The sequence below is a fragment of the Streptomyces sp. HSS9-12 genome (genome assembly GCF_054963655.1).
Map to the genome: position 1 here is coordinate 1 of NZ_JBUEGC010000035.1, position 57,671 is coordinate 57,671.

Below are 57,671 nucleotides of genomic sequence, written 5' to 3' on the forward strand. Positions count from 1 at the left end.
GGCAACGCAGCAGATGGCCGTGCCAGGGCGGCGAGCGGGGCAAACCCTGGCTGACGCGGCACCAGCTTAGCGCGAGCCTGTCACACCAAGGTAATTGAGCTGCCCGAGCAGCACCGCGAGAGCGGCGCGAACTTGCCAGAACCACGTAACCAGCCGAGCCAGAAGATTGGCAATTTTTTGGCAACTTCATGCCGGACATGCGCTGCAGATCATAGATTGGCCACGTCGGGCCGGACACCGAGTGTCGGTTCAGCCATCCTGACTGTGCCTTCCCCTCAGCTCTCCCATTGGCTGGAGTCGTCATGCGCATACTCTTAGCGGCCGCCGCAGTCCGCGTTTCCGTTCTCGGAGTCGTTACAGGCATCGACCGGCCGGCACCGCATACCGTCGGCAGCGCCGGCCATGGCGCCGCGATCGGCGACATCGACTGGCCGTGAACTCACCGGCACACACGCCACCGTGTGGGTGGGCGGGCTGGGCTGTCGGCAGGGGAGCAGAGACGCGGACGGTGGCGCCGGAGCCGGCCTCGGCCAGGCCGGCGGGGAAGCGAAGCCGCTCTCGCCCACGCCCTGACCCGCACGGCAACTCCTGCTCACCGGCCGGCCTCCGGCGGCAACGAGGCCCGGCGCGAGAGCGGCCACCCAGTCAAACTCATTGTCAGAACTCGGCAATATATGGCAACATGCGGGTGGTTCGGTGCCGTCGGTCCCTCCGGCACAGGCATGGTCCGGGATGCGCATGACGCTGCGGCGGCGCTCGTCCGTCGTCCCCGGATTCCCTGCCCGTACGACAGCGGTGGGGGCGGCACATGGCGGGCGACGTCGACGGGAATGTCATGAGATCTTTCTGGCTGCTGACCTGGGCCACGGCCGTATCCATGGCTGGAAACACCTTCCTCTACCTGGCAGTTCCCTGGGCACTGGTCCAAGCGACCGGTTCCACTTTGCTGGCGGTCCTGAGCATGGCGGCACAGACGGCCCCCTATCTGGCCGCGCCGTTCCTGGGCGCTTTCATCGACCGCCATGACAACCGGCGCCTGTTCATCGCGGGCGAGTTGGTGCAGTGCGCCTCCGTGGCGGTGATTCCGCTGCTGCTCGCCGTCGATCAGGTCGCCTTGGTGTTCGTGTCGCTGTGTCTGATGGGCCTGGCCAAGGTCGTCTCCGACGTGGCCGGCGACTACGGACTGATTCCGGCACTGGTGCCCCGTGAGCGTCTGGACCAGGCATCCAGCCGGTTCAACTCGGCCCAGCTCATCGCCCGCTTCGCCGGCCCCGCCCTGGCCGGCCTGACCATCGCCGCGGTGGGTCCCGGCTGGGCCCTGGAGATCGACGCGGCCACCTTCCTGATCACCGCCGTGACCGCGTTCTTCCTGCCCAAGGTCGACAAGCGGACCAAGAGGACCGACGTGTCCGTGGGCACACTGCTGCGCGAGGGCATAGCGTACTTCCGCTCACGGCCGGACCTGCGGCGGTTGACTGCGGCGGTCGCCCTCTACAACCTGGGCGCGGGCGCACTGGAGCCCACACTGCTGACCCTCGGCACCGACCACTGGAACTGGTCGTCGGCCGCCTTGGGCACCGCGGTGTCCTGCGGCGCCGTGGCCGCGGCGCTCGGGGCGTGGGTGAGTCCCATGGCGCCGGCCGGCGAGGACCGCCGGCGGCTGCGCGTCGGCGCCTGGCTGGGCGTGGCCGCGCTCGGCTCCCTCGGGCTGCTCATCGATTCGCCGCTGGTGATCGTGATCGGCTTCTGCGTGCTGTGCTTCGGCGAGGGCGGCGTCAACACGACCACGATGGCCTACCGGCAGCACGAGATCCCCGCGGAGTTCACCGGCCGGGTCAACACCGTCATCCGGACCTTCGTCACCGGAGCCGTGCCCGTCTCGTCGCTGCTGCTCGGCCTGACCGTGGGCCTGTCCGGCTCATTCCTCGTCTTCCTCCCCGTCACCACGACCGCCGTGCTGGCCGTGCTCCTGTGGTCGGCCCCAGTGCGCCGCCGCCCGACCGCCCCCCACAGCGCTCTGCTGGTCACCGTCGCTGAGGAAAGGCCCGCGTGATGGCCGAGAAGAACGTGCTGCTGGTCAACTCCAACTGCCGGATCGCCGCCCGCCTGCTGCAGGACCGGCCGGACGTGCGGCTGACGGTGGCCACCATCGACAAATACCGGCGCTTCTACAACGCTGACACCGACGTGGAGATCGTCGGCTCCGTCGCGGACCTGACCCAACTGCGCCTGGCCGCACTGCGGATACGGGAGCGCAACCCATTCACCCATGTCGTCTCCCCCTCGGAGTGGAGCGTGCAGGGCGGTGGCTACCTCCGCTCGTACTTCGGTCTGCCCGGCCCCGGCTATGAGGTGGCCAACGCCTTCTCGAACAAGTTCGTGATGAAGCAGCGACTGGCCGCCGCCGGGCTGCCGGTGGCCGCATTCCGTCGTCTGGAGCGGCTCGAGGACGCGGCAGGGGCGGCCCGCGCGCTCGGCTGGCCGGTAGTGGTCAAACGCGTCTGCGGGGGCGGTTCCGGGTACGTGGTGGCTGTACGTGACGCGGAATACCTGCGCACGATCACCGTGGCCGAGCGGTTCGCGGCGCTGCGCACGGCGCCGTTTCCGCTCATGGCCGAGGAAATGATCGATATCGAGGCGGAGTTCCACTGCGACGGCGTCGTGGTCGACGGCACGGTCCGCTTCGCATCCGCGGCCCGCTACTTCGAGCCGGTGCTGCGCAGTGTGGGCGGCGTCATCGGCTCCTACACCCTGCCCGAGAGCCACCCGGACGCCGGCCATGTGGCCGCCCTGCACGAACAGGCCGTCTGCGCACTGGGGCTGCGGGACGGCGTGACCCATCTTGAGGTCTTCAAGTGCCCGCGCGGCTACCTCATCGGGGAGATCGCCTGCCGCCCCGGCGGGGGCGGCATCGCCGCCCAGGTCCGGCACCAGTACGGCATCGACCTGTGGCGAACGTTCCTGGACCTCTCGCTCGGTGACCCCGTGGACGTGGAGGTGCCGCCGCGCCCGGACCACATGATCCAGTACATGCTGCCGCGGCCGGCCGGCACCGTCACCGCCCTCACCTCGGCCGACGAGCTACGGGCCGCCGACGGCGTGGTGCACGCCGAGGTCACGACACGGATCGGCGACACCCTGCACGGCCCCCTGGACTCCTCGGTCTACGCGGGCTTCGTGCTGATGCGGGCCGGGACTGAGGCGCAGGTCGCCGAGCGCATGGCGCAGATCGACAAGCTCTTCCACATCGGCGTCGCGGAGCACACCGGCCGCCATGCGCCCCACTCGACCACCGACAAGAAGGGATGACAGCGGATGGACATCGTCAGTCACCACGGCCTGTCCGTCGCCCACATCACCTCCGGCGAGCTGGCCGACCGCCCCTGGCTGCGCACCCCCGAGCACATCGATGTGGTCCGCACCACCGCACCGCCGACGGAGATGAACGACGAGCTCGCCACGGCCGGCTTCGTCCGCAAGCCGGCCCTGCTGTCCTGGACCGCCGAACTCCGCGCCGACGAGGCGGAGTTCCTTTCCCAGCTGGACAACAAGGCACGCCAGGACATCCGGCGAGCGCGCAACCGGGCGGAGCGGGTCCTGACCCTGGCGGTCCACGACCGGCTCGAACCGGACACGCTGGACGATTTTCTGACGCTCTATCAACAGCGCGTGGAGGACATGACGTACGGCATCGCGATCGCCTGCCGGCAGCGGGAGCGGCTCCTTGACGGACGCGAGAAGTACTTCGCCGTCTTCGCCTCGCAGGACGGCGAACTCGTCGGCGGCTGCGTCGTTCTGGAGTGCCCCGATCAGGACGCGGTGCGCATCCGGTTCTCCGCCGTGACCGAGGAGTGGCGCCGGGACTCCCTCGCCCGCACGCTCTACTTCGCCGCGATGCGCACCGCACGCGAGAAGGGATACCGCTGGGCGACCCTGGGCGACGAGCCCAATCTGTACGGCCACTTGACCAAGGCCGGACTGTTCCGCTTCAAGGTCAGGATGGGGTTCCGCTGCGTGCCGTCCCAGGACTTCCACGATCCCGAGGGAACCGACGAGGCCGACCTGGTCCTCAACCTGGACCGGCTGTGCGACCCCTGTCTGATCCTCGGCTACGCCTCAAACTCCCCGGGCGACCGCTCGCTGCGGGCCCACCTGGTCACCGACAGCCCCACCGGTCTGCGCGCCTACGCCGCCCCCTTCCTGGCGGGCGTCAGCCACGTCCCGCCGGCGCGGACGGGCGCCTGCCCCGCCGCCTGACAGACGCCATGATGCGGCGCCGCGGCCGAAGCCGCGCCGCCGCATCATGGTGTGCGGGCCTGCGTCCGCCTCACGCTCAGCGCGAGGAGACCGCCGAGGTGTCGGTGCCGGCCCCAGCGGCCGCCGGGGCACGACGGCGGCCCACCAGGTAGGGCAGCATTCCCAGCAGGGTGGCCACACCCAGCACCAGCCAGTACGCGCTGCCCGCCCCGTGCCGGTAGCACAGCAGGAAGACGGCACCGCCGCACAGCGAGCCCAGCGCCTCGCCGACGGTCCAGGCGACCCCCTGCAGGTTGGACGCGGCCAGCCGGGACACGCTGGTGATGCGGTTGAACGCGATGCTCACCATCGGTGTGAACAGCATTTCAGCGAAGGACCAGACCGTCATGGCCACGAGCGATCCGGCCACTACGGGCAGGCCCAGGCCGAGGAGCACGATGGCCGCGCCGAACACGAGCACGGCCTTGACCAGCAGCGTCCCCGGCGGCACCCCCGCGCGCAGCCGCCGGTTGGCCACCGTGGTCACCGCGGCCTGCAGGGCGACGATGGCCACCGGCGGCCCGCCGAGGAGCACGCCGCGTAACAGCGCCGAGTCGATGGCCAGCGCGGCGAGCAGCGCGAACGCCGAGTAGAACTGGCCGTAGACGAACGATCCGACCGCCGTGACCACGCTCGCCTGCCGGCACTGCGGATCACGCAGCAACCGCAGCCCGGCGCCCGGGCCGGTGCGCCGGTGCACCGCCTGCGGCGGCCGCAGCCGCTTGGGCAGGCCGAGGACCAGAGCCACACCGGCGAGCGCATAAGCCGCGCTGACGAACATCAGCAGCGGCCTGGCATGGCCCGAGACATACAGCCCGCCCGCGATGAACGGTCCCAGCGCGGCCGCCGTGTTGGTGGCGATCTGCTGCATCGAGTAGATGTTGTTGCGCCCCGGCTCGCTCTCGATGCTCTCCGCGACCAGGACCCGGGCAAGGACCGCGTTCACGCTGATGCCGAATCCGGCGAGGAACAGCAGGACCAGGGTGAGTACGGGGTCCTGCGCGGAGGCGAGCAACCCGAAACCCGCCGCGGAGCACACGGTGCTGCCGGCCATCGCGACGACGTACGGAACCCGCGGCAGCCACCGGCTGACCAGCAGCGACGACAGTCCCGCGAACACGATGAAGCCGAACAGGCCGACGCCGGAGGCGAGCCACCCCGCGCTGCTGGTCTGCCGGGCCAGCATGATGGCCAGGACCGGTACCAGCGAGAACCGGCCGAAGCTGCACAGCAGGTAGTTGGCACCGAGGGCCAGCCGCAGCACCGGTTCTCGGATGCCCGTCGCGGATGTGTCACTCACGTCGTCGAGCCCCCTGGGTACGTCGGGCGAGGTGGTCGCAGAGCGGTGGAGGCCTCCGTGCCGCGATAACGGGCCGCCTGGGCCGGTGTTCTTCGCCCGGCCCGGGCGGCCGCCGTCGGCCGGGGGCATCAGTCGGCACGGTCATAGCCCACGTGCCGGGCGAGGTCGAGTTCGCGGCTGAGAGCGCGGTCGTCGCCGGCGTCCGGTGTGCCGCGCCCGGCCGGGTCGACGGTGATGACGATGCGGGAGGCGTTGATGCGGGCGGTGGCCGCGGCCTGTGCGGCGGTGTCGCCGGTGGCGATGACGAAGGCCGGGCGGTCAAGGGACCAGCGGATGGGCCCGATGTGCTCGCCGACGGCGCAGGTGACGTCCAGCTCGGCCACGTCGGGCTGGGCCCGCACCCGCTCGACGCCGTCCACCGCGACGACCCGGCCCTGCGCGGCGAAGACGAACCGGATGGCCGCCCCGCCCTTTGCCTTGGGCGGCTCGGTCAGCGGCGCCACCCGGTCCAGGGCCCAGGCCACGGTCAGTTCTTCCATGTCGACCTGGTAGGCGAGCCGGACCAGGTCGTTGATCCGGTCACCGCCGCGCCTGCTGTGCCCTTCGACCACCCGCGGTCCGCGCGAGGTCAGTTTCACCTCGACGTGCGAGGGGCCGTTCCGCAAGCCCACCGCGTCCAGGAACCGGCCCACGAGTGCGACGACGGACGCCGTCGTCGCCTCGTCCTGCGCCGCCGGCACCGAGTGGCCCGCCTCGATGAAGTGGTCACCGAGGAGCTTGTCGGTCAGTGCCAGCACCACATGGCGGCCGTCGAAGGTGAACGATTCGACGCTGATCTCGGGTCCGTCGAGATACTCCTCCATCAGGAACGCCGTCGAACCCGCCCGCACGAACCGCGCGGCGACCCCGGCGGCATGTTCGGGCCCTTCGACGAGCGAGACACCGTAACTGCCGGTGGCCGCCACCGGTTTGGCGATGAACGGATAGCCGTTCGCCGTGCCGAACGCGCGCAGGTCCGCGGCGGTGGACCCAAGCTCGGCGGTCACCGGGCTCAGGCCGCGCTCGGCGAGCCGGGTGCGCATCGCCCACTTGTCGGTGAGCAGACGGACCGCCTCCAGGCAGGCCCCGCGCAGGCCCAGCCGGTCGTTGAGGGCCGCGGCCGGGAGCTGGGCGTTCTCCGAAATGGCGACCACCGCGGTGAACGGCCGGACCTGGTGCAGGTCGGCGACCAGTTCGACGAAGTCGGCCTGGGTGTAGTCGGCCACCAGTGTCCGGTGAGCCCTGGCCGCCTCACCGGCCGAGGCCTCCTCGGGGCGCTGTGCCCACCAGACCTCTGCGCCGAGCTCTGCCGCCGTGCTGACCAGGGACTTCTGGTCTCCGATCACGAGTACACGGGCGTTCACCGCGTTTGCCTTTCTCTCGGCAGTGGGACCCCTCGGCCCGGCGCGGCGGCCGTGAGGCCACCGCCCCGGGCGCCCCGGCCGGGCTGTGCGGGTGCCCTGGGCCATGGCCCCGGGCACCCGCACAGCCCGTGCCGTCACATGCTTGCGCTGCCTCCGCTGGTGAACTCTTCGGTGTTGCCCCGCAGTACGATGCCGGGCCGGCCGTCGATGCCGACCGTGGTGGTCCCGGCGACCGTGACCCGCTCACCGCGGCGGTGCTGGTTGCCGTAGTCGTGGACCGCGTAGTGCAGCGTCGACCGGTTGTCCCACAGGACGAGGTCGCCGACCTGCCACTTCCAGCGGACGGTGTACTCGGGCGTGGTGGCGTACTCCTGCAGGACCCGGATCAGGTCGCGGCCGGCCTGCGGGCTGAATCCGTGGACGCTGCGGGCGAACCCGCCAAGGAGCAGCGAGCGTTCGCCGGTCTCCGGGTGGACCCGGACGGCCGGGTGCTCCGCGGTGAAGACGTTCTTGAGGTAGCTGGTGCGCGTGTCGCCGGTGTACGTGGCGTCGGTGAAGTCCGAGTCGTTGGAGTGGACGACACGCAGCCCGTCCGCGAGCGTGCGCAGCCCGTCCGGCAGATCCCGGTAGGCGGCGGCCGTGTTGGCCCAGATGGTGTCACCGCCGAAGGGTGGGCAGACCACGTTGTGCAGGATGGCGATGGCGGGCGGGTTCTCCATGTAGGTGAAGTCGGCGTGCCAGTGGTTGGCCCGCGTCCCCTCGCCCCGGGAGTCCATCTCGCGCAGCAGCGGGCGGCCCTCGGGCCCGCCGTAGATCGGGTGACCGAGCGTCAGGTCCCCGAAGCTGCGGCCGAAGGCGACGAGTTGGCCGTAGTCGAGATCCTGGCCGCGCAGGAAGATCACCTTGTGGGTGAGGAGTGCTTCCCTGAGTTCGGCGGCCACCGAGTCACTCAGCGGACTCGCGGCGTCCACGCCGGTGATTTCGGCGCCGATATTTCCCGCGAGTTGCCTCACCTTGACCCTGGTACCACTGTCGGCAGTCATGACGTCAGTCATGCGTTTGGACCTTTCTGGGCTGTGTGGGGGCGCGAATCCATGCGTCCCGGCCGCGGACGCTCCACCGTCGAGGCGGACACTCCCGCGCGTCCTGCACATGGATTGTCGCCAGTTGCGCCTCGGAACACGGCCGATATTGCCATGACTTGCCTAACTTGGCAATGTAGGGCGAAGGTGCAGTTGCGGGCAGCCCGACGCACGGCGGCACGCGTGACCGCTGCCGGTCACGCGCGCCGCCGTGCAGTGCACCTGCCCCGATTCCCGGGGGAGGGGCGAGATGTGGATCCGCGTCAGAGCAACGCGTCAGAGGAAGTGGCCGCTGGCGAGATAGGGAGCCGGATCGCTCATGCCCCGGACCGCGAGATAGCCCTCCTGCCCGATGTCCAGCCTGGCGGCCAGACCGATGTCCACCGCCCAGTGGTTGGCGGTGGTGATGCAGTTGACCAGCGTGTCACCGCGGGAGGAGGCCAGGGCCTCCCACAGCAGGCTCTGCGCGGTCCGCGGCTCCGCCGCGGCCAGGAGTACGCCCCGCCCCTTCTCCTGGTCGATGTAGACGTATCCCGGCCGGTCCCGGTTCTCGGAGACGACCAGCCGCAGGGAGTCGAGCATGTAGGTGTGGTCGGGTCCGTGGCCGGCCCCGCGGATCCGCTCGTCCAGTCGGTCCATCCATTCGACGTCGTCGGCCCGGCCCTCCCGAAGCCCACTGACCGCGGGGAGCATGGACCGGTCCACCGTGCCGACCATGCGCATCTGCGGGTAGAGCGTGAAGCCCGCCAGCCGGTAGCGGCGGGTCGCCCCCGGGTGCACCGTGGACGAGAACAGCCCCGGGCGGCCGTCGGCATGCGCCAGTGCGGCGTCCATCAGCCGCTTGCCGATCCCCTGGCCCTGATGCCGTGTCAGCACCCCGTACGTCGCCAGGTACCACACGCGCCCGCGGTTCTGCGAAATGGCGAAACCGATGACCTCGCCGTCCTCACCGACCGCGACCCAGCACCCCCCGGGATCGGCCTCGAGGTAAAAGCGCATCCGCTCGATCCACTGTTCCGAAGCAGTTTCCGAACGTGGCTGGATCTGTGGTTCGCAGACTCTTCTACTGCGCTGATCCGCCTCGAAGAACAGCGCCGCCGAGGCGCGCTCCGCCGATGGGAGGTCTTCCTCTCTCGCCAGTCTCACCTGCACTGATTCCATCTTCACAGCGTACCGACCACCTTGAGGACTCTCCTGCGTTCTGTGTGCTTCCCCCTGGGGACGGCATCACGTCCCGTGGAGTTGAAAGCGGCGTCCCGTCGGGGCGATTCCGGGTGCGCGGCCCCGGTCAATCCTGCCCGTCGCGTATGTCCGCCAGCGTCTCCGCAAGGCTGCGCCATGTCTCGGCGGCAAGTTCGACGTTGTGCGCCTCATGGGCCTGCCGCGCGAGGTCGCGCATTGTCTGCACCCCCGCCGTCGTCCGGCCGGCGAGAAGGTTGAGCTTTCCGCTCAGCGCCTGCAGCCGGATCCGGTCGCGGAAGGACAGCCGCAGGTCCAAGGCCCCGGCTTCCTCGCACAGTTCGCGCGCCCGGTCCAGATCACCCTCGCCGCAGGCGAGATGGGCGTGCAGCAACAGCGCCTCCTGGCGGTGCACTTCGGTGCCGACGAGATCCAGCGCCGGACCGAGCTGCTCGAGGACGGCGCGCGCCTTGACCGTCTGCGGCGGGATGATCTGCAGCAGCAGCGACGCCGCGGCCAGGCGCAGCCGTAGCCACAGGCCCAGATCCTCATGGCTGTCCAGGCTCTCCAGTGCGCGCTCCAGCAGGTCGGTCGCCTCCTTGTACGCACCCTGGCGGATCCCCACGGTCGCCGCGGCCCACAGCGCCTTGGTGAACGCGGAGCCGCCCGCCGGCTCGGTGAGCTCGCACAGCTGCTCGGCGTGCGCCGCGGCATCGGTGAGCCGGCCCGCCTCCGCCTCCGCGGACACCAGCGCGTGCAGAGCGCCCGCCCGGTCGGTCAGGGTGAGACCGACGGCCGCGGCCACCGCGGTGGCGGCGTACTCGCACGCCTCTGCGACCAGGCCCAGGGTGCGCGCGCAGCGGGAGCGCTGGGTGTACGCACGAACGCGCAGCTCCGCCAGCTGCAACTCCTCAGCAAGCTCGTCCAGTTCGGCGACCAGCGCGTATTCCTCCTCATGCTGGCCCTGCCTGCTGCGCATGCGGGCCAGCAGCCACAGCGCCTGCCAGCGCAGCGCCGGGTCCTGCCGGTCGTCGGCGCGCAGCGCCTCGGCCAATGGGCCGGCCGCGGCCTCGTCCAGGTCCTCGTCGGCCACCGAGGTGATCGACGCGAGGACCTGCGCCAGCGCAGGGCCCTGCTCACGTTCGAAGGCGCCGACGGGGACCCCGAGCCGCTCGGCCAGATAGCCCACGATCCTGGCGGTCGGCGGCCGGGCGCCGGACTCCAGACGCGACAGATAGCCGGTCGACATCGCGTCTCCGGCGAGCGCCGCCTGGGACAGTGCACGGCCCACGCGGAGCGTGCGGAGGCGTTGCCCGAAATACGGCTGTTCCAGCATCTGAACCTCGGAAGGCATGGGTTGACACTCGACCACAGCCTCAACCCGTCTGAGGGGTGGGGCAGTGTGCCCGAGGCAGGCAAGTTTGTCAAACGACAGGTAAATCTAGCGCAGAGCTTCCCCGTTGCGTATCGACATACACCGAGCCACTGGTCGAATGACTCTGAGACCCTGGGCGCCACGGGAGATGGCACCCGGCGACGATCGGCCGCCGCGTCCGCGATCCGTACGCCCGATTCTGAGCGTCATCATGCCGTCACCGCCGGCACTCCATCAATATTGCCTGCTTTGGAAACTCATGGCAACATCCTGGACACCACCTGGAGGCTGCGGACACCATGACGAGAGGCCTGTGCGATGAAGAACGTTCTGCTGATCAACTCCAGTCGCGAGATCGCTGCCCGGATGCTGCAGAACCGGGATGATATCCGCCTTTCGGTCATCACGATGCCGGAGTATCTGGGCTACTACGCTGCCGGCACGGACGTCGAGGTGGTCGACACCATCGAGGACCTGACCCAGGTGCGGCTCGCGGCGTTGCGCCTACGGGAGCGGAACCCGTTCGAGTACGTGGTGTCCCCCTCCGAGTGGAGCATTCAGGCCGGCGGGTACATCCGCTCCTACTTCGGTCTTCCCGGCACCGGTTACCCGGTGGCCAACGCCTTCTCCAACAAGTTCGTGATGAAGCAGCAGCTCGCCGCCGCGGGGCTGCCGGTGGCCAGGTTCCGCAGGCTGGACCAATTCGTCGAGGCGCTGACCGCCGGGGACGAGCTGGGCTGGCCTCTGGTGGTGAAGCGCGCCTGCGGAGGCGGCTCCGAGTACGTCCTCGCCGTGCACGACGCCGCCCACCTGCGGCGGCTGGCCGGTGACGACTCCACGGAACGGCTGCGGACGGCGCCGTATCCCCTGATGGCCGAGGAACTCATCGACATCGAGGCCGAGTTCCACTGCGACGGCGTCGTGGTGGACGGCGAGGTCCGCTTCGCGCCGGTGTCCCGCTACTTCGAGCCCGTGCTGCGCAGCGTGGGCGGCGTCATCGGCTCGTACACGCTGCCCGACGGCCACGCGGACGCCCGTGCCGTCGCCGCGCTGCACGAGCGGGCCGTCTCCGCACTGGGGCTCACCGACGGGGTCACGCACCTGGAGGTCTTCAAGTGCCCGCGCGGCTACCTCATCGGGGAGGTCGCCTGCCGGCCGGGCGGCGGCGGGATCGCGGACCAGGTGAAGCACCAGTACGGGGTGGACCTGTGGAGCACCTTCCTGTCCGTCTCCATGGGCGAGGCGGTGTACGTGGACACGCCGCCGCACACCGACCACATGATCCAGTACATGCTGCCGCGGCCCGTGGGCACGGTCACCGCGCTCACGTCCGCGGAGGAGCTGATGGCCGCCCCCGGGGCCGTGTATGCGAGCGTCAAGACGAAGGTCGGTGACACGCTGGAGGGTCCGCTCGACTCCTCCGTGTACGCGGGCATCGTGCTGCTGCGGGCCGGGACCGAGGCGCAGGTGCATGACCGGGTGGCGGACATCGGTGACCGGTTCCGCATCGAGGTCGGCCAGGCCGCCGCCGGCCCTGCCCCGGCGGCCGCAGGCGTGGCCGGGAAGGACTGACGGCCACGGGCCGTCCCCTGAAAGACCCCAATACCGCGGCGGCACAGCGGTGAACTCGGCTGCGGCCCGGCGGCATTGGTGTCACCCGGGCCGCGGAGAACGCCGGGCAGACAGTGGAGCGGAAGAAGAGAGCGAAAGACAGCGGACGTCGGCACGCCGTGGAACAGCGTGCCGACGTCCGCTTTCCTGTCTCGTGGATGCGGGGCCTCATGCGGGAGGTGAAGACGCACCGGCCTCATCCGTTCCCCACTTACTGCGGCATCGCGCCCGGGGCCCGGGGTTACGGCCAGTCGATGTCATCGGTGCCGGCGCCCTGCGCGCTGACGACCGTGGGGCCGGAGGCGGCCGAGGCGGTGGGCACAACCGGCCAGTCGATGTCGGCGGGACCGAGCATGGCGGCCCCAAGGGCCGAGACGACGATGGCGGCGGCGAGGATGTGCATGCGCATGACGGCTCCATACGGGTGATTCAGACGGGAATCAAGGAGAAAACGCTGCAGAACTGACTTACCACGCTGAACAGGCACTCGGTGCCCGGCTTGATGCACGTCAATCTAGGACTCCGGGCCGATGTTGACAAGTGATTTGCCTAAAATTGCCAACTGGCTTCAACCATGATGGCAAGCAAGGCGACGAGGCGACGCCGACCCCGTACCGCCGGTGGTCACGTTGCTTTACGATGTAGGCACATCAGGCAACAATGTGCCTGTGAGTGGACCCCTGAGCTCCTTGAGTACCGATTGCGGGGAGGACATGGCACACGAGACGTCCTTCGGCGTCCAACTCAGAGCGCTGAGGCAGAAGCGGGGACTGTCCCAGGCCGCGCTGGCCGGCGAGGAGATCTCCACGGGTTATCTGTCACGCCTGGAATCGGGCGCGCGGCAGCCCACCGAGCGCGTCATCAACTACCTCGCCGACCGCCTGGGGGTCGACCGCTCGGCCTTCTTCTCCCCGCGCAGCGGCGGCTCTCTCAGCGAGGCGGTGAGCGTCGCCGCGTCCACCGACAGCGACGACGCCGTCGAGGCCGTCATCGCCGCACTCGCCACCGCGCAGGACGAGGACCCGCTGCTGCGTTGGCAGGCCCTGTGGCTGATCGCCCGATTCCGGCACCGCCGTGGCGAGCGCGCCGAGGAACGGGCCAGTCTGGAGGAGGCCACCCGGATCGCGGACGGCCTCGAACTGCCCTCGCTGCAGTGCCGGTCCAGGACCGAGCTCGCCCGCTGTCTGCGGTCGACCGGCCAGATCACCGAAGCACTCGAACTCGCAGCCGGCGCGTATCAGGTGGCGAAGGAGTCCGGCGCGGCCGTTTCCGACACCGGCAAGGCGCTGCTGACGCTGGTCTCGGTCGAGGCGGAGGCCGGCCGGCTGCCGGACGCCCGCGCCCATGTGGACGAACTGGTCGGCCTCGTGGCGGACCGCTCGGACGCGCTGCGCTCCGAGGCCCTCTGGGCGGCAGCGACCGTCCGGTCCCGCCAGGGTGACGACGACGGCGCCCGTGACTTCCTCGTGCAGGCGATGGACTCGCTGGACAGCCGCGTGGATCCCATGCTCTGGGCGAGGCTACGGCTGGCCGCGGCCTCCTTGTACCTCCACGCCCGGCCCGCCCTCACCGAGCCCGCTCGCAGGTGCCTCACGGAGGCGGAGACGGCGCTCTCGCTCGTCGGCACACCCGTACAGCAGCAGGAATTGCTGACGCTGCAGGCGCGCCTCGCTTTCGAGGACGGGCGCCCCGCGGATGCCCGGGCCGCCCTGGACCGGCTGGACTTCGACCACCTCACCCTGAGCTATCGCGACCGGGTCCGGCTGCGCACGCTCGAGAGTCTGCTGCTGATCGAGGAGGGGCACCGGGAGGAGGGGCTGGCCCAGCTCAAGAAGCTGGGCGAGGAGGCTCACCGGGAGTCGAACCTGGACCTGGCCGCCGAGATCTGGCGGGTCTTGGCCGAGGCCCTGGAGCAGCCGGAGCAGCCGCACTGAGGCCAACCGGCCTCTTCCCCCCACTGCACCGATGCGCCGAGTGCCCCGGCCAGGCCACGCGCCGGGCCGGGGCCAGCGGCTGGTCTTTCCGATACGACGGTGCGGGGCCGGTGCTCATCGGGCCAGGACCCGCTGCAGCCAGGCCACCCGCGCCTGGTGTGCCGCCCGTGAGACGACCGCGTCCGGCACCCAGTCGTCGAAACTGTGGAACCCGCCGGACCACACGTGCAGTTCGGCCTCTCCGCCCGCCTGCCAGATGCGTGCCGCGTACCCGATGCCGTCGTCGCGCAGGGCCTCCACCGAGCCGACCTCGATGAAGGCGGGCGCCAGACCCGACACCTCCGCGGCGCGGGCTGGCGCGGCGTAGCAGGAGACGTACGGGGTGCCCCACCGGTCGCCCAGCAGGGCCTGCCAGCCCGCCTGGTTGGACAGCCCGTCCCACAGGCCCGCGCGCTCCATCTGCCCGGCGGAGAAGGTGTCGCAGCGGTCGTCGAGCATGGGGAACTGGAGCATCTGGCCCACCGGTCGCGGTCCTGACCGGTCCCTGGTCAGCAGGGCCAGGCCCGCGGCGAGCGCGCCGCCGGCGCTGTTGCCGCTGAGGATGATCCGGTGGGGGTCGATCCCCTCGTCGGCGGCGTGCTCGGCGAGCCAGCACAGGCCGGCGTAGCAGTCCTCCACCGGCGCAGGGTCGGGGTGTTCAGGGGCCAGGCGGTACTCCACAGCCACCACCGCCAGGTTCAGTTCCTGGGCGCGGTCGAGCTCTCCGGCCAACTCGGTGCTGCGGTGGCTGCCGGCCACCATGCCGCCGCCGTGCGTGTGGTAGATGACCGGGACCGGCCCCGGGACGGCCGTGGGGCGGCAGATCAGCAGGGTGATCTCGGGGGCGCCGGGCGGGCCGGGCACGGTCCGTTCCTCGGTCTCGAACGTGGTCCCGCGGTGGATCTGCTCGTCCGTCAGGCGGCCGGCCCGGGACCGCCGGCGGCGGTCCGGGATCAGCTGCGGTGTCAGGGGCATCGGCAACTGATCGAGGATCTTGCTCAGCGGGCCTGCCAGTTCGGGGTCGAGGGGAGGCGGCGCGGCCTGCTTCCCCTCCTGCCGGCGGTGCGCGGAGGTTGTGGTCACGGTGCTCCTCACTCGGCGCTGAGCAGGGCGAACGCGTCGACCTCGAGCAGCAGGTCGGGGCGGTACAGGGCCATCACCTGAACGACGGTGCTGGCCGGCGGGCGGCTGGTGTCGATGAACTCGTCGCGCGCGGCGAGGATCTGCGGCACGTGCGCGATGTCGGTCACGTAGCAGGTGAGCTTCATGACGTCGGCGAAGGTGGCCCCGGCTGCGGCGAGGCAGCGCTCCATGTTCTGGAAGACCTGCCGTGCCTGCGCGGTGGGGTCGCCCGGCCCCACGAGCTCACCCGAGGCGTCGAACGGCATCTGACCGGCGATCGCGGCCAGATGTCCGGTCCCGGTCACCACGTGGGTGTAGCCGGAGCTCGGGGCGACCCCTGCGGGCTCGGACAGGTGAGTGAGCCGCTCGAGCACGTTGTTGTCCGCCATGTCCTTGACTCCTTGAAAACGGTTGCGGTGGGCGGGTGTTGCGGGTGCCGCCGTTGGGGGGCAGCCGTCACTTCGCGGTGAGGCGCACCGGGAGGCTCTCCGGTCCGTTGACGGCGATGGAGTGCAGGCGCCGCACGGGGCCGTCCGGTTCGATACGGCGCACGGTGTCGAGCAGTTCCGAGAACAGCACGCGCATCTCGGCCCGGGCGAGGGTGGAGCCGATGCAGAAGTGTTCACCGGCGGCGAGGGCGATATGGCGGTTCGGACTGCGGGCGATGTCGAACCGGTACGGGTCGGCGAAGACGTCCTCATCGCGGTTGGCGGACGGCAGCCACAGCACGACGCGGTCCCCGGCCGCCATCCGCTCGCCGCGGATCTTGCACGGCCCGGTGGCGACGCGCATGCTGTGCGTGGCGCTGGAGGTCCAGCGCAGGATCTCCTCGATCGCACCGGGCAGGAGGCCGCGGTCATCGGCCAGCCGCCGCCACTGCTGCGGATGCTCCAGGAAGGCGTGCATGCCGCCGATCAGTGCCAGCCGCCCGTTCTCGGTGGCCCCGATGAGGTTCTCGCAGTTGAGGACCACTTCCTCCTCGGTCAGGAGCTGACCGTCGATGGTGCCGTTGACCAGCGCGCTGACCAGGTCGTCGGCCGGCTCCTCCATGCGCTGGAACAGCAGTTCCTCGAAGTACTCCAGGAGACTTGGGTGGGCCACCAGCGAGGTGTGGGCCTCGAAGGCCTCGTTGGTCCACTGGTACAGGGCCTCGTGGTCCCGTTCGGGCACCCCGAGGATGTGGCAGATGACGGAGAGGGACAGCCGTCCGGCGATGTCGTGGGCGAAGTCGCACGCGCCCTGGTCCAGGGCCCGCCCCAGCACGGTGCGGGTGGCCGCGCGGATGTAGCGGTCCAGGCCGCGTACGGCACGGGTGTTGAACCAGTCCGCCATCAGGGCGCGCAACTGCTTGTGCCGCGGTGCGTCGGTGAGGGCGAGGGTCAGGCCCCCGCCCGGATCGTCGCCGAGTTCGGCCCTGCGCAGCAGCACACCGTGCGCCGAGCTGAATGTGGCGGCATCCCGGTAGACGGCGCGGATGTCCTCGTAACGGGTCAGCGACCAGAATCCGGGCAGGTCGGTGGCGGACTGCCAGTGGACGGGGGCGTGCGCGCGCATCCACGCCCACAGGCCGTGCGGGTCACCGGTGGCGTGCAGTCCGGGGTCGGTGAGCCGCGCGGGAGACAGGGCGGTGGTGGTCATGACGGGACTCCCGCGGCGATGGTGTGCACGCGTTCCATGAAGAGCTTGGTGAGGTCCCGGGCGGTGCTCTCGGCGACAGCGTCCGGCCGGAAGGCGACTTCCAGGCGCAGCCCGCGGCCCGCCACGGGCCACAGTTCGGCGTGCAGTTCGAGGGGGAGGCCGAGATAGGGCTGGCGTACGAACGTGGTGCGCGCACCCGGGAGTCCGAGCAGCGGCGGGGCGTTGTCCTGGCAGGCGAAGAGGGTCTGGTACAGCAGCGGGCGGCCGTCACCGGGCGGGGCGGTGAAGGACAGCGCCTCCGGGTACGGCACGTCCTGGGCTGCGAAGGCCCGCGCCGCGATCCGCCCGGTGTGTTCGACGGCGGCCGCTCCCGCGTCCAGTGCGGCGCCGCGCATGCGCAGGCAGAGCATGGTGATGTGGCAGCCGATGGCGTGTTCCAGCTCCGCTCCGTCGCGCTGGGCGACGGGGACGCCCACGGCGAAGTCCCGCTGTCCGGTCACTTCCGCCAGGCTGGTGGCCCACAGATGCAGCAGGACGACGAAGCGGGTGACGCCCGCGCGTGAGGCGGCGGCGTCGACTTGGGCGAGCAGCGCGGCGGGCACCTGGGCCTCGGTCCGGCCCGGTGCTCCCGGCTCGCGCAGCGTCGGCCCGGCGGGCCAGCGCAGGGCCGGGACATCTGTCAACTCCTCTCGCAGATAGGCGCGTTGGGCCGCCAGGTGTGCCTGTTGCCGGCGTGCGAGTCGCTTGCGGTGAATCAGCGCGAGGGACGGCCGCGGCCCGAGCGCTGCGGCCGGAAGGCTGAGCCCGGGCTGGTAACCGGCGGCCAGGTCACATGCCAGCACCCGATCCGACCAGCGGTGGAAGGAGCGTGCCCGGGCCTGGTAGGCGGTGGCGAGGTCGCTTGCGAGGACCCGCTCCGACCACCCGTCGAAGGCGACGTGGTGCACCGCGCAGCCGAACACCGCCGTCTGCTCGGCGGCCCCCGCACCGCGGACGGGGACCACGGCGGTACGCCACACCTCCCCCAGGTCCGGGAACAGCTCCTCGGCAAGGTGGGTGCGCACGGCGCGCAGCGCCTGGTCCACGCAGTCGGCTTCGGACAGGACCTCGAGCGGTGGCGCGGGGACATCCGCGGGCCGCACCGCGGGGCGGGGGTCGAGCACGTACTCGGCGCGCAGGGACTCGTGCCGCTGGTGGACCGCGGCCACGGCTGCCTCCAGGGCGGCGAGGTCCAGATCGCCCTCGATCACCCAAGTGAGCAGGCAGTGCCCGGTCCGGTCCTCGGGGTCGAGCAGTTGACGGGTCAAAGAGACCAGTTGCATGGGTGACAGCGGCAGGTCCGCCGGGTCGGCGCTCTCGGCCCAGGGCGCGGGCGGCGGGGCCGGTGCGGCCAGTCTGGCGGCGAGTGCGGCAACCGTCGGGTGCTCGTAGAGCCAGGAGACCGGAACCGGCCGGCAGAGCCCGGCGGCCAGCCGGGCGCACAGCCGTCCGGCACCGAGTGAGGTGCCGCCGAGGTGGACGAACGGCACATCGAGCGGGACCGCGTCGCGCCCGAGCACGGAGGCGAAGGCCTCGGCCACGGCGCGTGCCACCGGGTCCTGGATGTCGTGCGGGCGGGTGCCGTCCACGGCGGCGGGCAGCGCGTCGGGGGTGCCGCGCTCGGCCGTGGAGGGCGGTGCCAGCGCCAGCAGTGCCCGCTCGTCGAGCTTGCCCCGGGCGGTCACCGGGAAGGCGTCGACGGCCACCACCGCGGCGGGACGCTGATAGGCGACGAGGGCCTCGTGCAGCATGCTCTGGGCGGCGTCCAGCGGGTCGCCGGGCCGCACGGGCACGCAGAATGCGACGAGTTCGAGGCTGCCGTCGGCGGCGTCGCCGCGGGGCAGTACCCGGCAGTGGGTCACATCCGGGAGCAACTGCTCCACCTGGCGCTCGACCTCGGCGGGTTCGACGCGGTGGCCGCGGATCTTCAGCTGCCGGTCGGCCCTGCCGTCGAAGCGGAGCAGCCCGTCGTGGCCCCAGTGCCCCAGGTCGCCGGTCCGGTAGACGCGCACGGCCTGCCCGTCGAGGCGCACATGGTCGAACTTGGCCGCGGTGAGGGCGGGATCGCCCAGGTACCGGAGCGCAAGGCCGTCGCCCGCGAGGCAGATCTCGCCGGTCTCTCCCACCGCGCACGGCCGGGCCCCGTCCAGAACGTGCACCTGGGTGCCGGGTACGGGCCGGCCCAGGGGGATGCCGCCAGGCGCGTCGCAGTCGGGTTCGGTGATGCGGTGGGTCGTGGCGAAGACGGTGCTCTCCACCGGCCCGTAACCGTTGAGGAGCACGATGCCGGGATGGCGGCGCAGGAAGCGGCGGACATGACCGGCCGAGAGCCGCTCGCCGCCGGTGGCCACCTGGCGCAGCCCGCGGAAGCTGTCCGGGGCCTCGTCCACGATCATGTTGAACAGGCTGCTGGTGAGCCAGACCGTGTCCGCGCCGTGGCGGGACACGGCGTCGGCCAGCGCGCCCGCCGACAGGTAGGGGTCCGTCAGGATCAGGGACGCGCCGCCGTTGAGCAGCACCGACCACAGTTCGAGGGAGAAGGCGTCCCACGGTGTGGCGGCGGCCAGCGGCATCACGGTGTCGGTGGTGAACCGGGCGAAGGTGCCCGGCTGGAACAGCCGCGCCGTCGCCCGGTGCGGCGTGAGAACTCCCTTGGGCCGGCCGGTGGTTCCCGAGGTGAAGAAGACACAGCAGGGGTCTGCGGCGTCGACCTGGGCGGGACGGAAATGGGGCGGGGCCTCGGCCTTGCCCGCGGGCGGCGACCACACGGCCGTCGGGGGCGCGGCGGGCGGATCCTGGTCCGCGGGGGCGACCAGGAGCGGCGGGCGCAGTTGCCCGAGGGCCTCCCGCAGCCGCTGGGCGGGCCAGTCCGGCGGCAGCAGGCAGTAGGCGGCACCGGTCTTGAGCACCGCGAGAAGCGCGGTGACCAGCTCGGTGCTGCGGGGCAACAGGATCGGCACCACGTCGCCGCGGCCCACCCCGGCGCCGGCCAGCTGCGCGGCCCAGGCGTCGGAGGTGCCGTCGAGTTCGGCGTAGGTCGTCACGCGCTCGCCCTCGACGAGCGCCGTGGCACCGGGACTGGCGTGGGCCCAGCGGGCGAACGCCTCGTGCAGTCCGCCGCCGGGCGCGGTGTTCGGGGGACCCGCGGTCCACTGCGGATCTGGTCGCATGCTCTGTCTCTTCCCTTGGGTTGCCGTGGGGTTGCCCTCGGTTTTCGACGACGTCAGGGGGCGACGATCACGGCCTGTTTCCCTCCGCCCGCCACCATGTTGCCCACGACATTGCCAGCAAGTTGCCTATTCTGGCAACCTCGTCGGACGGGCCGGTTGCCGGATCGCCTCACCGAGGCGCGAGCCGGTCCGCCGCTCTCCGGGTCGGAGGGCGGCCCTGTGTTGAGCGAAGGTGATGACATGGCGCGCGACCGTTCCCTCGACATCGCCGTGACCGGCGTCTCCGGGCGGTTCCCCGGGTCGTCGGGCCTGGCCGAATGGTGGGAGGCCGTCAAGGCGGGGCGGGTGCTCACCACTCGGTACGACAGGCGGCGGCTCGTCGCCGCCGGGGTGCCCGAAGAGCTCGTGGACGACCCGGACTTCGTGCCCGTGCACGGCCACCTGGCCGACGCCGACCGCTTCGAGAACGCCCTGTTCCGGGTCAGTCCGCGGGAGGCGGAGATGATGGACCCGCAACTGCGGCTGATGCTGGAGTGCGCGTGGACCGCTCTGGAGGACGCGGCGGCCGACCCGCTGAACTCCGGCACGACGACGGGTGTGTACGCTTCCGCGAGCGCCAGCGGCTATCTGCACCGCATGATCGCCGGGGGCATGCTGGACCCCTTGACGATCGAGGACGCCCTGCACGGCGCCGCACCGGACTTCCTGGCCGGCCTCATCTCCTACAAGCTCAACCTGACCGGGCCCGCACTCGCCGTGCAGACGGCCTGCTCCTCGTCCCTGGTCGCCCTGCACATGGCCGTACAGGGGCTGCTGAGCGGCGAGTGCGACCAGGCACTCGTGGTCGCCGCGGGCCTGGCCCACCCCCAGGCCGGGCATCTGCGGGTGCCCGGCGGCATCCACTCCGCCTCGGGGCACTGCCGGCCCTTCGACGAAAACGCGGACGGGGTGGTGGCCGGGTCCGGGGTGGCCTGCGTCGTGCTGCGCCGCCTCGACGAGGCGCTCGCGGAGGGCCCCGAGCCCTATGGGGTCGTCCTCGGCACGGCGGTCAACAACGACGGAGCGGCGAAGGCGGGCTACTACGCGCCGTCCGTCGGCGGCCAGCAGGCGGCGATCCGGGCCGCGCTCGAAGCGGCCGACGTGGACGGCGCGAGCATCGGTTACCTGGAGACCCACGGCACCGGCACCCGTATCGGCGACCCCATCGAGTGGTCCGCCGCATCCTGCGCGCTGCGCGAGACGGGCGCGCGCCCCGGGCAGATCGCCGTGGGGGCCCTCAAGGCGAACACCGGCCACCTCGACAACGCGGCGGGACTCGCCGGGCTGATCAAGGCCCTGCTGGTGGTACGGGACGGCGTCGTGCCGCCGCTGGCCGGGTTCACCCGGCTCAACCCGCTGCTGGAGACCGAGGACTCACCGCTGTACGTCCCGACGCAGGCCGCCCCGTGGACGGGCCCCGAGCCCCGCCGGGCCGGGGTCAGCTCCTTCGGCGTCGGCGGCACCAATGTGCACGTGGTCGTCGAGCGCCCGCCGGTCCGTGCCGCCCAGCGGGAGGAGGGCGGCGCACCGCCCGCGGGGCACCTGGTCGTGCTGTCCGCGGCGGACGCCGCGGCACTGGACCGCTCCGCCGAGCGGCTGAGCCGCCACCTGTCCGCGCACGCGCCGCGTACGGCCGACGTCGCCCGCACCCTCGCCACCGGACGGGCCGCGCTCGGCGAGCGGCTGGCGGTGACGGGCCGCACCTCTGCGGAGGTCGCCGAGCGCCTCACCGCCGGTGCCGCAGTGGTGCGCGGCAGCCGCCCCGTGGACGGACCCGCCCCCCTGGTCCTGGCGTTCCCCGGGCAGGGGTCCCAACGGCCCGGCATGGCCCTGCCCTTCGCCGAGGCTCTGCCCGGCTTCTCGGCGGCTCTCGCGGACTGCCTCGACGCGTTCGAGCCCGCGCTGGCCCGCGTCCTGAAAGACGCCCTGTCCGGGCCCGGCTTCCCTGCCGGGGAGCTGGCGCAGACCCGCCTGGCTCAACCGGCCCTGTTCGCCGTCGAGTACGCCGCCGCCACCGCGCTGCGCGGACTCGGTCTGGTGCCCGCCGCGGTGGTCGGCCACAGCCTCGGCGAGATCACCGCAGCCTGCGTGGCCGGGGTGTTCGAGCTGCCCGACGCGGCCCGGCTGGTGGCCCTGCGCGGACGCGTCATGCAGGACTGCGCGCCCGGCGCCATGCTCGCCCTCGGCTGCGGCGAGGGCGAGGCACGCGCGCTGATCGCCGCCTCGGGCCGGGCCGTGGAGCCGGCCGCGCTCAACTCCCCCGAAACCAGCGTGATCGCGGGCGCCGGGGCGGAGGTCGAGGCGTTCGAGGCCTGGCTGGCGGGGCGGGTCCACGCGCGGCGGCTGCGCACCAGCCACGCCTTCCACTCCGCGCTCATCGAACCCGCCGTGGCGCCGCTGAGCGAGGAGCTGTCGCGGATCGCCGTACGGCCGCCCGCTGTGCCCTGGGCCACCACCAGCGGCCGGCTCGTCCTCCCGGGCGAGGCGGTCGACCCGCACGGCTTCGCCGAACGGGCCCGCGCCACCGTGCGGTTCGCACAGGCCCTCGACACGCTCGCCACGCGCCTGCCCGGGGCGGTGGTCGTGGAGGCCGGGCCGGGCCGGGCGCTGTCCGCCATGGCCACGGCCGCGGACCTGACCGCCGTGCCCCTCGCCGCCGGTCACGGGGCACCGGGCGGTCAGGACGTCCTGACGGCGCTCGGCACGCTGTGGACCATGGGCCAGCCGCTCGCCCTCAAGACCCTGTGCGCCGCGGGTGAGCCGATCCGTCTGCCCGGCTACCCGTGTGCCGGACCGCGCCGCATCGCACCGGAGGCGGCCGCACACCCGGCCGTGCCCCGCCCCACCGCCGCGGCCGGCCACACGCCCGGGCACGCCGACGGCACGGCGGCGTCGGGTGCCCCGGGCCCGGACCCGGCCGAGGCCGCCGATGTGCCCGCGCTGCTCACCCGGATCTGGCGCGAGCTGCTCGGCCATGCGGACCTCACCGAGGAAGCGGACTTCTTCCTGCTGGGCGGCGACTCCCTGCTGGTCACCCATCTCGCCCGCAAGCTCCGCACCGAGCTGGGCATCAAGGTCCCGATGCGCGAACTGCTGCTCGGCAGGACGCTGGGCCGGCAGATCGGGCTCGTCCGCGGCCTGCTGGAGCGCGAGGCGGTGCCGGTGGCCGCGGCCGGGTGATCTGGCCACGGCCACCACCGGTGAACGGCCGCCGCCCCGGACGATGTCCGGGGACGGCGGCCGTTCGGCTCCCTGCCCGCGCGGCGGGGGCGACTTAGGCGTGCTGCTTCGCCCCCTCGGGCCGGGGGACGGCTGTCAGCTCGGTCCGGGCACACCCGGCGCCTCGAAGCCGAAGACCTGCGCACAGGCGGAGAGTTCGGCGTGCAGGCAGGTGCGCGCCGTATCTCCTGTCCGGGCCGCGGCGTCGGCCCGTGCCGCCCGCGGTCAGTCACGGCCTGCGCTGTACGCCGTCGTGTCGGCCGGTGGCGTGATGGTCACGCCGGTCTGCGGCAGCAGAGTCGCGGTCATCGTCGTTGCCTTTCCGTGGAGTTCCGGACCGGGATGTCACACATCCAGGCTTGGCAAGTGATTGCCATTTTTGTGACTGAACTGGCAATATCTATTGCCATGCAGCTCCACGAAGCAGCGGGACGCGGTGTCGGCCTGGATCCGCGGGGTGCACGAGGACGCCGCGTCACCGCCGCTTCCGCGGATCGCCGCGTCCACGAGTCACCGGTCAGCAGCACCAGTAGAGGAGTCCTGATGGCATCGCTGACGCAGTACGAGGCGCCGGCCCCTGCGCCCGCCGCACCCCGTCCGCCGGGACACGGCGAACCGCTGCCCGCCGGGCCATTGCCCCCGGTCCACGAACTGGTGGGCCAGTTCGCGCGGACCGTCCCGGCGCGCACGGCCGTGCGGAGCGGAGCGAGCAGGATCAGCTACGGCGAACTCGACGCCTGGGCCGGCCGGTTGGCCGCCCGCCTGGCCGCCGTGGGTGTTGGGCACGGCACCCGCGTCGGGGTGCTCGCCGAGCCGTCCGCCGCCATGGTCGCCGCGGTCCTCGGCATCCTGCGGTGCGGGGCCGCCTACGTGCCCGTGGATCCCTCGCATCCCGACCGGCGCATCACCGGCATCCTGGCGGACGCCCAGGTGAGCGCCGTCGTGGTCGCTGGCACGGGCAAAGAGCGCCTGGCTGGTCCGGGAGTGCCGGTGATACCGGCGGATCCCGCGGACAGTGACGGGGACGAGGCAGGGACCGCACACCCGCCGCCCGCCGTACCGGTGAGCGAGAGCGACCCCGCGTACCTCATCTACACCTCGGGCAGCACCGGAGAGCCGAAAGGAGTCGTCGTCGAGCACGGCCAGTTGGCCTCCTCCACCGCGGCCCGCCGCATGGTCTACCCCGGCGAGCCGGTCTTCCTCCTCGTCTCGCCGCTGGCTTTCGACTCCTCCGTGGCGGGGCTGTGGGGCACCCTCACGGCCGGCGGATGTCTGATCGCGGCCTCCGCCGAGGAGATCCGGGACCCCGAGCGCCTGGTCGAGCTGGTCGAGCGGCACCAGGTCACCCATCTGCTGTGCGTGCCCTCCCTCTACAGCGTTCTGCTCGACGCCGCCCGCCGGCTGGGCACCGACCGGCTGCGCTCCCTGGTCACCGTGATCGTGGCGGGCGAGCCGCTGCCGCCCGAACTGGTCACCCGGCACTTCGCCCAGCGCACCGGCCAGACCGCGCTGGTCAACGAGTACGGACCCACCGAGGCGACCGTGTGGGCCAGTTACCACCGCTTCGGTGCCCCAGGGCCGGTCTCGATCGGCCGCCCGGTGCCAGGAGCCCGGCTGTACGTCCTGGACAGCGAGCTGTGCCCGGTGCCGCCGGGCGGCGAGGGCGAGCTTTACATCGGCGGTGCGGGCGTCACGCGCGGGTACCACGGCAGGCCGGAGGCCACCGCGAAGGCGTTCCTCCAGGACCCCTTCGCCGAATCGCCCACGGCTCGCATGTACCGCACGGGTGACCTCGTACGCCGGCAGCCGGACGGCACACTGGCCTTCCTCGGCCGCCGTGACCACCAGGTCAAGATCCGCGGCCACCGCGTGGAACTGGGCGCCATCGAGGCACACTTGTGCGAGCTGCCGGGCGTACGGGAAGCGGCCGCCGTCGTGGACGGTACGAGCAACGCCCTGGTGGCCTTCGTCCTCGCCCCGGCGCCAGTGGACGTCGGCTCCCTCAAGGAGCAACTGGCCGCGCGGCTGCCCAGCGCCATGGTGCCCGCGCGGATCGTGGTGCTCGGCCACTTCCCGCGCACGGTCAACGGCAAGACCGACCGGGCGGCGCTGCGGGAGCGGGCCGACGCGCAGCCGGCCGTGGCCCCGGCCGGCTGCGCCCGGCCCGCCGCAGGCGACCTGACCGCACAGGTGGCCGCGGCCTGGGCCGAAGTACTCGGCACCGCGCACGTGCCGGCCGACGTCAACTTCTTCGACCTCGGCGGACATTCGCTCGCGATGTACCAGCTCCGGGAAGCCCTGGAGCGGCACACCGGGCAACGGCCGCCCGTGGTCGCGCTGTTCCAGCACACCACGGTGGCGGCGCAGTCCGCGATGCTGCGCGACGGCGCACTCGATGCGGCGGAGAACGGACAGGACGCGCGGGCCCGGCAGGCTGCGGCCCGCCGGGCCCGTGCCCTGCGGGCAAGCCGCCGGGCCGCGGGAGCGGAGGATGCGTCATGAGCACAGGCCCCGCCCGCTGGCTGCAGTGCCCGGCCCCCGATCCCGATGCGCGCATCCGCCTCATCTGCTTTCCGCACGCCGGAGGTTCCGCATCGTTCTTCCGCACCTGGGGCGCCGGCCTGCCCGGGATCGAGGTGCACGCGGTGTGCTACCCGGGACGGGCCGGGCGGATCGCCGAGCCGCCGTCGGCCGATCTGCGGCAGCTCGCCCAGGAAGTCGCCGATGCCGTCGCGCAGTTGGCCGACCGGCCCGTGGCCTTGTTCGGGCACAGCATGGGCGCACCCATCGCCCTGGAGACCGCCGCGGCGCTGGAGGCCCGCGGCATCCAGCCGGTCCGCCTGTTCGCGTCGGGCTCCCGCAACGCCCCGTACCCGCCGCCCGAGGAGTGGCAGAACGCGGACGATGAGGAGGACGCGGCCGTGGTCGAGCGGCTGCTCACCCTTGGCGGCACGGACCCCGAACTGGCCGCCGACCCGGAGTTCCAGGAGCTGGTCCTGCCGTATGTGCGGGCCGACGGACGTATGTTCCACGCGTACGTCGCCCGCCCCGGCCTGTCCGTGCGGTGCCCGGTGACGACCATCACCGGCGACATCGACGAGGACGCCGACCTGCGCCCGTGGGCGGAACTGACCCGAGGCGGCCTGCGGGAGCACGGGGTGCCGGGCGATCACTTCTATCTGGTGTCCGCGCCTCCCTTCGCCCTGATCCGACAGTCCCTGACGGCGCCCGCCGCCGTGAGGTGAGCTCCGTCGGGCACGTGCGTTTCCGTGTGCCGGAAACGCACGTGCCCGACGAAACGCGCCGTACGAGCCAGTGCCCGGCCGTGCGTCCTCAAGGCCCCTGTGGTGGCGCACGGTGCGCACCCAACCGCGGAGCGGTCGGCGGCACCGGCCCCGCCCACGGCGGCTTCGCCCCTCACCGCCGACGGTCAGGGCGTCCGCTGGTTGACCCAGCGTCGCTGTCCCTCAGGCCACGGCTCCTGGGACGCGGGACGGCTGAGGTGCCGCCAGAACGCGGCCGTGCTCGCCGCACCCGGCAGCCGGGCCGCGGCCGGCACCGTCACGAGCAGCACGAGCACTGCCAAATCCAGGGTGGCCAGCGCCGCGAAGGGCCTGCCGGGGCCGAGGAGGAGGGAGACGAAGACACTGATCGGGGGCGCGGTGCTCCAGACCAGGACCGTGCGCGCGGGTGTCGCGTGCGGGGCGGCCGCCGCGGCGCATCCGATGAGGCACATCAGGGCCACCACCGCGGGACGCGGCAGTGACGGGCCGGCGGCCAGCCCGGCCCCGGCCATCGCGCCGAGGCCGAGGCCCAGGGCCGGGCGCGTCCGGGCGGGGACCGGCGAGCGTTCCAGCAGGCATGCACCGAGCGGCCCCGCGGCCGCCCCCGCCGCGGCGAGCACCGCCGCGAAGGCGTAGCCGCCCGGCAGTCGGCCTGCCAGGAGCACGCCCGCCGGGAGGGCGACGGCCCAGTGCAGGGCGCACAGGAGCCCGGCCGCCGTCCCCGCGCGCACCGGCCCGGGCCCGGTCGCCTTCCCGCTCCGCTGTCCGGCCCGCGTCATCCGCCGCCCCCCCTTTTTTCCGTTGCTCGGTCCGCCGGTTCCCGCGCGGCACGTCAGAAGAACGTCCGCACGAAATCGATCACGGTCTCGCCCCGGGTCACCGGGATCAACTGCCATTTGTCGAAGGCGGTGCACGGGTAGGCGAGGCCGATGCCCGCCCAGTCGCCCACGCGGATGTCGTTGCCCGGCGCCAGGCGGATGAAGGCGTGCTGGTCGTTGATCTCCTTGATCACGCAGTCGTGCAGCGGGTGGGTCGACCCGTCGTCCCGGCGGACCAGCTGCGGCTCGGGTTGCCAGGCGTCGAAGGACAGGTCGCGCTTGCCCGCCGTGACCAGGGCGAGGCCCGGTTCCGGCCGCGAGGTCACCCGGCCCCAGGCCCGCAGCGCGGGGCGCAGCGAACCCTCCCCGGCCGTCTCCCTTGAAAACGGTGACATCCAGCGGTAGAAGCCGTCGTCGTGGGCGATGTAGCAACCGCTGCGCAGGACCGGCAGCACGTTCAGCCCGGGCGGCCAGGGCCCGGTGAGCACCTCGGCCACCTGGTCGAAGAAGCAGCTGCCGCCGGCCGTCACCACAACGGTGTCGGACTCGAACAGGCCCTGGTGGTGAAGGAGTTCCGTCACCTCGCGCATCCGGCGCAGGAACGTGTCGATCACGCTGAGGCTGTACGGCGAGGGGTCGTTGACCAGGACGCCTTCGTACCCTCCGATCCCGATCAGGCGCAGCACCGGGCTCTTGGCCACCGCGCGGGCCGTGGCGAGGGCATCCGCCACGGTGCGGGCACCGGCCCGGCCGCCCGTACGGCCGATCTCGACCAGGACGTCGATGGGCCGTGCCGGCGCGGGCCGCAGTGCGGTGAGCGCGTCGTGCATGCGCTGGACGACATCGGGCGAGTCGGCGAAGCAGCTGAACCGGTAGCCCGGGTCGCGGTCCACATCCGCACTGACCCAGTGCAGGGACGGGGCGTCGACGAGTTCGTTGGCGAAGAGCACGTTCGCCACGCCGAAGGCGCGGTACACCCGCAGCTGGGCGGTGTTGGCCGCGGTGATCCCCCATGCCCCGGCATCGAGCTGCCGGGCCCACAGCTGTGGCGCCATGGTGGTCTTGCCGTGCGGCGCGAGCTGGACGCCGCGTTCGGCGCACCATTTGGCCATGGTGGTGACGTTGTGCTCCAGGGCGTCGGCGTCGATCGTGAGCACGGGCCCGACGAAGTCGTCGTCGAAGACGTTCAGTTCCCGGGCCGCCAGCTCCGCCACGGTGCTGCCCTCCGCCGAGAGCGGCAGCCCCTTGAAGCGCCAGTCGATCCGCTCGTCGCCGAGGGCCCGTAGTGCGCTCCGGTCGATCGCCTCGTGCTGTGTGCTCACCATGTCTCCCGCCCTCGCCCGAGTCCTCGGGTGTCGTTAGGTTTTCCTCAAACTGGCAATGTCCACCGCGCCGCTGTCCAACGGGGCGCGGCTCGTTCTGTCGTGCGCGACCTGCCCCGCCGCTTGGGGGTCCGGGTCAGCGGATCACCGCCCGCAGTTCCCGAGCGAACACGTCGATGTCCTGTGGTGCGTTGTAGTAGTGGGGCGACACGCGCACGGCGCGGTCCACGCCCTGCCGGCGCATGAACAGGGGTGTGTGACTGCCTTGGGCCACCCAGACACTGACGCCGCGGGCGGACAGTTCGTCCCGCAGCCGTGGGGCCGGGACGCCGTCGCACACGAACGTGAGGATGGACGCGTGGCGCGTGCCGGGGTCGACCAGCCGTGTTCCGGGCAGTTCCTCGACCGCCGCGCGCACCAGATCGCGCACCGGGCGGCCGCCGCGGGGTGCCTGCGTACGGCGAAGGTGGTGCCGCAGCGCCGCGTCGAGACCCATGACCGCGGCCCCGGACCGCTCGGCGTACTCGAACCGCCGCGCACCGTCGGTGTGCACCTCGTAGGTGTCCTCGGAGGTCATGTCAGCGACATGCAGATCGTGGAAGGCGGGCAGGGCCGCGGCGCGCAGGCGCGGTCCGATGTACGCGAAGCCGGTGCCGCGCGGCCCGCACAGGAACTTGCGGCCCGCCCCGGTGAGCAGATCGCAGCCGATGTCCCGTACCGAGACCTGGAGCTGGCCCACCGACTGGCAGGCGTCGAGGAGATACAGGCACGGCCACGGGGCGAGAACCTGTCCGATGTCCTCGACGGGGTTGACGATGCCGCACCCCGAGGGGACGTGCGGGACCGAGACGACGGCCACGTCCTCTCGGATGTTGCGCCGCATCCAGTCCACGTCCAGGTCACCGCCGGGCAGCAGGGGCACGGTCTCGAGCCGCGCCCCGGTACGCCGGCGCAGTTCGGTCCACATGATGAGGCTGCCCGCGTACTCGTACGGGGTGATCCAGATCCGGTCCGCCGCGGACAGGGACAGGGCCGCGACGGCCGAACTCCACGCGCGCGTGGCGCTGTCGAACAGCGCCAGGTCCTCGACCGGTGCGTCGAGCACCCGGGCCAGGTTCTCGTACACGCCCTTGCCGAGGGTGTCCGCGTGCCGCAGCTCCGTCTCGTACGCGCCGTCGGCGGCTTCGCGGCGCAGATAGCCACTCATGGCGTCCACGACGACGGCGGGCATGAGTCCGGCGCCGGCGGTGTTGAGGTGCACGGGCATGGCGCCCACTCCCTGGTCCTCTCGTGCGGGGTCAGGAGGCGCGGGCGAGCGCCGCGGCCTCGGCGAAAGAACCCTCGTCGGCGAACTGCTCCGGATCCCCTCCGGTGCGGCGCCACTTTCGGTACTTGGCGGCGTAACTGAGCAGGGTCTCCTGGTTCTTGCGCCTGCGTGAGCGGGTCAGGATGCCCGCCCACAGCCCGTCCCAGCGGGCGTAGGCGGGATCCCGCAGCAGCACCTGGTGGGCCCGCTTCATGTTCCAGAACGGCACCCCGGTGTTGAGGTGGTGCACCAGGTGATAGTTGTCGTGGTGGCGGCCGAGCAGGAACCGCTCGATCGCCCAGCCGTGCCGGTTGCGCGTCATCAGGATCTGCCGGGACTCGCTCTCCGGCAGCGGGTAGTGCTCCGCCAGCTCCGACAGCCAGCCGATGGCGATGGCCGTGGTGAACAGCGGCACGAACCAGAAGAGCAGCAGCTCCAGCAGCCATCCCTGCCAGGCGCACACGGACCCGATCGCGCCCCACTGCAGGAGCAGCAGCACGCGTTCGGTGCGCTGGCGCACCGGCATCGACACCGCGACGTCGTCCGCCTTGAAGAGGATGCGGTCCCGCACGACATACGTCACGTACTCCGGCGCCCGCAGGCCGAGGATCGCGCACGTGATGTTGCGGAAGAAGAATTTCTTGTCGGACTGCCTGTGGTCGTAGATGCCGATGCCGACGTGGAAGTTGTAGTCGGGATCCTTCTCGGGGTCACCGAGGAAACGGTGGTGGAAGCCTATGTGGGAGTTGCGGTACGGGTTGTACATGTGCAGCACCAGATAGCCGGAGAACACGGTGCCCAGAAGGAGGTTGAGCCGGCCGTTGCGGGCGAGCACCTTGTGCGAGGACTCGTGCAGCAGATTCACGAAGGCCCGCTGCGTGGACCCGATGAGGACGACCGTGACGGGATAGAACCAGTAGGAGACGCCTGCGCACAGCCAGACCGACGCGGCGAGTAGCAGGTAGTCACCGAGCAGCGCCAGCGGGGCGTGATGGTTGTCCAGCTTGCACAGCTCTCTCAGCTCTTTGCGCACCCTGCGGTCGAGCCTGCTGAAGTCGAGGCTGCTGACATCGAGGCTGAGGCAGTCGTTCTGTGCGGTTGTCGTCACGATTCTTCTCCAGGGTCAGGGAAGGCGGCACAGCGCGGACCGAAGCGGACGAGTGCGGCGGGCGGCAGCGTGCGGCAGGCGGATGGGTCCGCCGCAGGCGCGCCGGAGGGCGCGCCGCGTCGATGCGCGCGCCGGGCATGGGGCACCTCGGCCACGCCCCTGAACCGGGGTCAGGCGGGCGTGAGGTGTCGACGCGGCCGTGCGGAGGGAAAGGTCAGGCGGCCGGCGGCGCGGCCAGCAGCGCATCCAGCAGCGGCGCGGCTCCATAGCGCAGTACGTCAGTCGCGGGCAGCCCGGTCTCGGCCTCCAGGCGGGCGAGCGCCTCGCGCGCCTCGGCGTCGGGCACGCCCGTGGTGATCACCGAAAGGCCCACCACCCGGCAGTGCCCCTCCGGCCACAGCCACCGCACCGCCTGCTCGTTGATCCCGATGGCTCGGTCCACCGACGGCAGCCGCCACTGCGGCATCAGCTTGATCCCCGGACGCTGCAGATCGAGGCAGAGGATCAGTGCGTCGGGCCTGCTCCCGTGGACCAGGCCGAGCGTCACCGCGGAGAAGCGCGGATGGTTCAGGGCGCCTTGGCCCTCGACCAGCACCAGGTCGTGGTCCTGGGCGGCGGCGCACACCTCGTCCTCGACGACGGCGTTCACGAAGTCGCTGATGAGGCCGTCGACGGCGATCCCGCGCCCAGAAATCATCATGCCGATCTGGCCGGTCGCCACGAAGGCCGGTGACAGACCGCGTGCCGTGGCCTCGCGTTCGACTTCCAGCATCGTGGTCATCTTGCCGATACCGCAGTCGGTGCCCACGGCGAGCGCCGTGCGGGTTCCCGGGCGGTGGTCGCGGACGGTGAGAACCGGGGGGCCGTCCTCCGCCTGCCCGGTGCGGTAGCGCTCCGTCGGCGGCCTGCGCAGGTCCCACAGCCGGGCTCCGGTCCGCTCGGCGGCAGTGCGGATGGTCTCGTCCGCCGCGAGCTGGGTGTGCAGGCCGTTGACGACGTCGATGCCCGCCTCCACGGCAGCCAGCACCTGTTGGCGCCAGTAGAGCGGAAGCGTGCCCCCCGTGGGCTCGGTGGCCAGCAGTACGGCGTCCGGCCGGTGACCCAGCGCCTCTGCCACATCCCGTACGACGAGGATGCCCTGCCCGAGGCCCACCACCTCTCCCGCGTCTCGGCCGGCATTGAACCGGTCGATGAGCGTCACCACGCGCTCCGGGCGGTACCGAAGAACACCGGACAGGGTCTTGGAGGGACGCGGTGTCATCTCGTCGTCGGCGAGGACGGCAAGGCGTTTCAACTGGTCCATCTCAGCACTCCGTCTCCTTGCTGCCGACCCGGCGCCGTTTCGGGTGTTGCCCAAAACAGTGACAGATGTTGCCCATTGAGGCAACAACCAAGGGGCAGCTGCGAGGTGAAGCAGGGTGCGCCAATGAAGTCCGACCGTCGGCGATACGCTGCGAGAATGAGCGCCTTATTGTCAAGGGTTGCCTATTCTGGCAACCTGCGGTGCCGGGCAGCCCCGTCCGCGCTGCGCCCCGCCCGCCGTTCGCTCTCCAGGGGAGGACCCCATGGCCACCGGATGCTCCAAACCCGGCCCACGCACCGACGGCCACGCTGTCACGAGCGTCCTGCCCGGCCTGGCCGGCGCACCCGCGCTCCCGCCGGACACTGCGCCGGTCGGCGCGCCCCGCACTTCGGCCGGCCTTCTGGCCGCGGCCGAGCACGCCGACGTCGAGATCGTCCGGTTCCTGTGGGTGGATCACAACGGGGTGATCCGGGGCAAGGGCGTGGGACGGGACGTCCTCGCCGGCCGACTGCGGTCCGGGGTGGGCATGTCCGCGGTGCGGCAGTCGGCGAGCCTGCTCGATCTGGCACAGCCCGTGCCGGGCTTCCAGGTCATGGACGAGGTCCGCGTCACGGCCGACCCCGATACCTTCACCCTGCTCCCCTTCGCCCCCGGTTCGGCAGCGGTGCTGTGCGACCTCCTGACGCGTGCGGAAGCCCCCTGGGGCGCCTGCGCACGCTCCTTCCTGCGCGAGGCCGTCGCCCGCGCCGCGGACCTCGGCTTCGAAGTCGTCGCCGCGTTCGAGCCCGAGTTCACCCTCCTGCGCGACGGCGTACCGTTCGACGACGGACTCATGCTGGACGCCGACGCCTTCGACGTGACGAACGACTACGTCATCGCACTGACCCGGGCGCTGCGCACGGCGGGCGTGGCGGTCGAGCAGTACCACCCGGAGGCCTCGCCCGGCCAGCACGAGGTCACCATCCGCCCGGCCCCGGCGCTGCGGGCGGCCGACCAGCACGTGTGGCAGCGGCTGTTCACTCGCAGCCTTGCACGCCGACGGGGGATGCACGCGACCTTCGCCCCGGTGCCCCGGCCCGGGCTGCGGGGCAACGGCAACCACGTCCATGTGTCCCTGTGGCGCGACGGCAATGCCTTCGCCGCGCCCGGCGGCGGCCTCTCGGACGTGGCGCACCACTTCATAGCCGGAGTCCTGGCGCACCTTCCGGGACTGACGGCCCTGCTGTGCGCCAGTGTGAACAGCTATGAGCGCCTCGTCCCGGGCAACTGGGCCGGAGCGTTCGCCTGTTACGGGCCGGACAACCGCGATGCCGCGATCCGCGTACCGTCACCGCTGAGCGACGACATCGGCGGTACCACCCGGATCGAGGTCAAGCCGTGCGATGCGACGGCCAACCCGTACCTCGCACTGGGCGCGATCCTTCACGCGGGCATGGACGGGGTGGAGCGCCGGCTTGACCCCGGCGCTCCCCTGACGGTTGATCCGAACCGCCTGTCCGAGGCCGAGTTGCGCCGACACGGGGTGACGGTCCTGCCGCGGAGCCTGAGGGAGGCGGTATCCGCCCTGGAGCGCGACGCGTTCCTGATGTCGGTGCTGGGCTCACCGCGCCGCGAGCTGTACACGACGATCAAGCACGCCGACGTACGCGACATGGCGCAGCTGGCATCGGAGGACGTCTTCGCCCTGCACGCACGGCGGTTCTGACCGGCGACCGCCGGGCCGCGGACCGGGCCGCCACCCGGGCCGGGCCATTCTCCGCTCCGCCGGAACCGGCGGGCACGGCTCAGGCCCGCCGCGACCCCTGACGCTCATGCTCGCCCATCGCTTCCGTTCAACGCGGGCCGGTGGTGGTGCCCGGCCGTGGCTGCCCGCAGACGCGGCCGGCAGGTGCCATTCCAGCGGTGCCATCGGCCGTTTGCCAGCGGATCTCACGCCCGGTCGCGCGCCCGATCGCCGCAACCTGCCCGGCCAGGGTCACCGCCTGCGGGCCGGTGACAGAGGGGGCCCTACCCAGGTGGGCGCCGCTGTGGTCCAGCAGGGCGCGCGGTCACCGCCGCCAGGTCGGCCTCGTGGACCGGCGCGGCCACCGCCTCCGGATAGGGGCCGCGGACCACGCCCTCGGCCGTGATCTCCTCGGCCCACCGCAGCGCGTTCGTGGCGTACATCCCGCCGCGTACGAAGGTCCACTCCAGCCCGCCGGCGTCAGGACCGGGCGAGGACGCAGAACTCGTGGCCCTCCGGGTCGGCCAGGCACGTCCACGGGACGTCGCCCTGGCCGAGGTCGAGATCGGTGGCGCCGAGGGCCCGCAGCCGGGCCACCTCCGCTGCTTTGTCGTCACCGGGGTCCGGCACCAGGTCAAGATGGACGCGGTCCGGCACGGTCTTCACGCCAGTGCGGAGGAACTCGAGATACGGGCCGACACCCTTGGCGGAGCGCCACACCGCATGATCGTCAGTCACCTCGTGCAGGGTCCAGTCCATCGCCTCGTCCCAGAACCGGGCCATGGCCCGCGGATCCGCGCAGTCGACCACCACCCGGGCGATCGGCCCGGTGTCCCGGTAGATCTCCCGAGGCTCCAGCACGCAGAACTCGTTGCCCTCCGGGTCGGCGAGGACCGTCCACGGCACTGTGCCCTGGCCCACGTGGGCGGGCGTCGCACCGAGAGCCTGGAGGCGCGCGACCAACTCCGCCTGATGGGCTGCAGAGGTGGTGGCGAGATCGAGGTGCACACGGTTCTTTGTTGTCGTCTTGGGTTCCGGGACGGCAATGACGTCGACGCAGACGGTGACCGGATCCAGCCAATCGAAGCCGACGGGTTGAGCGGCGGTCGCGCCGGGTTCCTCGCTGGTAACACGCCAGCCGAGCGCCTCCGCCCAGAACCGGCCGACCGCCGAGTCATCAAGAGCCTTTATGTTCACCAGGACAGGTCGCAGCGTCATGCCGGCGATCCTATGCACCCGCTCTGCAACGACATCCGCAGGTACCGTCGCCAAACAGGGATCAACTCGCTCACCAGCCGCAATGCTCAGCTCGCCAACGAGAGCGCTCAGCCCCGCCAGGCCAACTGCTCACTCGCCAAGTGAAGCGCTAGTCACACATGGGTGCGGCAGGTCTCCTTGAGTACCTGTCAGAACTCCAGTTGGACGTAGTCGATGTCGGTGAAGTCCACGAGAAGGCCCTGGGCTCGGCGGCCGCGGTCTTTGAAGTACCTCTCCTGCAGGCCTTCGGCGACGATGCCCTCGAGCTGTCGCTCGGCGGCACCTGCGGTTTTGGCGTCGAAGAGGCGTCGGGCGTAGTCGGGGGGTAGGTGTTCGGTGATGCGGCGCAGGCGGGGGTCGTCGGTGGAGCCGGGGGCTGCGGTGAAGCCGAAGCGGGCGCGGGTCTCCACGGTGATGCCGGTGGTGGTGGCGGCCTGTTCGCGGGCGCGTTTGCGCACCAGGGGCTGCCAGTCCTTGCGGACTTCGCGTTCGAGGGCGGTGGCGAGGGATGGGGTGGGGTGTTTGCGCTGTCCGGCGAGGTAGCGCTGGACGGTGCGCTGGGAGACTCCCAGCCGGGCGGCGACAGCTTTGGTGGAGCCTTTCTCCTTCTTCAGCAGGAACCGCATCTGCGCCTGGGGGGACTTGGGGATGGGCCGGGTGAAGGCCCGTTGCTCCGCGGCCTCGAGGCTGTCTGCGATCTTCCCCACGGCTTACTCCCCCTCGGCGACGGCGTCGACGCCGTCCTTGATGTGGCGGGCGGGATTGTGACCGGCGTCCAGGAGTTCGGCCGCCCACAGGAAGGGCTTAGTGCCTTCGTGTTTGACCATTCCCGGCGACACCCCGAGGCGGAAGGCGCCGGGCAGCGGCTTGCCGTCCGGGGTGCGCGGCAAAAGGTCCAGCGGCGAGGAGCCGTCGCTAACGTAGACGGCGCAGTCGGACAGCACCGCGATCGGATACAGGTCGGCGGTGGCCATCTTCATCATCTTGCGGTGCATGTTCACCCTGGCGGTGGAGATGACCGCGGCGCGGATGTCCGGCCGCCAGGTCGGCCGCTCCAGCGCCGGCCATCGCTCACCGGGCCGGTAGCGCGCGCCCTGCGGCCGCTCCCGCAGCTTCCCGATCCCGCCCTTCACGGTCGCCTTGATCGCCGTCAGCACAGCTGCCTCCCCGGGATCGACCTGCTTGTGCTGGTCCATGGCGGCGAGGAAAGCCGTCTCGTCGGCGTCACCGGTGACACCAAGCGCCGCCATGGTGGTGATGTAGGCATCGCGCAGTTGCTTGTACCAGGGATCCAGGTAAGGGCCGTTGTCGGGCCGGACCCATGCCTCAAGGGGGTTCACCTGGTGGCCGAGCTCGGCGGCGTAGGCGAGGGTCGGAGTCGCGTACCAGGCCGGGCCCGAGGGCCTGGCGCCGTGCGGGGTGAAGGGATTGGGTAGCCGGGGGTCGATGTCGATCTGGGAGAGGTCGACGTACCAGCTGCCGGGCAGCTTCCGGTCAAACGCTGGCTTCTTGACGTGGACCGGTTCTCCGAGGCCCACCAGCAGTCGGTTGGCGGCCGCCGCGAAGGCCATGTTCACGTCGATCCCCACCGCATACGCCTTGGCGCACTCGTCGTCGGTGAGCAGCTCGGGATCGCGGATCCAGTCGTACGCCTCCTCATCCAGCGCCTGGTCCGCCGGCCGGTCGTGGCCCCAGATCGCGAAGGAGACCGGGTGCTCACTCGGGGCCTCCGGCGGGGCCGGGTCCACCGGACCGGTGAGGGAGCCCGGCATCGGTCCGGAGACATAGCTGCCGGAGGCCTTGTCGCGTACGGCCCGGGTCGGTGGGCGCAGGGCCTCCATCAGCGCGATGCCGCAAGTGGCGCCGCCGCCGCGCGGGGTCAGGACTCGTGAGGCGTAGGCGCCCAGCACACGGGCGATCTCCGCCGGATGCAGAGTGCCGTCGGCGGCCTGGGCTGCCCACTGCTTGCCCCAGTCACGGGGATCGAGCGCACCCCAGGGGAGGACGGCAAGCTGCACACACTGCCGTTGACCACCGCCGGTGACGGGGCGGTAGATCCGCGGCCAGGGGCCGAAACCCCGCTTGGTCAGTTGCCATTTCGCCTTCGTCAGCTGCTTGACGACCTTGTGGTCCTCCGGCAGCCGCAGGGTGATGCGGTCCTCCAAATCGGCAGACAGACCGAACCGTTCGGCCGCGGCGGCGGTGAGCACGATCAGCGGATCGGCGTCCTTCCCCGAAGCGTGCAGCCGAGATGCCCCGAGCTTCGCCTCGGACAGCGTCCACTCCACCAGGGCCGCGATCGTCTTCGCCGGGCAGTCCAGCACCAGGCCGCCGGGGCAGTAGGCACTGCCGTCACCGTCCAGCACCGCCAAGGGGCCGTTGGTGAAGCGTGGATCTACCGGTGCGCCCGTCACGGCAGTGGTGCGGGCGGTCGGCTTCGCGGCCTTCATCGGACGCCGTGACGTCGCCGCCGGCCTGGAGTTTCCGGCCGGCTCCGGCGCCGTCGCTGATGCGGGGGCCGGGGCCGGGGTCGGCGCGGGTACGGGAGGCGGCGGCGCGGTCTGCGATGCAGTCGACGCCCCGGCGAAGGCCTCCGGCATGGCTTGATCCGCAGGCGCGGACGGGGGCGTGACCCGCGGGGCCTCGCTGGTGTTGGCGGGGTACAGCTTGGCCAGCTCGGCCAGGAAATGGATGTACGCCTCGCGCTGCGGCGGCCGTGGATCGGTCTTGCCGTTCTCCCAGTTCACGATCGTCGCCCGCCGTACCTTCAGGGCCTGGGCGAGCTCCTCCTGGGTCAGGCCGTGGGCCTTGCGCAGACGCTCGCGTTCGGCAGGCGGTGGCAGGACCGGTCGCTTGGCGATGAGGGCGTCGACCGCCTCGAACAGCTCAGACATGAAAGCACCTCCCCCCTGAGTTATACAGGCAAGCGGACGTTTTGGCGTTCTTTTCGCGTACATCAAGGAAGGTCTTCTTTCCCTTTCCAACTGTGCGGCTGATCAAGGACGCAGTCTGCTGGTGGCCTGTTGGCACTGCGGGAAAGCTGGGCCATGTGAGGAAGCGCGAAGCATCGCCGGGGTCTGACACCGCCTCTACGCCACCGGACCTGCCGCTGAGGGTGCCTTTGATCCGCGGGGAGACCACCGCCTCGTATCTGGGCCGTACGGCAGCAGCCAACGGCGTCCAGCACCGGGTGCTGCTGCGCGCCTTGGGACGCGCGCGGGCCAAAGAGCTGCAGCCCGGACGGGAAGAGGTCTACCTCAGCCACGACTCGCTACGGCTGCTTTCCGCCCTGGTCGACCGGCCCGTCGAGCAGCTCCTCCGGGCGCTGCCGGATGTGCGGGCCGAGCACCTGATCGACTCCCCCGGCAGGCGGCTGCGGATCGCACAGTGGCCGAAGGTCTCCGGGTCGGGTCCGCTGCCAGCCTGTCCGCTGTGTCAGGAAGAGGGAGCGTGGCTGGTAGCCGGCTGGAGACGGTGGCGGCCGTGCGGCTGCGGGCGACGGTGGCAGTGCGGGGACGACGGCGGATACCTCATCAACACCACGCCCCTACCCGAACTGGGCCGGGCCCTGCAGCGGCACCGGGCCATCGACCACCGGCTTGGGCCCGCCGGGGACGCCCTGGTAGTAGATGCCCATCAAGTGATGCTGTGGTGGTGGGCTTCCAAACAGGTCGCCCGCCCGCTGTGGCGGGAGAGAGAGGACGCGCTGGGTGTCGGCCCCAAGTTGCGACGCCGCCAGGCCGCTCCAGCGGTGGTCTACCCCGAAGCCGTGACCTTGGCCGAGATGATGAACCTGTGGGAAGAGCGCCGCGGTACGAAGGGCGCTTCGGACGAGGAGTGGCTCGCCGAGGTCGCGGCACGGTTCGGCGTACCTGGCATCGCAGGGGGCAGGGAGAGCGAGCCCTTGCGCTACTGGCTCGCGCTGCATGCACCCGAACCGGGCCGCACAGCAGCCGGCCGCAGTAAGCGGGAGCGGCGCTGGGCGCAGCTGCCGGCCCTCCACCACCGGCCTCGTGGCCGTGGCCCGTTCCAGGCGAACTCCTGCCTGCGGTGGGTGTTCGGCAGGCACCTCACCGCCACCAGCGAAGTCTGCCCTTACTGCCACGGCCACGAGCTCAGCTGTCGCTGGGTGCCGGCCGACGACTGCCTTCAAAGGCTCCGGCACCAGCAACGGACCCAGTCTGGGTGAGCGGACTGCTTGCTCATTGGCTCTGGGCAGCACCCGCCGTGCGGACAGGCCAGCTGTCGACTCGGGCGCGCAGCTTCGCCCGGTGCCCAGCGGAATCAGGAATCGCGGCGCCGGGACCAGCAGGTACTCGGCCATTCCGCCGTCGTGACCACCCAGGGCCCCCGCCCAGGCCGCCGGTCTTCTGGCAGTAGTTCTCCCGGCCCTCCCGGCAGTTGGCGCACAGCCCGCAGCCCCAGGGACCGTAGACGATCACCGGGTCCGAGCGTGAAGGGCAGCCTCGTGCGGTCTCCGGGTGCGGGTCCGGGTGCCTGCATGATGTGCAGATCGGAGTGGCAGGCTCCGGCGCCCGCGACCTTCACCAGGACCTGCCCGGGCCCGGGCCCGGGCACCGGCACCTCGCGCAGCTCGGGCGGTTTTTGCCATTCGACGAGTTGAAAAGCCCGCATAGCGAATCCTTTGCGCAAGCTCTCGTCAGTCGCGGATCCCGTCGATGCCGACCAGGAGGTGGCGCGGGCCGCGGAAGATCTGGTTGCGGCGGTACGGCGGCGGATCCTCGACGGTAACGATGAGAAGGCTCGCCGTGGTGGCCGCGGCCAGACTGAGACCGAGCAGGTAGATCAGCGCCGGCACGGCCAGGACGCTGCCGCCACCGCCGAGCGCTCCGAGCGCCGGGCCCACCACACCGTTCGGCCGCCCCTCGGTAGCGAGGGCGTCGAGGGGCGTCACGCACCGGTGGGATGCTGGTCTCCCGGTGTGCGCGGCAGGGCCACATCCGCCGGCCGGATGCGGCCGCCGGTCGCTGCTCCGCGGGTCGCGGTTCCCTGTTGGGTCAGGCCAGGCCCTTGAGCATGCCGTGCCAGTACAGGGCAGGCAGGCCGTACCGCTTCAGGAGCCACATGCTGCGGCGTTCCTTGGTTGTGTCGATCAAGGGGAGGCTGGGAGCGGGCTGCAGGTCGTAGTCGAACTCGGCGAGCAGCACCTTGTCGCGCGCCGTGACCAGGGGGCAGGAGGTGTAGCCGTCGTAGCGGCGCTCGGCGTGGTGCGGGCCCAGCATCTGCGCGATCAGGTTGGCCACCACCACCGGAGCCTGCTTGCGCACGGCTGCGCCGCTCTTTCCGGTGGGCAGGTTGGCGACGTCGCCAACGGCGAAGACATTGGGAAAGCGGGGATGGCGCAGGGTGTGCTTGTCTGCCTCGACGTAGCCGTAGGGGCTGGCGGGATCGGCGAGCGAGCACGCCTTGACCCAGTCCGAGGCGCTCTGCGGCGGGACGGCATGCAAAAGGTCGAAGGCAAGGTTCCCCTCGGTGCCGGTGACGTGGTCGGTGACGCGCACCTCCTGGGCAGCGCCATCGACGGCGGTCATTTCCGAGCGGAGCCGCACCTCGATGCCGTACCGGCGGGTGACCTTTTCCAGCGCCTGCCGCCACACCGGCACCCCGAACAGGGACTCGGTGGGCAGCACCAGCACAACCCGGATGCGGTCCAGGACACCTTGCCTGCGCCAGTAGTCGGCGGCCAGGTAGGCGATCTTCTGGGGGGCGCCGCCGCACTTGATCGGCCCCGCCGGCTGGGTGAACACGGCGGTCCCGGAACGCATGCCGCGTATCAGCTCCCAGGTGTAGGGGGCGTACTCGGAGGAGTAGTTGCTGCAGACCCTCCCGTGCCCCACAGCCTTGTCGAGCCCGGGGATCTCGTCCCAGTCGAGCTGAAGGCCGGTGGCCATGACGAGATGGTCGTAGCCAATGCGCCGGCCGGTGGCGGTAGTGACGGTCTGTGCCTCCGCGTCGACGGCGGTCGCGGCCTCCCGGATCCATCGCACCCGCTTGGGCATCACCGCTGCCTCGGGCCGACGGGTGACCTCCAAAGGTGCCTGACCGCCGCCGACCAGCGTCCACAGCGGCTGGTACCAGTGGGTCGCGGCGGGGTCGAGCAGGGCGACATCATTGACGTGAGCGCGCTGTAGGCGGGCCGCGACGGTGATGCCGGCGGTGCCTCCGCCCACGATCAGCACGCGGTGCCGTTCGGCGGTGGAACTAGGGGTGGACAACATCAGGGGGCTCCTCAACAGTACGCGGGCGCTCCTGCGGTCAGGGCCGCGGCCTTTCTGGGGCGTCCGATTCGACGGGTCGGGTCGGGGTCGGCCGGCGCAGTCCGAGGACAAGCGCGCGGGCCGGCGGGCGGGGGATCAGCCTGCCCTTCCCTCTTGGCTGCTCTGTCGTGCGTGTGCCTGGGTGGTCCCAGGGAGGCCGCAGCTATCCCTGCCATACGAGCAGCAGCGTCCTGCCCTGGGTGCACGTGCCTGCACCAGGCCTCATTGCGGCAAGACGACTGACGGTTACCTGATGGGGCATCTGGTATTTCCGACGGTACGCCCCTCGACACCTCGTCCGCAAATACCTCCGGGGGGTATATATCTCGCCTGGGTGCGCAATCGGCCACGCGATCGACTGCGGAGTACCTGGAGGACACCGAGGCCTGACGCCAGGAGTGCGGAGGGAGCCTCCCGCCCCTGACAGCCCGGCGAAGAAGCCCACCCCGGCGCCGATCCGGGCGGTGATCCACCACGTCATCGTTCTCGTTGGCGCGGGTCCAGGCGGCGAGCTGGTCCTGGTCCACGTCGGTGACGGTGACGATGGAGGCGCGACGGCCGGGTCGACCGCGCGGGCGACCGCGTAGCGCCCCTGTTACAGCCGGGGATGCGGGACCTTTGGTCCCCCTCCAGGCCCCTTCGGCCCTGTGGCGCCGGCCGCCCATGGGTCGACGGTGAGGAGAGAAGCCCATGGGGGCGGCACGGCTTCCGCTCCACAGCCACCGCGATCCGCGCGGGAATTCCTCTCGTGATCGTGGTCGGCGAGCTTGCAGCCCACGGCATCCGGTGAACCGTCTCCCTGCCCGCCATGGTCAGCGCGGACAGTGGGCCGGGCGTGGCCAGCGCGGGCGCAGTGAGGCGGGGAAGGAGATCTTCCGATGTACGCAGTCATCCCGGTCGAAACCCCCACGCTTGGTGACCGCAGCTACCTCGTCCACGACGGCGCAACAGCGTCCGTCATCGATGTGCAGCGCGACTTCGACCGCGTACTCGCCCTCGCACAGGAGGCGAGCGTCGAGATCACGCACGTCTTCGAGACGCACATTCACAACGACTACGTCACCGGCGGTCGCGCACTGGCTCGGGCCACCGGCGCGGCCTACCACGTCAACGCCGCCGACCCCGTCACCTTCGACCGGGTGCCCGCCGCAGACGGGGACATCGTCCGCGTCACACCGGAACTCGTAGTACGGGTGATCGCCACCCCCGGGCACACCCACACCCACCTGTCCTACGTCCTGGAAGCGAACGGCCGGCCCGTCGGCGCATTCACCGGCGGATCCCTGCTGTACGGCTCCACCGGCCGCCCGGACCTGCTGGGCCCGGACCACACGGACGCCCTGGTGCACGCCCAGTACCGCTCCGTGCACCGACTGGCCGCCGAACTGCCCGAGACCACAGAGGTGTTTCCCACCCATGGATTCGGCAGCTTCTGCTCCGCCACCCAGTCCGAGGGACTGTCCTCGACGATCGGCCAGGAAAAGCGCCTCAATCCGGTCCTCACCTCGACCGAGGCGGACTATGTCGCGGCGCTGCTCGCCGGACTGGACGCCTGGCCCGCCTACTACGCCCACATGGCTCCGGCCAATCTCGCCGGCCCGGCGACACCCGATCTGAGTCCACCCGAGCCTGCAGACCCGGCGCAGCTGCGCCGCCGTATCGAGGCCGGGGAATGGGTCGTCGATCTACGCTCCCGCACCGCGTTCGCAGCCGGGCACCTCCCCGGAACCCTGTCCTTCGGACTGGCCGGAAGCTTCGCCACCTACCTCGGCTGGGTCATCCCCTGGGGCACTCCGCTCACCCTGCTGGGCGAGACGCGTGAGCAGGTCGCCGAGGCCCAGCGCGAACTGGTTCGCATTGGCATTGACCGGCCGGCCGCCGCCGCGACCGGCACACCGGAGCAATGGGCAGGCGGAGCACCCCTGGAATCGCTGCGCATCGCCTCCTTCACCGACCTCGTACGGCACACCTCCCGCAGCGAGGACGGTGCCCGCGGCAGCGGCCCAGGCGCAGTCGTCGTCCTCGACGTCCGCCGACACCTGGAGTGGGCCGACGGCCACCTGCCCGGCGTTGTGCACATACCCCTGCACGAGCTGCCCCACCGTCTCGATGAGGTGCCGGACGGCCAGGTGTGGGTGCACTGCCATTCCGGTTACCGGGCCGTGGCCGCCGCCTCGCTGCTGGCCGCACACGGTAAGGACGTCGTAGCCATCGATGACGCATTTCCCAACGCCACCGTCGCGGGGCTCGAACTCGAACGGGCCGCGGCATAATCATCGATGGTCGCGGGCGCGGCTACGGCGCCGTGTGGGCCGCCATGACGTGCTTGACCCGGGTGTAGTCGTCCAGACCGTAACGGCTCAGATCGCGGCCGATGCCCGACTGTTTGTAGCCCCCGTGCGGCATCTCGGCCAGGATCACCTGATGGCAGTTCAGCCAGACGCAGCCGAAGTCGAGTTCGGCGCTCAGCCGCATGGCGCGGCCGAGATCGGCGGTCCAGACGCTGGCGGCCAGGCCGAAGTCGACTCCGCAGGCCAGCGCCAGGGCTTCCGCCTCGGTGTCGAACGGCTGCACGGTGACGACCGGGCCGAAGATCTCCTGCTGCACCACCGCGTCGTCCTGCCGGACACCGGAGATCACAGTGGGCGGGAAGAAGTAACCGGGCCGGTCCAAGGCCCGGCCGCCGGTCTCGACCACCGCGTGGCCGGGCAGGCCGTCGATCACCGCGGCCACCCGGCCGGCGTGGGCGGCGCTGTTGAGCGGACCGTAGTACGCGTCTTCGTCCGGTGCCCCCGTGCGGGTGGCCTCGGCCGCGGCGACCAGTTCCCGCAGCACCGCGTCATGGGCGCTGCGTTCGACCAGTACGCGAGTGACCGCCGTGCAGTCCTGGCCCGCGTTGAAGAACGCGGCGTCGGCGATCGCCCGGGCGGTGCGGGCCGGGTCGACGTCGGCGAAGACGATCGCCGGGGCCTTGCCGCCCAGCTCCAGGTGGACGTTCCTGACGTCGGCGGATGCGGCCGCCATCACCTCCGATCCGGCGCGGGTGCTGCCGGTGATCGCCACCATGTCGACCTCCGGGTGGGCGACCAGGGCGCGCCCGGTGTCCCGGTCGCCGCACACGATGTTGACCACCCCCGGCGGGAAGACCTGCGCGGCCAGTTCGCCGAGCAGCACGGTGGACCACGGTGTGGTGTCGGAGGGCTTCAGCACGACCGTGTTGCCCGCGGCCAGCGCCGGGCCGAGCTTCCACACGGCCATCATCAGCGGGTAGTTCCAGGGCGTGACCTGGGCGATCACCCCGACCGGTTCGCGGCGGATGTAGGAGGTGTGGCCCTCGGCGTACTCCCCCGCGGCCACGCCCTCCAGGACCCGGGCGGCCCCGGCGAAGAAACGCAGCTGGTCGGCGCTGCGGTCGATCTCCACGGTCCGGGTCGTGGCCGGCGGCTTGCCGGTGGCGCGCACCTCGACGGCCAGCAGCCGGTCGGCGTGCACGGCGACCAGGTCGGCCAAGCGCAGCAGCGCCTCCTGCCGCTGGGCCGGGGTGGTGCGCCGCCAGGCGGGGAAGGCGCGGCGGGCGGCGGCGACGGCGGCGTCCACCTCGGCGGCGGACGAGCGGGGCGCGGTGCCGTAGACCTCGCCCGTGGCCGGGTCGGTGAGGTCCATACGCGCGGTGACCGCCACCGGCAGGCCGTCCACGAGGTTGTTCAGAGTCGCATCAGACACGGTGGTGCTCCTTGCGGAGGTTCTCGACGGTGACGCCGGGGGCGAGCCGGCCCTCGGAGACCTTGAGATGGATGAGGGCGGCCGTTCCCGAGCCGAGGGCCCGCTCCAGTGCGGGCCCGAACTCCTCGGTGCGGGTGACCGTCTCGCCGTGGGCGCCGAAGGCGCGGGCGTACGCGGCGAAGTCGGGGTTGGCCAGGTGGGTGCCGCTGACCCGGCCGGGGTAGGTCTGCTCCTGGTGCTGGCGGATGGTGCCGTAGGTGCCGTTGTCGAGCAGGACGACGAGCGGAGCCGCGCCCTCGGCGACCGCGGTGGCCAGCTCCTGACCGTTCATCAGGAAGCAGCCGTCGCCGCTGACGGAGACGACCGTGCGGCCCGGTTCGGCGAGGGCGGCGGTCACCGCGGCGGGGATGCCGTAGCCCATGGAGCCGTTGCGCGGGGCGAGTTGGCGGCTCTCTGCTCCGTAGGTGAGGAAGCGCTGGGCCCAGATGGCGTGGTTTCCGGCGCCGAAGGTAACGATCCGCTCCTGCGGCAGGCGGGCGTCGAGGGCCGCGAAGACCGCGCCCAGATCCAGCGGGTCGTCCTCGTGCAGCGGCGCGCGGTAGGCGAGATGCGCGGCGCGGTCCTCCTTGGTGCGTACGGCCCAGGCCACGGGCCTGGCCGGCAGCAGCTCGGCTACGGCGCGGCCGAAGGCCTCAGGGGCGGCGAGCAGGGCAAGTTCGGGCCGGTAGAGCATTCCCGGCGGCTGTGCCTCGGGCAGGGCCTGGACGATACGGGGCCCGGTGCCGTCGCCGGGCAGCAGCGTGAAGCCGTCGGTGGCGACGTCGCCGGGTGCGGCCCCGACGCAGATGAGCAGGTCCGCCTCGCGCACCCGCTGGGCGAGCGCGTCGGCCCGGCCGTACCCGAGGGCTCCGATGTAGACCTCGCTGTCGTTGTCGATGAGGTCCTGGCAGCGGAAGTCGACGGCGACGGGCAGGGACCAGGCCTCGGCCCAGGCGGTGACGTCGGCGCGGGCCGCGGGGGTCCAGCGGCTGCCGCCGAGCACCACCAGGGGGCGCTCGGCGGCGGCCAGCAGATCGGCCAGCCGGGCCAGTTCGGCCGCGGACACCGCCCCGTCGGGCACCGGCACCGGGGCGGCGTCCGGGACCCGTACGACATCGGTGAGCATGTCCTCCGGCAGGCCGAGGACGACCGGGCCGGGGCGCCCGCTGCTCGCCACCGCGAACGCGCGGGCGACGTACTCGGGCAGGCGGGCGGCGTCCTCGACGGTCTCGACGAGCTTGGCGCTCGCCCCGAACGTGCCCCGCAGGTCCAGCTCCTGGAAGGACGCCCGGCCGGTGTGGCCGCGCGGGACCAGCCCGATGAACAGCACCATCGGCGTCGCGTCCTGGTGGGCGGTGTGCAGGGCGACCAGGGCGTTGGTGGCGCCCGGGCCGCGGGTGGTGAAGCAGACACCGGGCCGGCCGGTGAGCTTGCCGTACGCCTCGGCCATGTACGCCGCGCCGCCCTCGTGGCGGCACACGACCATCCGCACCGGTGCGTCGTACAGGGCGTCGAGCGCGGCGAGATAGCTCTCGCCGGGCACTCCGTAGACGGTGTCGACGCCGTGACCGGCGAGCTGGTCGATGAGGACCTGCCCGCCGGTACGGGCCGGGTGGCGCTCGGTCATGCGGTGACCTTCACGGGGGTGTCGTTGTCCAGCGGGACCGTGCCGATCCGGCGCCGCAGCGGCGGCCCGGCGGCGTACGAACCGGCCACCGTGCAGGCCGCGATGAGGATCAGCAGCAGGGCGGCGCTCCAGGAGGCGCCGTCGGAGACGCCGGTCAGCCAGGTGGCGATCAGCGGCACGAAGCCGGAGAGGACACCGGCGAGGTTGTAGGACATGGCCACCGCGCTGTAACGGAACCGGTCGGGGAACATGCCCGCGACCACGGCACCGATCGGCGCGTACGGGATGGAGATGGCACCGATACCGAGCGCCACGCCGAGGAACACCAGGGAAGTCTGCTTGGTGTCGACCAGCCAGAAGGCGGGGAAGGCGGCGAGCATCGAAACCAGGCCGCCCACCGCGCACACCTTCCAGGCGCCCACGCGGTCCGCGATCCGCCCCGCGACGACCAGGACGCCGATCTCGACGATCGAGCCGACCACGGTGGCGTTCAGCATCACCGACTTGTCGATGCCCAGCTGTTCGGTGCCGTAGGAGATGATGAAGGTGGTCAGCAGGAAGAATCCGCCGATGCCGAGCAAGGCGGCACCGATGCTGATGATCATGCGGCCCCAGGTGCGGCGGAAGGCCTCGAACAGCGGCACGGGCGCCGGGCCGTTCTGCTCGGCGTCCTCCAGCATGGCGCGGAAGACCGGCGACTCCTCGATGCGCAGCCGCAGGTAGAGGGCGAAGAACAGCAGGGCGAAGGCGGCGAGGAACGGGATGCGCCAGCCCCAGGAGTAGAAGGCGGCGTCGGGCAGCAGGCCGACGAGGGCGAAGGCGCCGCTGGAGAGCAGGGTGCCGACGGGCGAGCCGAGTTGGGGCACCGCGGAGTAGCTGCCGTGCTTCTCCTTCGGGGTGTGCTCCAGGGTGAGCAGCATGGCGCCGCTCCACTCGCCGCCGACCGAGACGCCCTGCAGGAAGCGCAGGGTGGCGAGCAGGGCCGGGGCCCAGATGCCGATGGAGTCGTACGAGGGCAGCAGGCCGATGCAGCCGGTGCTCACCCCCATCAGCAGGACGGTGATGATCAGCGCGGCCTTGCGCCCGTAGCGGTCGCCGATGTGACCGAAGACGGCGGCGCCTATCGGGCGGGCGACGAAGCCGACGGCGAAGGTGATGAAGGAGGCGATGGTGCCGACGGTCGGGTCGAGGCTGGGGAAGAACAGCTTGTTGAACACCAGCGCGGCGGCGGTGCCGTAGAGGAAGTAGTCGTACCACTCGAGGGCGGTGCCGATGAAGGCGGCGGACAGCAGCCGCTTGATGTCGGCGAGGGTCGCTCTCACGGGAGCTGGTGACGTGGAGTCGTGGCTCACGCGTTCTCCTGGGGGACGGTGGCCGCCGGGGCGGCCCGGGGGGACGGGGGAACAACGGGCGGTGCGGGTGGGGTGAGCGGTGAGGCGAGGCCGTGCGGGTCGTGGACGGGATCGCCGTCCACGGCGGTGGCCAGGACCTCGATCGCGCCGATCCGGTCCGCTTCGGTACGGGTCGGATCGGCGGCGAGGACGGTGAAGTCGGCGAGCAGGCCGGGGGCGAGGCGGCCCTTGCGCCCGGCGAATCCGGTGGCGTGGGCGGAGCCGACGGTCCAGGCCCGGAGCGCGGCGAGCACGGGCACCCGCTCCTCCGGGCCGTACGGCGCGCCCGATTCGGTGAGGCGCCGCACCATGGCCTCGATGGCGGGCAGCGGGGCGCCAGGGGCCACCGGCCGGTCGGAGCTGCCCGGCACCGGCAGGCCGAGGTCCAGCAGCGAGCGCATCCGGTACGACCAGGGGGTGCGCTCCGGTCCGAGGGCGGCGGCCATCGCGTCCCCGAAGGCGTACAGGAAGTTGTGCTGGGGGACGGGGACGACGCGGAGCTCGGCGAACCGGGCGAGCTGGTCCGGGCGTACGACACCGGCGTGCTCGATGCGGTGCAGGACGCCCGGGCGGGGGTGTACGCGCTGCGCGCGGGCGAAGGTGCCCAGCGCGAGGTCCACGGCCCGGTCGCCGATGGCGTGGGCGGCGACCGTCCAGCCGGCGCGGTGCGCGGCGACGACGGTGTCGGCCATGGCCTCGGGGTCGGCCTGGAAGTAGCCGGTGTCGTGGTCGCCGGCCGCGTCGTGGGGGCAGCCGCAGAAGGGCTCGGTGACGGCGGCGGTGCGGCCGAGCAGCGAGCCGTCGAGGAAGATCTTGACCGGTCCGAGGGAGAGCCGGTCGTCGCCGAACCCGGTGCGCAGGCCGAGGTCGAGGCCGAGGGTGATCCCGTCGTCGGCGTGCGCAGTGAGCGGGTGCAGTACGTCCGAGGCGGCCATCAGCTGGGCCCGGGTGTGCAGCCGCCCGGTGTCGCGGGCGAGTTGGTAGGCGGCCAGCTCGACGGGGGTGTGGCCGATCCAGCCGCCGCCGATCCCGGCCTCGGTGAAGCTGGTGACGCCTTCGGTGAGGTAGTGGCGGGTGGCGGCGTCGATGGCGTCGGCGACCGTCTCGACGGGGTAGGGCAGCACCTGCCGCTGGACGAGTGCCTGGGCGGTCTCCTCCAGCAGGCCGCAGGGCCGCCCGTCGGGGTCCCGTACGACGACACCGCCGGCCGGGTCGGTGAAGCCGGGACCGAGGGCGCCTGCCCGCGCCAGGACGGGTGAGTTGACCACACAGGCGTGCCCGGAGGTGTGCTTGAGCCAGACGGGCCGCCCGCCCGCCGCGCGGTCGAGGCCGTCGCGGTGCGGGTGGATGCCGCCGAGCTTGTGGTGGTCGAGCCCGGCACCGATCACCCAGGCGCCCTCCGGCAGTCCGGCAGCGTGCTCGGCCACGGCCGCGTACACCTCGTCGACGGACCGGGCGGTGGAGATGTCGAGCTGGGTGAGGGTGAGGCCGAACCAGGCGGTGTGGCAGTGGGCGTCGTTGAAGCCGGGGACGACGGTGGCGCCGCCCGCGTCGAGCACGCGGCGCGCGGGCAGGCCCTCGACGTCCTCGTCGAGTCCGACGATCCGGCCGTGCAGGATGCCGAGCGTCCGGGCGGCGGGCCGGTCGTCGTCGAGGGTGAGGATGTGCGCGTCGCGCACCAGCAGATCGAGTCGCATCGGTTCGTACGTCCTGTCGGTCCTGTCAGGCCAGGTGGTGCAGCTGGGCGAGCGGCAGTTCGGTGGAGGGCTCGGTGCAGGTCGGGACACCGTCGACGAGGACGGGCGCGGGCTCGCGCGGCACCTCCACGCGCGGGGTGGCGGTGTTGCGGAGCATGTCGGCGCGGCTCAGGCCCCGGGCACCACGCACCGGCGCGTACTCCAGACCGGTGGGCAGCGCGGCGCGGGCGCCGGCGTCCTGCAGCGCCGCCTCGGCGACGAACACCCGCGAGAGCCGGGCGGGCGCGTCGCCGAGCCCGCCGAAGTACGGGCGGTACACCCGCGGCTGGGTCAGCCGCGTCGAGCCCGAGCCGGAGCCGGAGTTGCCCCAGGCCACGAAGCCGCCCTTGATGACGAGTTCCGGCTTGGTGCCGAACCAGGCGGGGTGCCAGAGCACGAGGTCCGCGAGCCGGCCGGGCTGGACGGTGCCGACCTCGTGGGCGAGGCCGTGGGCGATGGCCGGATTGAGCGTGATCTTGGCCAGATAGCGCAGGACACGTTCGTTGGCCGGGTGTTCCACTCCCCCGCGGCCCGCGCGCAGGGCCTGGACGTGGGCGAGCTGCCAGGTGCGGCGTACGGTCTCGGCGATCCGCCCCATGCCCATGGAGTCGGAGTTGATGATGCTGATCGCGCCGAGGTCGTGGAGGGCGTTCTCGGCGGCGATGGCGTGGCCGCGGATCCGGCTCCGGGAGATCTCGACGTCGCTCTCGACATGGTGGTTCTGCCGGTGGACGGTCATGGTCATCGGGAAGAGTTCGCCGACGGTGTTGACCGTGTACGGGACCGTGGGGGTGGTGGAGGACGGCAGGATGTGCGGCTCGGAGAGGATCTCCAGCAGGTCGGGGTGACCGCCGCCGCCCTCGACGTGGTACGCGTGCACCGTACGGCCCCGGGTGGCGCCGATGGTGTCGCGCAGATAGCCGGACTCGTTCATCGAGTCGGTGTGCAGGGCGACCGGCAGATCGGCGTCCTGTGCGGTGCCGAGACAATTGTCGATGATCCTCGGGGTGGCCCCGAAGTCCTCATGGATCTTGAAGCCGCCGGCTCCGGCGAGCACGGACTCGTCCAGCAGGGCGCGGGAGCTGGAGGAACCGCGGGCGAGGAAGGCGACGTTGAGCGGGGTGCCGCGCCAGGCACTCATCAGGATGTGCAGATTGTGCGCCGGGTTGCAGCCGATGTCCCACACCCCGCCCAGGCCCATGCCGACGACCGTGGTGACCCCGGAGGCCAGCGCGGCGGGGGCGACCTCGGGCGAGGACAGATGGACATGGCTGTCGACGATGCCGGCGGTGGCGATCAGGCCCTCGCCGGTGACCATCGCGGTGTGCGAGTCGATGGCGAAGTCCACCGGCATCACGTCGGGGTTGCCGACCCCGCCGACGGCGACGATCCGCCCGTCCTTGATCCCGATGTCGGTCTTGCGGATGCCCAGGGCCGGGTCCATCAGGACCACCCCCGCCACCACCAGGTCCAGCGCCGAGGCGCGGTCCGAGCGCGGCGAGGCGAGCAGCCCGTCGCGCACGGTCTTGCCGCAGCCGCCGAGCAGTTCGTCGCCCGGCGTGCCGTCGTCGGCCTCCACCTCGACCCACAGGCAGGTGTCGGCGAGCCGGATCCGGTCCCCGGTGGTGGGGCCGTAGAGCGCGTTGTAGGTACGGCGGTCGACGGTGGTCACGCCTGCTCCTCCTGCTCGTCGTGCCCGGCCTGATCCGCGTCGCTGTGGTGCGCGGCCACGAGGCCGACCTCGCGCTCGCAGCCGGGCTCGAAGGCCAGCGCGGTGCCCGCGGCGATGTCCAGGCGCATGCCCCGGGCTGCCTCGCGATCGAGCTCCAGGACGGGGTTGGCCTCGGCGAGCGGGTAGTGCGAGGACAGGTAGACGGTACGGTCGCCGGTGTTGCGTACGGTCAGCCGCAGCCGGCGGCGGCCTTCGTTGATCAGGACCGGCGCGTCGGCGGTGCGGACCGCCCCCGGGGCCGGCGCGGAGCCGGTCGCGGCGATCGGGTTGTCGATGGCGACCAGCGCGGTGCCGCTGGGGAACAGCGCCTCGACCTGGACGGTGCCGATCATGGCGGGCACTCCCTCCAGCACGTCGTCCTCGGTGAGCACGGCCCGGCCAACCCCGATGACCTCGTCCAGGGACAGCCCGTCCCAGGCCGCCTCCAGCACCTCGTCGCAGATGAGGGCGATGGCCTCGGGAGCGTTGAGGCGGCGGCCGCGGGCCCGTCGCCGGCGGGCGAGCTCGGCGACGGTGAACAGCTGGACGCGCTCCAGCTCGCGAGGAGTCAGATGCACTGCCAGGACCTCCGGGGTACGACCGACCCGGTTCGGGCTTCCGGGTGCGCCCAGCATCGAGGGTTACGGTTGTGTGGCCAACGTTGAAACGTCACCTAAGCTGCCGCCACGATTGTGCATATGCACACCCCGCCCTCGGCGTTCCCGCCCCCCTCGCCGCGCATCGCCGACCTCGCGGCGCAGTGCCTGGACGACATCGACGGGCTGATCGGGCTCTGGCTGGAGATGGTCCGGCCGGTCCGCACCGTCTACGCCGACCGGGTCCCGGACCAGGACTTCCGCGAGTCGGCATGGCACGCCTTCGAGCTCCTGCTGCGCACCGTGGCCCGGCTGCCGGTGCCGGACCACGTCGCGGCCGTCTCGGAGCGGGTCGGGGAGATGCGGGCCCGCCAGGGCGTGCCGCTGGACTCCCTGCTGGAGGCGGCCCGGCTGGACTTCCGGGTGGTGTGGGCCGCGCTGGTGCAGCGCGCGGGGACGGACGACACAGCGGAGCTGGTGGCCTCCGCCTACCACGTGTGGGAGGCGGTGGAGCGGCACGTCACCGGCATCATGACCGCCTACCAGCGCACGGTGCTGGAGATGGGGCGCCTGGAGGAGGACGAGCGCCGCATGTGGTTCACCCGGCTGCTGGAGAGCGAGGGCCGCAACCCCACCGTCGTACGGGACGCCGCCCTGGCCCTGGGCTTCCGGGCGGCCGGGCGCTTCCTGTGTGCGGCCGCCCCGGCGGGGGACGGAGCGCGGCTGCGGCTGGCCGCGACGGCGCTGCGCGCCGCGGGCGCTCCGGTTCAGCAACAGGCGGTGGCCTCCGACGTCGTGCTGACGGTGCAGCTGGGCCCGCGGACCACGGTGGAGGCGGTCCTGGCCCAGCTGCGGGACGCGCCCTGCGGGGTGTCGCCGGCGGTGACCGGGCTGGCGGCGGTGCCCCGCGCGGTGGAACTGGCCACCGCCACCGCCCGCGTGCTGCCGGCCGGCGCGCAGGGGCCGAGGCGGCTGGAGGACAGCTGGCTCGACGTCCTGGTGCACCGCGCCGAGGATCTGGGGCGGGACCTGGCCGACGATGTGCTGGGCGGGCTGGAGGCCGCCGCGGATCCGGAAGCGGCGCGGCTGCTGGAGACCGTACGGGTGCACCTGGCCGGCAGCGGGTCCATCGCGGACACCGCGGCCGCCCTCTACTGCCACCGCAACACCGTCCAGCACCGCTTGGGCCGCTTCGCGGAGCTGACCGGGCGCGATGTGCGCCGCCCGGAGGACGCGGCGCTGGTCGCCCTCGCGCTGCGCGCCCTCGACCAGCGCGCCCGCACCGGGGCATAATGCCGCCCCCGTCACTGCCCCGGCCTACCGCCTTCAAGCCCTCCCACGTGCCGCGGACACCCATCGACCGGATCGGACGCCGATCGACCGGCTGCCCCGACCAGACCCTGAGCGCAGGGCAGCCCTCCGCCGGCTCCGGCAGCCGACACCCGCCCCCCGCCGTGGCGTCCCACCCGGGGCCGCCCCCTGATCAGCGACAGGGCTCACAAGTTGAGCGAGGCCACGGGGGATGCCGAAAGCCGGAATCACCACCGCCCGGACCGCGTTGTTCGGGCGCTTTGTGCCAGTGTTCGCCGAACTGCACACGACGGGCGTCCGCGTCGGAAGGGGCCAAGGGGCGCGTCCGTGCGAGGTCGGCGCCGGGCCCGACCTGGCGGGCAGCCGGGGCCGTTCAGGACCCGGCGGCAACGGCACCCGGGTTCTGAACGGCCTCCCCCGGCTTCTGGGTCAACCTGGATACGGCATCCTGCATGTGATCGTCCATCAGCCGCAACAGGTGCTCCTCGTTGCCGTCGCGGATGGCCTGAATGATTGCCGCGTGCTCGTCGATCATCACGTCCGGCGCCGGGTACTTGTCCTGCAGCGCCGTGATGCACATGCGGGTTTCCACGAAGAGCGTCTGCGCCATGCGCTTGAGACGGGGGCTGCCCGACTCGTCGACGAGCACTTGGTGCAGCTCGGTGTCCGCGGCGCTGAGGGCTGCATGATCGCCCCGTTTCGCGGCGTCCGCCATGGCGCGGTGCACGCGCGCCAGCCGGTCGGCCGAGCGGTGAGGGTCCCGTTGCAGGATCAGACGGCAGGCGGCCGACTCGACCGACGTTCTCGCGAGGTAGATGTCCCGTACGTCGTCCTCGGTGAGGGTCGTCACGAAGACGCCGCGGTGCGGCTCGCTGTAGGCGATGCCCTGCTGTACGAGCCGCTGCATCGCCTCACGCACCGGGCCTCGACTCACGCCGAGCTCCGCGGCCAGCTCGGCCTCCCCCAGCTGAGAACCGGGCGCCAGGGTGCCGTCCATGATCGCCTCCGTCAGCTGGTGGGCGATCGAAATGGCGGCAGGCTCACGCCTGACAGGCTGCAACCGTTTGACTCCCGGCATGTCCTCTCTTCTCCTTCTTCGGTGTCGCCGTCACCTGGCCGACGGTGTGGGCGGCGGCGTGCCGTGGCGGAACAGTCGCCCGAGACCGTCCCGCGGAGCAGTGTCCCCCGCGAGCCGGAGTCCCTCCCAGACGGTGACCTGGTTGGCCGTCAGGACGGGCTTGCCGACTGCTCGCTCCAGATCGTCCAGCCATGCCGCCGTGTGCAGGGCGGTGTCCGGGAGCAGGACGGCCTCCGCGTCCCCGTGGTCGTTGGCCCTGGCCAGGTCAAGAACCTGCTCGCGAGAGAGCGTACCGACCTCGGCCGCCGTGATGATGCCTCTGCCCGACACCTGCGTCACCCGCACTCCCGAGTCCTCGAGGAAACGGACGAAATACCCGGCGACGTCCTCCGGATAGGTGGCGCCGATGGAGACGCTGCGCACGCCTAGCGCCTCGAGTGCGTGCACGAAGGCGAAGGAGGTGCTGGACGCCGGGACACCCGCGGCTTGGGCGAGTTCCTCGGCCTGCTGGCTGGCGCCCTGCCGTCCGTAGATGAAGCTGGCGCTGGTGCAGGCCCACATCACGGCGTCGATGTCGTGCTGTTTGAGCTCCGCGAGGCCCTGGGTCAGCCGGTGGATGCCGCCCATCTCCAGGAGAGCGTCCACGCGGTGCGCGTCCTCGCCCATGTCCGTGTGCACCAGGGGGAGTCGGGCTCCTCCGCCGATCAGGCTCTCCAGCAGGGGGTAATCGTCCTCCGCGGAATACCCGGGGTAGAGGAAACCCACCGTCGTCATGCGGTCAGCCACGTGTGATCGCCCTCTCTAAACCGGACGGATCGCGACGAGTCGCGTCCGTCGTACTCCGCTTTTTTTCGGTGCCGTCCCAGGTCGCCGGAAGGCACACCTGCGAAACTGTAGATTGTTGACAATCCTACAGCGTCAACCCTACGGTGTCAATCGGTTCGAAGGGCCGACGGGCGAGAGGGGCTCCGGAACGTCATACATCCCGCCGGTCCGCTCCCGTGCGGCTCCGGCGGCGGATCGAGCCAAGCGCACATCGCAGCGACCCGAAGGGCTGCCATGAGGACAACCGGACTCCCCCTCGTCGTGGTGCTGGGGGAAGAGGAGCCGCCGCACCTCGACCGCGTCAAGGACCGAGCGCACCTGTGGCGGGTGCCCGAGGCGGATCTCGCCGGCGCGCTGCGCGAAGCGGACGCCCTGTTGGTGTGGGACTTCCTCACCGACGCCCTGCCGGCCGCCTGGCCCGAGAGCGGCGGGCCGCGCTGGGTGCACACCGCGAGCGCGGGCGTGGACAGGCTGCTCTTCCCGGCGCTGCTGCGCTCGGGCGCCGTGATCACCAATTCCCGTGGCGTCTTCGAGGAGCCAATCGCCGAGTATGTGGCGGGGCTGATCCTCGCCATGGCCAAGGACCTGCCCGGCACACTCGACCGCCAGCACTCCCGCATCTGGCAGCACCGGGAGACCGAGCGTGTGGCGGGCACGCGCGCGGTGGTGGTCGGCGGCGGCCCTGTCGGCCGGGCCGTCGCGCGGGTGCTGGGCGCCCTCGGTCTCCGGGTGGCACTGGTCTCCCGTACGGCGCGCGAGCGGGACGCCGAGTTCGGCCGGGTACACGGCTTCGGCGAGGTGGCGGGGCTGCTGCCGGACGCGGACTGGGTGGTGAGCGCCGCGCCGCTGACGAGTGAGACCGCGGACATGTTCGACGCGGCGGCGTTCGCGCGGATGAAACGGGGCGCGCGATTCGTCAATGTCGGCCGTGGCCCGCTGGTTGTGGAGGACGACCTGGTGGCGGCGCTGCGCGACGGCAGGCTCGCCGGCGCCGCGCTCGACGTCTTCCGCCAGGAGCCGCTGCCGGTGGACAGCCCCCTGTGGACTGTGCCGGGGCTGCTGGTCTCTCCGCACATGTCGGCCGACATCCACGGCTGGCTGGAGGATCTCGCGGAGCTGTTCCTCGCCAACTTCGCGCGCTGGGCCGCGGACCGCCCGCTGCGCAACGTCGTCGACAACACTTTGGGGTATGTGCCCGTGGGCGAGGCGCCGGGCGACACCCCGCACACCGAGGAGGGCTCGCCATGACCGCACCCGCCGACCAGGCCGCCGGCGCCGGGCAGACGCAGAGGGACGACGCGCAGGACGACCTGTGCGCGCGCACCGCGACCGAACTGGTCGCGGGCTACCGGGACGGAAGCCTGTCGCCCGTCCAGGTCGTCGACGCCGTGCTCGCCTGCATCGAGCGGGTCGACCCGCTGGTGAACGCGTACTGTCTGGTCGACCCCGGCGCGGCCCGCCGCGACGCCGCCGCCTCCGCGGAGCGCTGGCGGCGGGGTGAGCCGTGCGGGCTGCTCGACGGAGTGCCGGTGTCCGTCAAGGACCTGCTGCTGACAAGGGGTTGGCCCACGCTGCGCGGCTCGTTGAGCATGGACCCCGACGCTCCCTGCGAGGAGGACGCGCCGTCGGTGGCACGACTGCGCGAGCACGGGGCGGTCCTGGTCGGGAAGACGACGACCCCGGAGTTCGGCTGGAAGGGCGTCACCGACAGCCCGCGCACCGGCGTCACCCGTAACCCGTGGGACGTGAGGCGTACGTCCGGCGGTTCGAGCGGCGGCAGCGCGGCGGC

At 71.8% G+C, this 57,671-nt stretch carries 42 protein-coding genes and 1 pseudogene (1 of these 43 running past the window's edge); 14 read left to right on the forward strand and 29 right to left on the reverse strand.

What is annotated here, in order from left to right; all coding sequences use genetic code 11:
* Window positions 1–835 precede the first annotated feature (835 nt).
* Genes ACY34J_RS19135 through ACY34J_RS19145 form a run of 3 tightly spaced genes read left to right on the forward strand, consistent with a single transcriptional unit; the run spans window position 836 to window position 4,257 of the window.
* Complete coding sequence (locus ACY34J_RS19135) at window positions 836–2,053, forward strand: MFS transporter (RefSeq protein WP_462761966.1); 1,218 nt, start codon at window positions 836–838, stop codon at window positions 2,051–2,053.
* Window positions 2,053–3,309, forward strand: coding sequence for an ATP-grasp domain-containing protein (locus tag ACY34J_RS19140; RefSeq protein ID WP_462727692.1), 1,257 nt, complete (start codon window positions 2,053–2,055; stop codon window positions 3,307–3,309). The genes ACY34J_RS19135 and ACY34J_RS19140 overlap by 1 nt, the downstream gene beginning before the upstream one ends.
* Window positions 3,310–3,315: 6 nt before the next feature.
* Window positions 3,316–4,257 (forward strand): GNAT family N-acetyltransferase, encoded by a 942-nt coding sequence (locus ACY34J_RS19145; RefSeq protein WP_462727693.1) that lies wholly within the window; start codon window positions 3,316–3,318, stop codon window positions 4,255–4,257.
* A gap of 76 nt (window positions 4,258–4,333) precedes the next feature.
* On the opposite strand, the gene ACY34J_RS19150 is transcribed toward ACY34J_RS19145, so the two are convergent.
* From ACY34J_RS19150 to ACY34J_RS19170, 5 genes are all read right to left on the reverse strand, one after another.
* The gene (locus ACY34J_RS19150; RefSeq protein ID WP_462727694.1) at window positions 4,334–5,596 is read right to left on the reverse strand and encodes an MFS transporter; all 1,263 of its coding nucleotides are present in this window, start codon (window positions 5,594–5,596) and stop codon (window positions 4,334–4,336) included.
* 128 nt (window positions 5,597–5,724) lie between these two features.
* The gene (locus ACY34J_RS19155; protein WP_462727695.1) at window positions 5,725–6,999 is read right to left on the reverse strand and encodes an ATP-grasp domain-containing protein; all 1,275 of its coding nucleotides are present in this window, start codon (window positions 6,997–6,999) and stop codon (window positions 5,725–5,727) included.
* A gap of 134 nt (window positions 7,000–7,133) precedes the next feature.
* A complete protein-coding gene (locus ACY34J_RS19160) occupies window positions 7,134–8,054 on the reverse strand; it encodes a TauD/TfdA dioxygenase family protein (RefSeq protein WP_462727696.1) in 921 nt (306 codons plus the stop codon).
* 303 nt (window positions 8,055–8,357) lie between these two features.
* Window positions 8,358–9,242 (reverse strand): GNAT family N-acetyltransferase, encoded by an 885-nt coding sequence (locus tag ACY34J_RS19165; RefSeq protein WP_462727697.1) that lies wholly within the window; start codon window positions 9,240–9,242, stop codon window positions 8,358–8,360.
* Between the two features lie 127 nt (window positions 9,243–9,369).
* Entirely contained in the window at window positions 9,370–10,614 is a 1,245-nt protein-coding gene (locus tag ACY34J_RS19170) for a helix-turn-helix domain-containing protein (protein WP_462727698.1), read from the reverse strand.
* A gap of 339 nt (window positions 10,615–10,953) precedes the next feature.
* On the opposite strand from ACY34J_RS19170, the gene ACY34J_RS19175 reads away from it, so the two are divergent.
* Complete coding sequence (locus ACY34J_RS19175; protein WP_462727699.1) at window positions 10,954–12,207, forward strand: ATP-grasp domain-containing protein; 1,254 nt, start codon at window positions 10,954–10,956, stop codon at window positions 12,205–12,207.
* A gap of 280 nt (window positions 12,208–12,487) precedes the next feature.
* Here ACY34J_RS19175 and ACY34J_RS19180 read toward each other — a convergent pair whose 3' ends face one another.
* Window positions 12,488–12,655, reverse strand: coding sequence for a hypothetical protein (locus tag ACY34J_RS19180; RefSeq protein ID WP_462727700.1), 168 nt, complete (start codon window positions 12,653–12,655; stop codon window positions 12,488–12,490).
* Window positions 12,656–12,959: 304 nt separating this feature from the next.
* Between ACY34J_RS19180 and ACY34J_RS19185 the strand changes: the two genes are divergently transcribed.
* Complete coding sequence (locus ACY34J_RS19185; protein ID WP_462727701.1) at window positions 12,960–14,180, forward strand: helix-turn-helix domain-containing protein; 1,221 nt, start codon at window positions 12,960–12,962, stop codon at window positions 14,178–14,180.
* Between the two features lie 114 nt (window positions 14,181–14,294).
* On the opposite strand, the gene ACY34J_RS19190 is transcribed toward ACY34J_RS19185, so the two are convergent.
* The 4 genes from ACY34J_RS19190 to ACY34J_RS19205 form a co-directional block, all read right to left on the reverse strand.
* The gene (locus ACY34J_RS19190; protein WP_462727702.1) at window positions 14,295–15,302 is read right to left on the reverse strand and encodes an alpha/beta hydrolase; all 1,008 of its coding nucleotides are present in this window, start codon (window positions 15,300–15,302) and stop codon (window positions 14,295–14,297) included.
* Between the two features lie 8 nt (window positions 15,303–15,310).
* Window positions 15,311–15,730, reverse strand: a complete 420-nt coding sequence (locus tag ACY34J_RS19195; protein WP_462727703.1) for a RidA family protein — start codon at window positions 15,728–15,730, stop codon at window positions 15,311–15,313.
* A 67-nt stretch (window positions 15,731–15,797) separates the two neighbouring features.
* Window positions 15,798–16,979: a cytochrome P450 gene (locus ACY34J_RS19200; RefSeq protein WP_462727704.1), complete on the reverse strand. Its 1,182-nt coding sequence runs from the start codon at window positions 16,977–16,979 to the stop codon at window positions 15,798–15,800.
* Window positions 16,976–20,188 (reverse strand): amino acid adenylation domain-containing protein, encoded by a 3,213-nt coding sequence (locus ACY34J_RS19205; protein ID WP_462727705.1) that lies wholly within the window; start codon window positions 20,186–20,188, stop codon window positions 16,976–16,978. Before ACY34J_RS19205 ends, ACY34J_RS19200 begins: the two co-directional genes overlap by 4 nt.
* Before the next feature lie 240 nt (window positions 20,189–20,428).
* On the opposite strand from ACY34J_RS19205, the gene ACY34J_RS19210 reads away from it, so the two are divergent.
* The 3 genes from ACY34J_RS19210 (at window position 20,429) to ACY34J_RS19220 (ending at window position 26,691) form a co-directional block, all read left to right on the forward strand.
* Window positions 20,429–23,407, forward strand: coding sequence for a type I polyketide synthase (locus tag ACY34J_RS19210; RefSeq protein ID WP_462727706.1), 2,979 nt, complete (start codon window positions 20,429–20,431; stop codon window positions 23,405–23,407).
* A gap of 582 nt (window positions 23,408–23,989) precedes the next feature.
* The gene (locus ACY34J_RS19215; RefSeq protein WP_462727707.1) at window positions 23,990–25,948 is read left to right on the forward strand and encodes a non-ribosomal peptide synthetase; all 1,959 of its coding nucleotides are present in this window, start codon (window positions 23,990–23,992) and stop codon (window positions 25,946–25,948) included.
* Entirely contained in the window at window positions 25,945–26,691 is a 747-nt protein-coding gene (locus ACY34J_RS19220) for a thioesterase II family protein (protein ID WP_462727708.1), read from the forward strand. The genes ACY34J_RS19215 and ACY34J_RS19220 overlap by 4 nt, the downstream gene beginning before the upstream one ends.
* 185 nt (window positions 26,692–26,876) lie before the next feature.
* Here the strand turns inward: ACY34J_RS19220 and ACY34J_RS19225 are convergent, their stop codons facing one another.
* The 5 genes from ACY34J_RS19225 to ACY34J_RS19245 form a co-directional block, all read right to left on the reverse strand.
* Window positions 26,877–27,509, reverse strand: coding sequence for a hypothetical protein (locus ACY34J_RS19225; protein WP_462727709.1), 633 nt, complete (start codon window positions 27,507–27,509; stop codon window positions 26,877–26,879).
* Window positions 27,510–27,562: 53 nt separating this feature from the next.
* Window positions 27,563–28,873, reverse strand: coding sequence for an amino acid deaminase (locus tag ACY34J_RS19230; protein ID WP_462727710.1), 1,311 nt, complete (start codon window positions 28,871–28,873; stop codon window positions 27,563–27,565).
* 133 nt (window positions 28,874–29,006) lie between these two features.
* Entirely contained in the window at window positions 29,007–30,137 is a 1,131-nt protein-coding gene (locus ACY34J_RS19235) for an aminotransferase class V-fold PLP-dependent enzyme (protein WP_462727711.1), read from the reverse strand.
* Window positions 30,138–30,168: 31 nt separating this feature from the next.
* Window positions 30,169–31,284 carry a fatty acid desaturase gene (locus ACY34J_RS19240; protein WP_462727712.1) on the reverse strand — a complete coding sequence of 372 codons (1,116 nt, stop codon included), beginning with the start codon at window positions 31,282–31,284 and terminating at the stop codon, window positions 30,169–30,171.
* Window positions 31,285–31,498: 214 nt separating this feature from the next.
* On the reverse strand, window positions 31,499–32,587 hold the full coding sequence (locus ACY34J_RS19245; RefSeq protein ID WP_462727713.1) for a DUF1611 domain-containing protein: 1,089 nt from the start codon (window positions 32,585–32,587) through the stop codon (window positions 31,499–31,501).
* Window positions 32,588–32,849: 262 nt separating this feature from the next.
* Between ACY34J_RS19245 and ACY34J_RS19250 the strand changes: the two genes are divergently transcribed.
* Window positions 32,850–34,292, forward strand: a complete 1,443-nt coding sequence (locus tag ACY34J_RS19250; RefSeq protein WP_462727714.1) for a glutamine synthetase family protein — start codon at window positions 32,850–32,852, stop codon at window positions 34,290–34,292.
* Window positions 34,293–34,594: 302 nt separating this feature from the next.
* Here ACY34J_RS19250 and ACY34J_RS19255 read toward each other — a convergent pair whose 3' ends face one another.
* From ACY34J_RS19255 to tap, 4 genes are all read right to left on the reverse strand, one after another.
* Complete coding sequence (locus ACY34J_RS19255; RefSeq protein ID WP_462727715.1) at window positions 34,595–34,753, reverse strand: hypothetical protein; 159 nt, start codon at window positions 34,751–34,753, stop codon at window positions 34,595–34,597.
* A gap of 37 nt (window positions 34,754–34,790) precedes the next feature.
* Entirely contained in the window at window positions 34,791–35,528 is a 738-nt protein-coding gene (locus ACY34J_RS19260) for a VOC family protein (RefSeq protein ID WP_462727716.1), read from the reverse strand.
* Between the two features lie 188 nt (window positions 35,529–35,716).
* Entirely contained in the window at window positions 35,717–36,274 is a 558-nt protein-coding gene (gene tpg, locus ACY34J_RS19265; RefSeq protein ID WP_462727717.1) for a telomere-protecting terminal protein Tpg, read from the reverse strand.
* Window positions 36,275–36,277: 3 nt separating this feature from the next.
* Window positions 36,278–38,461 carry a telomere-associated protein Tap gene (gene tap / locus ACY34J_RS19270; RefSeq protein WP_462727718.1) on the reverse strand — a complete coding sequence of 728 codons (2,184 nt, stop codon included), beginning with the start codon at window positions 38,459–38,461 and terminating at the stop codon, window positions 36,278–36,280.
* A gap of 221 nt (window positions 38,462–38,682) precedes the next feature.
* On the opposite strand from tap, the gene ACY34J_RS19275 reads away from it, so the two are divergent.
* Window positions 38,683–39,756, forward strand: coding sequence for a TniQ family protein (locus ACY34J_RS19275; RefSeq protein WP_462727743.1), 1,074 nt, complete (start codon window positions 38,683–38,685; stop codon window positions 39,754–39,756).
* 555 nt (window positions 39,757–40,311) lie between these two features.
* Here the strand turns inward: ACY34J_RS19275 and ACY34J_RS19280 are convergent.
* A pseudogene (locus tag ACY34J_RS19280) lies at window positions 40,312–40,482 on the reverse strand (sulfite exporter TauE/SafE family protein); the annotation flags it as partial.
* A 103-nt stretch (window positions 40,483–40,585) separates the two neighbouring features.
* A complete protein-coding gene (locus tag ACY34J_RS19285; protein ID WP_462727719.1) occupies window positions 40,586–41,806 on the reverse strand; it encodes an NAD(P)/FAD-dependent oxidoreductase in 1,221 nt (406 codons plus the stop codon).
* 917 nt (window positions 41,807–42,723) lie between these two features.
* Here ACY34J_RS19285 and ACY34J_RS19290 point away from each other — a divergent pair.
* Window positions 42,724–44,118: an MBL fold metallo-hydrolase gene (locus ACY34J_RS19290; protein ID WP_462727720.1), complete on the forward strand. Its 1,395-nt coding sequence runs from the start codon at window positions 42,724–42,726 to the stop codon at window positions 44,116–44,118.
* A gap of 22 nt (window positions 44,119–44,140) precedes the next feature.
* Here the strand turns inward: ACY34J_RS19290 and ACY34J_RS19295 are convergent, their stop codons facing one another.
* From ACY34J_RS19295 to ureA, 6 genes are read right to left on the reverse strand one after another with little or no spacing between them, the layout of a single operon-like run.
* Window positions 44,141–45,541, reverse strand: a complete 1,401-nt coding sequence (locus ACY34J_RS19295; protein ID WP_462727744.1) for an aminobutyraldehyde dehydrogenase — start codon at window positions 45,539–45,541, stop codon at window positions 44,141–44,143.
* A gap of 19 nt (window positions 45,542–45,560) precedes the next feature.
* Window positions 45,561–47,234 (reverse strand): thiamine pyrophosphate-dependent enzyme, encoded by a 1,674-nt coding sequence (locus ACY34J_RS19300; protein ID WP_462727721.1) that lies wholly within the window; start codon window positions 47,232–47,234, stop codon window positions 45,561–45,563.
* Window positions 47,231–48,586, reverse strand: a complete 1,356-nt coding sequence (locus ACY34J_RS19305; RefSeq protein ID WP_462727722.1) for an MFS transporter — start codon at window positions 48,584–48,586, stop codon at window positions 47,231–47,233. Before ACY34J_RS19305 ends, ACY34J_RS19300 begins: the two co-directional genes overlap by 4 nt.
* Window positions 48,583–50,322 carry an amidohydrolase gene (locus ACY34J_RS19310; protein ID WP_462727723.1) on the reverse strand — a complete coding sequence of 580 codons (1,740 nt, stop codon included), beginning with the start codon at window positions 50,320–50,322 and terminating at the stop codon, window positions 48,583–48,585. Before ACY34J_RS19310 ends, ACY34J_RS19305 begins: the two co-directional genes overlap by 4 nt.
* A gap of 25 nt (window positions 50,323–50,347) precedes the next feature.
* Window positions 50,348–52,033: an urease subunit alpha gene (locus ACY34J_RS19315; RefSeq protein ID WP_462727724.1), complete on the reverse strand. Its 1,686-nt coding sequence runs from the start codon at window positions 52,031–52,033 to the stop codon at window positions 50,348–50,350.
* Window positions 52,030–52,650 (reverse strand): urease subunit gamma, encoded by a 621-nt coding sequence (gene ureA / locus ACY34J_RS19320; RefSeq protein WP_462727725.1) that lies wholly within the window; start codon window positions 52,648–52,650, stop codon window positions 52,030–52,032. Before ureA ends, ACY34J_RS19315 begins: the two co-directional genes overlap by 4 nt.
* Before the next feature lie 120 nt (window positions 52,651–52,770).
* On the opposite strand from ureA, the gene ACY34J_RS19325 reads away from it, so the two are divergent.
* Window positions 52,771–53,961 (forward strand): PucR family transcriptional regulator, encoded by a 1,191-nt coding sequence (locus ACY34J_RS19325; protein ID WP_462727726.1) that lies wholly within the window; start codon window positions 52,771–52,773, stop codon window positions 53,959–53,961.
* 391 nt (window positions 53,962–54,352) lie between these two features.
* On the opposite strand, the gene ACY34J_RS19330 is transcribed toward ACY34J_RS19325, so the two are convergent.
* On the reverse strand, window positions 54,353–55,057 hold the full coding sequence (locus ACY34J_RS19330; protein WP_462727727.1) for a GntR family transcriptional regulator: 705 nt from the start codon (window positions 55,055–55,057) through the stop codon (window positions 54,353–54,355).
* Between the two features lie 30 nt (window positions 55,058–55,087).
* Window positions 55,088–55,831 (reverse strand): maleate cis-trans isomerase family protein, encoded by a 744-nt coding sequence (locus ACY34J_RS19335; RefSeq protein ID WP_462727745.1) that lies wholly within the window; start codon window positions 55,829–55,831, stop codon window positions 55,088–55,090.
* A 285-nt stretch (window positions 55,832–56,116) separates the two neighbouring features.
* Between ACY34J_RS19335 and ACY34J_RS19340 the strand changes: the two genes are divergently transcribed.
* Together ACY34J_RS19340 and ACY34J_RS19345 are read left to right on the forward strand one after the other, a co-directional pair.
* A complete protein-coding gene (locus tag ACY34J_RS19340; protein WP_462727728.1) occupies window positions 56,117–57,130 on the forward strand; it encodes a D-2-hydroxyacid dehydrogenase in 1,014 nt (337 codons plus the stop codon).
* A protein-coding gene (locus ACY34J_RS19345; protein WP_462727729.1) for an amidase crosses the window boundary here: on the forward strand, window positions 57,127–57,671 show its 5' end (the start). Its footprint extends 949 nt past the window's final position; the window shows 545 of its 1,494 coding nt (coding positions 1–545); it begins with the start codon at window positions 57,127–57,129; its stop codon lies off the right edge, out of view. The genes ACY34J_RS19340 and ACY34J_RS19345 overlap by 4 nt, the downstream gene beginning before the upstream one ends.

Bases quoted from the DNA above. Each gene is read 5' to 3' on its own strand.
- ACY34J_RS19135 (WP_462761966.1), top strand. From the start codon at position 836: ATGAGATCTTTCTGGCTGCTGACCTGGGCCACGGCCGTATCCATGGCT.
- ACY34J_RS19140 (WP_462727692.1), top strand. From the start codon at position 2,053: ATGGCCGAGAAGAACGTGCTGCTGGTCAACTCCAACTGCCGGATCGCC.
- ACY34J_RS19145 (WP_462727693.1), top strand. From the start codon at position 3,316: ATGGACATCGTCAGTCACCACGGCCTGTCCGTCGCCCACATCACCTCC.
- ACY34J_RS19160 (WP_462727696.1), bottom strand. From the start codon at position 8,054: ATGACTGACGTCATGACTGCCGACAGTGGTACCAGGGTCAAGGTGAGG.
- ACY34J_RS19165 (WP_462727697.1), bottom strand. From the start codon at position 9,242: ATGGAATCAGTGCAGGTGAGACTGGCGAGAGAGGAAGACCTCCCATCG.
- ACY34J_RS19170 (WP_462727698.1), bottom strand. From the start codon at position 10,614: ATGCCTTCCGAGGTTCAGATGCTGGAACAGCCGTATTTCGGGCAACGC.
- ACY34J_RS19175 (WP_462727699.1), top strand. From the start codon at position 10,954: ATGAAGAACGTTCTGCTGATCAACTCCAGTCGCGAGATCGCTGCCCGG.
- ACY34J_RS19180 (WP_462727700.1), bottom strand. From the start codon at position 12,655: ATGCGCATGCACATCCTCGCCGCCGCCATCGTCGTCTCGGCCCTTGGG.
- ACY34J_RS19185 (WP_462727701.1), top strand. From the start codon at position 12,960: ATGGCACACGAGACGTCCTTCGGCGTCCAACTCAGAGCGCTGAGGCAG.
- ACY34J_RS19195 (WP_462727703.1), bottom strand. From the start codon at position 15,730: ATGGCGGACAACAACGTGCTCGAGCGGCTCACTCACCTGTCCGAGCCC.
- ACY34J_RS19200 (WP_462727704.1), bottom strand. From the start codon at position 16,979: ATGACCACCACCGCCCTGTCTCCCGCGCGGCTCACCGACCCCGGACTG.
- ACY34J_RS19205 (WP_462727705.1), bottom strand. From the start codon at position 20,188: ATGCGACCAGATCCGCAGTGGACCGCGGGTCCCCCGAACACCGCGCCC.
- ACY34J_RS19210 (WP_462727706.1), top strand. From the start codon at position 20,429: ATGGCGCGCGACCGTTCCCTCGACATCGCCGTGACCGGCGTCTCCGGG.
- ACY34J_RS19215 (WP_462727707.1), top strand. From the start codon at position 23,990: ATGGCATCGCTGACGCAGTACGAGGCGCCGGCCCCTGCGCCCGCCGCA.
- ACY34J_RS19220 (WP_462727708.1), top strand. From the start codon at position 25,945: ATGAGCACAGGCCCCGCCCGCTGGCTGCAGTGCCCGGCCCCCGATCCC.
- ACY34J_RS19225 (WP_462727709.1), bottom strand. From the start codon at position 27,509: ATGACGCGGGCCGGACAGCGGAGCGGGAAGGCGACCGGGCCCGGGCCG.
- ACY34J_RS19230 (WP_462727710.1), bottom strand. From the start codon at position 28,873: ATGGTGAGCACACAGCACGAGGCGATCGACCGGAGCGCACTACGGGCC.
- ACY34J_RS19235 (WP_462727711.1), bottom strand. From the start codon at position 30,137: ATGCCCGTGCACCTCAACACCGCCGGCGCCGGACTCATGCCCGCCGTC.
- ACY34J_RS19245 (WP_462727713.1), bottom strand. From the start codon at position 32,587: ATGGACCAGTTGAAACGCCTTGCCGTCCTCGCCGACGACGAGATGACA.
- ACY34J_RS19250 (WP_462727714.1), top strand. From the start codon at position 32,850: ATGGCCACCGGATGCTCCAAACCCGGCCCACGCACCGACGGCCACGCT.
- ACY34J_RS19255 (WP_462727715.1), bottom strand. From the start codon at position 34,753: ATGTACGCCACGAACGCGCTGCGGTGGGCCGAGGAGATCACGGCCGAG.
- ACY34J_RS19260 (WP_462727716.1), bottom strand. From the start codon at position 35,528: ATGACGCTGCGACCTGTCCTGGTGAACATAAAGGCTCTTGATGACTCG.
- tap (WP_462727718.1), bottom strand. From the start codon at position 38,461: ATGTCTGAGCTGTTCGAGGCGGTCGACGCCCTCATCGCCAAGCGACCG.
- ACY34J_RS19285 (WP_462727719.1), bottom strand. From the start codon at position 41,806: ATGTTGTCCACCCCTAGTTCCACCGCCGAACGGCACCGCGTGCTGATC.
- ACY34J_RS19290 (WP_462727720.1), top strand. From the start codon at position 42,724: ATGTACGCAGTCATCCCGGTCGAAACCCCCACGCTTGGTGACCGCAGC.
- ACY34J_RS19300 (WP_462727721.1), bottom strand. From the start codon at position 47,234: ATGACCGAGCGCCACCCGGCCCGTACCGGCGGGCAGGTCCTCATCGAC.
- ACY34J_RS19310 (WP_462727723.1), bottom strand. From the start codon at position 50,322: ATGCGACTCGATCTGCTGGTGCGCGACGCGCACATCCTCACCCTCGAC.
- ACY34J_RS19325 (WP_462727726.1), top strand. From the start codon at position 52,771: ATGCACACCCCGCCCTCGGCGTTCCCGCCCCCCTCGCCGCGCATCGCC.
- ACY34J_RS19330 (WP_462727727.1), bottom strand. From the start codon at position 55,057: ATGCCGGGAGTCAAACGGTTGCAGCCTGTCAGGCGTGAGCCTGCCGCC.
- ACY34J_RS19335 (WP_462727745.1), bottom strand. From the start codon at position 55,831: ATGACGACGGTGGGTTTCCTCTACCCCGGGTATTCCGCGGAGGACGAT.
- ACY34J_RS19340 (WP_462727728.1), top strand. From the start codon at position 56,117: ATGAGGACAACCGGACTCCCCCTCGTCGTGGTGCTGGGGGAAGAGGAG.